Origin of the sequence: Nocardia sp. alder85J (assembly GCF_020176955.2) — a bacterium.
Lineage (GTDB): Bacteria > Actinomycetota > Actinomycetes > Mycobacteriales > Mycobacteriaceae > Nocardia.
Genome location: NZ_JAIUCZ020000008.1, coordinates 401,549 through 459,219, shown reverse-complemented (window position 1 = coordinate 459,219; position 57,671 = coordinate 401,549). Strand labels below are relative to the sequence as shown.

The window sequence follows — 57,671 nt, the reverse complement described above, 5'->3', positions numbered from 1 at the left end:
CTGGTGCTGTGGTACCTGATCGGCGCCAACACCTCCGACGACGGCTACATCCTGACCATGGCGCGGGTGTCCCGGCACGCGGGCTACATGGCGAACTACTACCGCTGGTTCGGGGTGGCAGAGGCGCCGTTCGGCTGGCCCTACGAGGTGCTGGCGTGGATGACCCGCCTCACCGACGCCAGTCCCTGGATGCGACTGCCCGCGCTGCTGGCCGGGGTGCTCTGCTGGCTGGTGATCAGCCGGGAGGTGCTGCCGCGGCTGGGCTGCCGGGTGCGGCGGCGCCGGGATGTCCACGATGTCCGGCAGGCGCAGATCCTCGGGCCCCGGCAGCGGCGGCCCGGACATCCGGACGCGTTGCGGATCAGCGGCGTCGCGCGCTGGACGGCGGCGCTGGTCTTCCTCGCGGCCTGGCTGCCCTACGACAACGGCCTGCGGCCGGAGCCGCTGATCGCGCTCGGCGCGCTGCTCACCTGGTGCGGGATCGAACGGGCCATCGCCACCCGCCGCCTGCTGCCCGCCGCGCTGGCGGTGCTGATCGCGGCCTTCTCTCTGGCCGCCGGGCCGACCGGGCTGATCTGCCTGGCCGCGCTCATCGCGGGGTCCCGGCCGGTGCTCCAGGTGCTCATCGCCCGCGCGCTCGGCCGCCCCACGCCGGGACTCGGCGGAGCGGTGGACCGCAAGGGATCGGGCCGATCGACCGACGCGCGGCGGTCCGGCCCGGCCACGGACTCCGGGCGGTCGGCTCGGGCGTCGGGTGCCGGGCACGAGGATCGGGCCTCGGACAGCGCTGCCGATCACCAGGCACAGGGCGCACGGGAGGGACGCGGAGACTTGCCCGGCGCGAAGGTCGCCGAGCAGCCGGTCTGGCTGCGGTTCGCGGCGCTGCTGGCGCCCGGGATCGCGGCCGGAACGCTGGTGCTGGTGGTGGTCTTCGCCGATCAGACCCTGGCGTCGGTGCTGGAGGCGACGCGGGTGCGCACGTTGATCGGGCCGAATGTGGCCTGGTTCGACGAGCGCACCCGGTGGGATTCGCTGCTGATGTTGTCGCCGGACGGCGGGCTGGCCCGGCGATTCGGGATCCTGGGGATGGTGTTGTGCCTCGGGGTGTGCGTGCTGGTGATGCTGCGCAGGAACGGGCGTATTCCGGGGACCTCGCGGGGGCCGGCGGCGCGGGTGCTCGGCATCGTGTTCATGTCGCTGCTGCTGATGATGTTCACGCCGACCAAGTGGACGCATCACTTCGGCGTGTACGCCGGCCTCGCCGGCTCGCTGGCGGCGCTGACCGCGATGGCGGTGGGCAGCAACAGTATTCGCGCGCCCTACAATCGGTCGCTGTTCGCCGCGGCGGTGTGTTTCCTGCTCGCGATCACCTTCACCGGATCCAACGGCTGGTGGTACGTGTCCAGTTACGGTGTGCCGTGGTGGGACAAGCCGCCGATGATCGCGGGCAAGGGCTTCTCGACGGCGTTCCTGGGCCTGGCGGCGCTGTGCCTGCTGGTCGCGGCCTGGCGGTACTACCGGCAGCCGTATCTCGGGGCCCGCGCCGCCGGTGGCACCGTCCGGAGTCGTTTCGATCGGTTCGCCGTCGAGCCGCTGACCGTCGCCGCCGCGGCGATGGTGCTGTTCGAGGTGGCCTCGTTCGGGAAGGCGGCGGTGACCCAGTACCCGGCCTATTCCCTCGCGGCGTCGAACCTGCGCGCGCTGACCGGGCGGCCGTGCGCGCTGGCGGACGAGGTGCTGGTGGAGACCGACACGGCCGATTCGCTGCTGGCGCCCTACAGCGGCGACGCTCGGGACGCGCTGGCGGCCTCGCCCGCGGACAATGCCGGGTTCACGCCCGACGGGGTCGCCGACGATCTCACCGCCGATCCGGACGAGACCGTGGTCGGGGGCGCCAATTCGGTCAACGCCAATTCGAAGAACAAGACCACCCGCACCACCGCGGCCGGGACCGGCGGCGGGATCGCCACCCGGCCGGGCCTGAACGGCAGTACCGCGCTGCTGCCCTTCGGCCTCGATCCGGCGCGCACGCCGGTGCTGGGCAACTACACCACCGGCGACAAGCAGCCCGCCCATCTGACCTCGCAGTGGTATCGGCTGGATCCGGCCGCGCGGCAGGATCCGGATCGGCCGGTGCTGGTGGTGACCGCGGCCGGGCGGATCAAGTCGATCGACAAGGACGGGGTCGTCAACTACGGGCAGGACCTGCGGCTGGACTTCGGCCACCGCGATGCCGACGGTTCGGTCGCGCCGCTGACCTCGGTGCTGCCGCTGGACATCGGCGGCGCGCCGTCGTGGCGCAACCTCCGGGTGCCGCTGGACCGGGTGCCCGCCAACGCCGACGCGGTGCGCCTGGTCGCGGTCGCCGGCGATCTGACCTCCCGGCAGTGGCTGGCGGTGACCCCGCCGCGGCTGCCCCGGCTGGCCACGCTGGACGCCGTGGTCGGGCGGACCGATCCGGTGCTGGCGGATTGGCATGTCGGACTGGCCTTCCCATGCCAGCGGCCGTTCGATCACCGCGACGGCGTGGCGGAGGTCCCGCGCTGGCGGATCCTGCCCGACCGGGTCGGCTCCGACGCCGCCAACGCCTGGGAGGACGACATCGGCGGCGGCCCGCTGGGCTGGACCGGGCTGCTGGCGAAATCGGCGACGCTGGCCACCTATCTGAACCACAACTGGAATCGGGACTGGGGTGAGCTGGAGCGCTTCACCCCGTACCGGCCGGAGGCCCGGCCCGGCACCGTCGACGTGACGGTCCACGACCGCTGGGGCCGGGAGAAGGACGCACCGATCAAGACACGCTGACCGCGGGATTCCGATCCGGCGGCGGATGTCCCGCCGGAACGGAATCAGCTGTGTGCTGGTGTGCACTGTGGGCGGATATCGGCTCGATGCGGATACCATTCCGAACCGTGTCCGATGTCGCAACCGCAGTCCTGACGAAACCGGCACCGCTACCACCGGTGCCGACTCCGAGCGATTACCGTGCCGCGCGGTGGATCGCCGCGATCGCCGGACTGCTCGGCGCGCTGTTCGCGCTCGCCACCCCCTTCCTGCCGGTGGTGCAGACCACCGCCGAGGTCAACTGGCCGCAGGGCGGCGCCATCGGCAGTGTCGAGGCGCCGCTGATGTCACAGGTGCCGGTCGATCTGCGGGCCAGCATCCCCTGCACGCTGGCCGCCCAGTTGCAGCAGGGCGGGCTGTTGCTGAACACCGCGCCGCCGCAGGGCGATCGGTCGGCGCTGCAATCGCTGTTCGTGCGCGTCACCGACGATTCGGTGGACGTGGTGGACCGCAACGCCATCGTCGCGACCGCGAAGCGCGCCGATCTCGGCCGCTGCTCGTCGATCGACATCGCCTCCGACATCAACCGCACCGCGGCGGCGTTCACCGGGCTCACGGCCACGGTCGAGCGGCCGGTGGCCGGGGGGCCGGCCGGGGCCACCGAACAGGTCACCGTGCCCGTCGAGGGCGCCCTGAACGGAGACCTGCGGCCGCAGGTGGTCGGCATCTTCTCCGATCTGAAGGGGCCGGCGCCGGCGGGGCTGGCCTTCCACATGACCGTCGACTCCCGGTTCACCTCGCATCCGACGGTGACGAAGCTGATCGCGACGATCGCCGCGGTGCTGTGCACCCTGCTGGCGCTGGTGGCGCTGGCCCGGCTGGATCTCGCCGACGGGCGCGGCCACCGCCGCATCATGCCCGCCCGCTGGCTGCGGCCCACCTGGGGTGACGGCGCGGTGATCGGCACGCTGCTGGTGTGGCACTTCATCGGCGCCAACACCTCCGACGACGGCTACATCCTGACCATGGTCCGGGTCGCCCCGCACGCGGGGTATCTGGCCAACTACTTCCGCTGGTACGGCGTGCCGGAGGCGCCGTTCGGCTGGTACTACTACGTGATCCAGGAGTTCGCGAACCTCTCCACCGCGAGCTGGTGGGTGCGCATTCCGGCGCTGCTCTGCGGCATCCTGTGCTGGCTGGTGATCAGCCGGGAGGTGCTGCCTCGGCTGGGCCGCGGCACCCGCGGGGCGCTGGGCCGCAAGAGCATCGTCCGCGGCGACTCCGTCGCGCTGTGGACCGCGGGCATGGTGTTCCTGGCGTTCTGGCTGCCGTTCGACAACGGCCTGCGCTCGGAGCCGATCGTGGCGCTCGGCGCACTGCTGACCTGGGTATCGCTGGAACGGGCCATCGCCACCAGCCGGTTGCTGCCGGCCGCGATCGCGGTGTTCTTCGCGGCGTTCACCCTCGCCGCGGCGCCCACCGGGCTGATGTGTGTGGCCGCGCTGCTGGCCGCCATCCGCCCGCTGGTGCGCATCGTGGTGCGGCACCGCCGGGAACTGGTCGCCCGGGGCGCGAGCCGCTGGTGGGGTGCGACGCTGCCACCGCTGGCCCCGATCGTCGCGGCCGGGGTGCTGGTGCTGACCGTCGTGTACGGCGACCAGACCTTCGCCAATATCCAGGAGGCCGACCGGATCCGGCAGATCACCGGCCCGAACCTGGCCTGGTGGGAGGACTACCTCCGGTACTACTACCTCTTCGTGCAGACGGTCGACGGCTCGCTGTCGCGCCGCTTCGCCTTCCTCGTGATGATCCTCTGCCTGATCACCACCGCGCTGGTGCTGCTGCGGCGGCGGCAGGTGCCCGGCCTGGCCTCCGGGCCGACCTGGCGGCTGATCGGAATGGTCGCCGGAACCATTTTCTTCATGATGTTCAACCCGACCAAGTGGACCCACCACTTCGGCGCCTACGCGGGCATCGCGGGCGCGCTGGCGGCGGCGACCGCGGTCGCGGTGGGCCGGACCACGCTGCGCTCGCGCAAGAGCCGGTCGATCTTCCTGGCGGCGCTGTTGTTCGTGCTGGCGGTCTCGTTCTCCGGCATCAACGGGTACTGGTACGTCTCCAGCTACGGTGTGCCGTGGTTCGACAAGCCGGTGCAGGTGCACGGGCATCAGTCCAACACGATCATGCTGGTGCTGTTCGGGCTCGCGCTGATCCTGGTGGGCTGGCAGGCGCTGCGCGAGGACTACATCGCCCCGCCGGGTGAGCGGCCGCGGCGCGGCGCGGTGTTCCGGTGGGCGGCCGGGGTGCCGCTGACCGTCGTCGCGCTGCTGATGGTCGGTTTCGAGGTGCTGTCGCTGGCCAAGGGCGCCTACACCCAGTACCCGTCGTATTCGCTGGCCCGCTCGAATTTCGATGCGCTGGGCGGCAATTCGTGCGGTCTCGCCAACGACGTGCTGGTCGAGGGCAATGTCAACAGCGGCAACCTGACCCCGATCGTGGATCCGGCCCACCCGCCGAAGAACGGCGACCCGCTCGGCGGCGAGAACCCGACCGGCTTCGACCCGAACGGCGTGCCCGACACCCTGAAGGCCGATTCGGTCGAGGTGAAGCCGGGTTCCGGCAACACCACCACGCAGTCTGTCGGCGTGAACGTCGCGGACGGGCAGAGCGCGGGCACCGGCGGCGGCCGCGTCGCCGACGCCGGAGTCAACGGCAGCACGGTGGCGCTGCCGTTCGGCCTGGATCCGAAGACCACGCCGGTGCAGGGCAGTTACCAGGCCGGCATCCAGGAGCCGGCGCATCTGACCTCCAGCTGGTACCAGCTGCCGGCGCGCTCCGCGCAGTCGCCGCTGGTGGTGATCTCGGCCGCCGGGCGCATCCTGTCCTTCGACACCGCGGGCGCGTTGGTGTACGGCCAGGATCTGGAGGTGGAGTACGGCAAGCGCAATGCCGACGGCACCGTCACCAAGCTGGGCAGCACGCTGCCACGCGATATCGGCCCGGCCCCGGCCTGGCGCAACCTGCGCGTGCCGATCGACGCGCTGGCACCCGACGCCGACGCGATCCGCATCGTCGCCAACCGGAACGTGCTGATCGGCGACCAGTGGCTCGCCTTCACTGCCCCCCGAGTACCGACCTTGCAGACGCTCGGCGACTACATCGGGACGAAGCAGGAGGTCCTGGAGGACTGGGCGGTGGGCCTGCAATTCCCCTGCCAGCAACCGTTCCTGCACCGCGACGGCGTGGCCGACATGCCGAACTTCCGGATCAAGCCGGACCGTCCGCTGGCGGTCAGCTCGACCGACACCTGGCAGGCGGAGGAGTTCGGCGGCCCCAACGGCTTCGCCAACATGCTGGCCGGCGCCTCGACCGTCCCGACCTATCTGAAGGGCGACTGGGCACGGGACTGGGGTTCGCTGGAGCGCTACGACCGGTACTACCCGAACGCGACGCCCGCGAAGATCGACACCGGCGAGCAGACCCGGTCCGGGTTCTGGTCACCGGGCAAGATCCGGATGTACTGAGAGAGCGACTTTCGGAACGGGCGGGCGGCGCACTCGGAAGGGTGCGCCGCCCGCGTTTCGTCTCCGGAACTCGGAACGAGCGGATGAATCAGTGGTCGTGTTCGATATGCTCGAACCACTCGTAGACGGGCAGACTGCCCTCGGCGGTGTCCTGTCGGCGTGGGGTGGCCTTGAACCGCTCGTAGCCGCCTTGATGCGCAACCCGTAACTCGATGCCCGGCGGAGTGATCGGCACAATCCGATGCGACAGGTCGTCCGGTCCGCCTTCTAGTACAGCCTTCGGTGAGCTACCCATAGCAGAAGGCTCTCATACCGCGGTGGCCGCTCCCCCGGATTCCGGCAAAGACAATGGTTGCGGTCGTGTTCCGGCCGGTCGGGCGATCAGAACGGGAAGAGGTGATGTTTGCGCGGGTTGCGAACCAGCTTCTTGTCGCGCAGCAGTTGCAGGGCCCGGCGAATTTCCAGGCGTGTGGCGGCCGGCTCGATGACCGCGTCGATGTAGCCGCGCTCGGCGGCCACCCACGGCGTGGCCATGGTCGCGTTGTAGAAGTCGATCATCTGCCTGCGGATCGTCTCGCGCTGCTCGTCCGGCGCGGCGGCCAGCTGCCGGGCGCCGATCAGGCTGACCGCGCTCTCCGCGCCCATCACCGCGATGCGGGCCGTCGGCCAGGCCAGATTGACGTCGGCGCCGAGCTGTTTGGAGCCCATGACGGCGTAGCCGCCGCCGTACGACTTGCGGATCACCACCGTCACCTTCGGCACGGTGGCCTCCACGTAGGAGGCGATGAACCGCCCGCCGCGCTTGATGACGCCGATCTTCTCCTGCTCCACCCCGGGCAGGAAGCCGGGGGTGTCGACCACGAAGACCAGCGGGATCTCGAACGCGTCGCAGATCCGGACGAAGTGCGCCGCCTTGTCGGCGGTGCGGGCGTCCAGCGCACCCGCGTACACCAGCGGCTGATTGGCGACCACGCCCACCGCGCGACCGTCCACCCGCGCGAATCCGGTGATCAGGTTCTTCCCGGCCGGCGCGCCGACCTCGTGGAACTCACCGTCGTCGAAGATGCGCAGCAGGATGTCGTACATGTCGTAGCCGGCGTTGTCGGCATCCGGCACGATCGCGTCCAGTTCCCGGTCGCTGGCGGTGAGTTCGGGCTCCAGGCCCGGATTGATCACCGGACCGGGCTCCTGGCAGCTGGACGGGAAGTAGCTCAGGTACTGCCGCACCCATTCGAAGGCGGCCGGCTCATCCTTCGCGACATGGTGGATGTTGCCGTACTGCGCCTGACTGTGGGCGCCGCCGAGCTCCTCCAGGCTGACGTCCTCGCCGGTGGCCTCCAGGATCACCTTCGGGCCCGCCACGAACAGGTAGGCCGATTCGGTGGCCACCAGCACGTCGGTGTTGATCGGGGCGTACACCGCGCCGCCGGCGCAGCTGCCGAGCATCATCGAGATCTGCGGCACCATGCCCGACAACGGCTCCTGGCGGCGGCCCAGTTCGGCGTACCAGGCCATGGAGGTGACGGCCTCCTGCACGCGGGCACCGCCGGAGTCGTTGATGCCGACCACCGGGCAGCCGACCTTGGCCGCGAACTCGTAGATCGCGGCCACCTTCCGGCCGAACATCTCGCCCACCGAACCGCCGTACACGGTCTGATCGTGCGAGAACACCGCCACCGGGCGGCCGTCGATCAGCCCGTGCCCGGTGACCACACCGTCGCCGTACAGCGCGTCCGGATCGCCCGGATTGCGTACCAGCGCACCCAGTTCCACGAAACTACCCGGATCGAGCAGCATGCCGATCCGGTCCCGGGCCGAGGGGATGCCCTTGCGGGTCCGTTTCGTCACTGCCGCTTCGCCTGCCGGTTCCTGCGCCAGCTCGAGTTTCTTGCGCAGTTCGGCGATCTTCTGGGCGGTCGTGCTCACAGATCTCCCCTCGGATATCGGTCAGCTGCGTTGGATCTCGGTCAACTTCTCGGTCAGATCGGCGCCGATCGTGGCGATGCGCGGTTCATCGATGATCTGGAGATGATCGCCCGGAATGTGGATGATCTCCAGATTCGGGATGTACTCGTCCCAGCCACCATTGGGCCGGCGGTCGGCGAAACGCGGTTCCAGCTCGATGATTCCGTCGTGGTATCGATCAGCAAGGTACAGCACGGTGTCACCGTCATACCGGCTGGGCGTCACCTTCTGCAACTCGCGGCTCTCCACCCATGAGGTGCGCTGGTGTTCCAGCACGCCGCCCGGGATCTGCACACCGGCGAATTTGATGAGCTCGGAGATGATCTGGAACTGCTCCGCGTCGTCGACGCCGGCCAGCTCCTCCATCTGCTCCTGATCCAGTTCGCCCTGGAAACCGTAGGTCTTCTTGGCGAAGGCCTGGTACCGCTCGATCCGGCGCACCCGCTCCTCGGGGTTGTTCACCTCGTTGTCCACCGGCAGCGCCAGGTCGATCAGGCCGATCAATCGGACGTCCGCGCCCTCGTCCCGCATGATCTGCGCGACCTGCAGGGCGAACACCGCGCCCAGCGACCAGCCGTACAGCACGTACGGCCCCTCCGGCTGGAGCTTGCGGATCTCCGGGATGTACTGCCGCGCCCGCTCGTCGATGGAACCCTCGACCCGCTCGAAACCGTACATCGGGGTGTCGGCGGGCAGCCGCTTCAGCAGCGGCTCGTACACCAGCGTATTACCGCCGGAGGGATGGAACACGAACACCGGCACGGCCGTCGAGCCCTCGGGATGGGCCCGCAGGGTGCGGACGAAGCCGTCGACGCCGGCGCCGTCCTCCTGGTACCGGCGCACGATGTCGGACAGCTGCTCGATGGTGCGGACCGTCCGTACCTCGGCCGGATCGACCTGGGCTCCGACCCGCTCCGACAGCCGGTCCGCCAGCTTCCCGGCGAGTTCCTCGCCGATCTCCGGCAGCAGGTTGAAGATGCCGCCGGCCGACTTGCCGGTGGCTGTCGCCCAGGTGGCGTAGGTCAGTCGCTCGGCCGCGTCGCGCGGGGGTACGTTCTCCTCCCGGCCACCCTCGGTCTGCACACCGGAACCAGCTTCGGCCGCAACGGTTTCCGCGACGTCACCGGATTCCGATGCCGCCGTTGCGGTTCCGGCTGCGGCACCGGGTTCGGCAGCGCCGCTACCGGTTTCGGTCGCAGCCGCGGATCCACTTGCCGGAGCGGCGGTTTCGACACCTGCGGCGGCCTTGGCGGCGGCCGCGGGATCCTCGCCCGCCTCGATGGCCGCGCGGGCCGCGGCCACCACCGTCTCGTCGACGGTCAGGGCGCCACCACCGGCGGCCTGCTGCCCGGCCAGCGCCTCCACCTCGTCGCGGTGCTCGATGGCGTACCGCAGCATCTTGGCAACCTCGTTGAGGCTGGCGTCGCGCACGGCCGCGATCTGCAACTGCGGGATGTCGAATTCGTACTCGACCCGGTTCTTGATCCGCATCGCCATCAGCGAGTCCAGACCCAGCTCCATGAGCGGGATCTCCATCGGCAGATCCTCGGGCGCGTACCCCATGGTCTCGGCGACGATGGAGCGCAGCCGGGCCTCGGCGGTCTCCGAACTCTGCGGATCCCAGCGCTCACCGAAGCTCACGACGGCCGGCTCCGCCGCCGCCTCGGTCTCGCGCGCGGCGGTCTCGACCGGCGGCGCGGCGGTGACCGCGGGTAGGGCGGCACCCGAGGTGACGACCGCGTCGAACAGCAGCCGGAACCCGTCGTCCGCGGCCGCGTGCACCTGCACCGAGGCACCACCGGGATGCGGGGTCAGCGTGGTGGTCAACGTACCGCTCGCCGGAACGGCGGCCCGGGTCACCGAGGCGCCCAGGGCGACGTCCGCGAGCACCTGGGCCGCGGCCGCGGTCACCAGTGCGCCGAGATCGGTGACGGCGCTCGCCGACACCTCCCAGGCGTGCCGGCCGTCGGGCAGCGCCACATGGGCGCCCGGCACCCGGCCGGTCCCCGCGCCACCGATCGCGATGTTCGCCTTCGGCCAGTACTCCTTGCGCAGGAAGGCGGTGCGGGGCGCGTTCGCGAACGTGCCCGCGGGCAGCAGCGAGGACAGATCCACCGGATGTCCCTGCACGTAGAGCTGGGCCAGCGCGGCGATCACCGCGGCCGACTCGTCCTCCTTGCGCTTCAGCGTGGGGATCAGCGCCGCATTGTGCACACCGGCGGCGTAGGTGGTGCCGAGCACCTGCATCAGCGCCACCGAATTCGGCGCCAGCTCCAGATAGGTGGTGAGGCCGTTGTCGACCGCGTGCCGCACCGCATGGGTGAAGTACACCGAATGCCGCATGTTGGTGACCCAGTAGTCGACGTCGTGGACCGCCGGATTCCCCACCGGGTACACCGCATCGCGACGCACGGTCGAGTACAGGTCGACGCGCAGCGGGGTCGGCTCGATGCCGGCCAGTTCGGCGGCCAGCTCGCCCAGCAGCGGATCCATCTGCGAGGTGTGCCCGGCGCCGCGGGTCGGCAGCACCCGGGCGAACTTACCCTCGGATTCGGCGCGCGCGACGACCGCGTGCACCTGCTCCGGCGGGCCGCCGATCACGGTGTTGGTCGGAGCGGCGTAGACGGCCACCTCGAGATCCGGATAGTCGGCGAGCACCTCGGCGATGGCGTCGGCGCTGTACTCCACCAGCGCCATGTTGCGGACCTGGTCGTCGGTGAGGGCCTGCTCGGCCTCGCCCATCAGCCGGGACCGGGCGCTGATCACGCGCACCGCGTCCTCCAGGTTCAGGCCGCCGGAGATGTACGCGCCCGCGGCCTCACCCATGGAGTGGCCGACCACGGCCTCCGGCTCGGCGCCGTGCGCCCGCAGCACCTCGGCCAGGCCGACCTGGATGGTGAAGATGCCGACCTGCGAGGTGCCGACGTCCCAGTCCTGCTCGTCGTCGAGGATCATCTCGCGGACCGAGTAGCCGGTCTCGAATTCGACCAGCTCGTCGACCTTGTCGACGGTCCGGGCGAAGATCGAGTTCTCGTGGTAGAGCTGCTTGCCCATCTTGCGGTGCTGCGCGCCGAATCCGGCGAGCACCCACATCGGGCCGTGCGCGGCCGGCGAGTCGGCGGTGAAGACGCCCGGGCCCGGTGTGCCCGCGGCGACGGCCCGCAGACCGGTGACCGCCTCCTCGTGCGTGGTGGCCAGCACCACGCCGCGGGAGCGGCCGTGATTGCGCTTGGCCAGGGTGCGGGCCACATCGGCCAGTGGCGTGGCTGCGCCCTCGGCGGATTCCAGCCAGTCGGCCAGGTCCGCGGCGGCGCGCCGGCGGCGCGACGGCAGATAACCGGAGACCGGCAGGATCACCGGCAGCGGCGCGGCGCGGGCCGCGGTCCACTCCGGGCCCGCGGCGCTGTCCGCCTGCGCGAGAATCGCTTCCGCGTCGGCCACCACATCGGTGGACTCGTCGTCCAGTTCGTCCTCGACATCGCCCTCGAGCTCGGCCTTCGCGGCCAGCCCGGCGGGCACGGTGAACCCGGTCTCCGCCGGCGCGGCGGGCGGGACGTACTCCTGGAGGACGAGATGCGCGTTGGTGCCACCGAATCCGAAGCCGGACACGCCGATGGTGGCGGTGCCGCTGTAGCGCGGGAATTCGGTCGGCTCGTCGACGACCCGCAGCCGGGCCTGCTCGAACGGGATGTACGGGTTGGGCCCGGCGTAGTTGACGCTCGCCGGAATGACGTTGTGCTGCAACGCCATGATCACCTTGGCCAGGCTGGCCGCACCGGCCGCCGACTCCAGGTGGCCGAAATTGGTCTTCGCCGAGCCGAGCAGCGCCGGCTTGTCGGCCTCGCGGCCGCGGCCGATCACCCGGGCCAGCGCGTCGGCCTCGATCGGGTCGCCGAGCAGGGTGCCGGTGCCGTGCGCCTCGATGTAGTCGACCGACGACGGCGCGATGCCGGCGTCGCGGTAGGCGCGGCGCAGCACCTCGGCCTGGGCGTCCGGATTCGGCGCGAGCAGGCCGTTGGAGCGGCCGTCGTTGTTGACGGCGGTGCCCTTGATCACGGCGTAGATCTGGTCGCCGTCACGCTCGGCGTCGGCCAGCCGCTTCAGCACCACCAGACCGGCGCCCTCGGAACGGACGAAACCGTCGGCATCCGAGGAGAACGCCTTGACGTGGCCGTCCTTCGCGATCGCCCCGTTGGCCTCGAAGCCGAGCGTCGCCGCCGGCGCCACCAGCATGTTCACGCCGCCGGCCAGGGCCAGGTCGGCCTCGCCGGTCCGCAGCGCGCGCACCGCCTGATGCACCGCGACCAGCGTGGACGAGCACGCGGTGTCGACCGAGACCGACGGCCCGCGGAAGTCGTAGAAGTAGGACACCCGGTTCGGGATGATCGAGGACGCGCTGCCCATCAGCGAGTACGCCTCGGCGGAGACCGGCACGTTCGGATCGCGCTCGGCGCTGAGCCCGAGCGCGGCGATCAGCATGAAGTCGTTGGTGGACGAACCGATGAACACGCCCACCGGCTCACCCTTGAGCTCGTTCGCCGGGATGCGGGCGTGCTCCAGCGCCTCCCAGGTGAGCTCCATCATCAGCCGCTGCTGCGGGTCGACCCGCTCCACCTCCAGCGGCGACATCGCGAAGAATTCGGCGTCGAACCCCTTGAGCACGTCCTGATCGAGGTAACCGCCCTTGGTGTTGGCCGCGTCGATCGCCGCCGCCAGCCGGGGATCGGCGGTGAATTCGGACCACCGGCCCGCCGGCCGCTCCCGGATGCCGTCGCCGCGACCGGCCAGGAATTCCCAGGTCGACTCGGGAGTGTCGCCCGCGCCCGGCAACCGGGTGGACAGGCCGACGATCGCGACGTCGTGCGCCTCGCCCGGTAGCGGGACCGCGGTGTAGAAGCCCTCGTCGAGCAGCCCCTCCGGCACGTCCGGCTCGCCGTTGACGATCCGCTCCGCCAGCGAGGCGATGGTGGGGTGCTGGTACACGATCGTCGCGTTGAGCGTGACGCCGGTCAGCTCCTCGATGTCACCGCCGAGTGCGAGCGCATCCCGCGAGGCCAGACCGAATTCCTCCATCGGCCGATCCACGGTGATCTGCTCGATCGGCTGCCCGGTCGCGTCGGCGACCCAGCGGCGCAACCACTCTCGCAGCTCGGCCACCGTCAGGTCGGCGGCCGGCCGATCGACGGCACCGCCTGTTCCTTCGGTAGCCCGAGGTGCGGCGGGCGGGGTGGATCCGACGGCGGTATCCGCGTCGGCGGTTCCGGTCTGGGGGAATCCCTCGTTGTCAGCCATCAATTCCTCAAGCTACCTGTGTCGGGGTGGTGCACGGCGGGGATTGACAGCTGGTGTCGCCGTCAGGTGCCGAATGTACCGAAGCCCCGGCGGCAGAAGCTGCCGCCGGGACCGTGGGAATTCGGGTCAGTCCTCATCCGGTGCATCGGGGAAGGCCTGCTGGGTGTAACCGCCGCGCAGCGTGCCCTCGAGATAGGCCGCCTTGCAGGCGCGGCGGGCGATCTTGCCGCTGGAGGTGCGCGGGATCGAACCCGCGGGCACCAGCAGGATGTCGCGCGCCGTCACGCCGTGACGCTGCGAGATCGCCGCGCGGACCGCGTCCGCGATCGGCTCCGGATCGGCCTTGCCGGCGCCGGGGCCGCGCTCGGCCACCACCACCAGCTCCTCGGACGAGTCGTCCGCGTCGAACTGCAATCCGGTGTCCGGCCCGAACACCTCGGCCGGCAGCTGATTGGCCGGAACCGAGAAGGCCGCGATGAAGCCCGGCCGCAGCGCCTTGCTCGACTCCTGGGCCGAGTACTCCAGATCCTGGGGGTAGTGGTTGCGGCCGTCGACGATCACCAGATCCTTGACCCGGCCGGTGATGTACAGCTCGCCGTCGACGTAGACGCCGTAGTCACCGGTGCGCAGCCAGATGCCGTCGGCGGGGGTGCCGGTGGCCTTGCTGCCGATCGTCAGCCGGTTCGGCAGCAGGTTGCCGAAGGTCTTGCGGGTCTCCTCGTCGCGCCCCCAGTACCCGATGCCGATGTTGTTGCCGTGCAACCAGATCTCGCCGACCTCGCCCTCGGCCAGCTCGCGGGCGCCGGTCGGATCCTCGATCGACTCCGCGTCGACGATGGCCGCCCACTGCGACACACCCACGTAGCCGCAGCTGACCTGGGCGATCGAATTCGGCGCGCCCTGCTCGACCCGGACCACCCGACCGGCGTTGAGCTCGGTGCGGTCGACGTAGATGACCTTGGCCTCGTCCTCGTGCCGGGTGGCCGAGACGAACAGCGTGGCCTCCGCCATGCCGTAGCACGGCTTGATCGCCGTCTTCGGCAGGCCGTACGGCGCGAACGCCTCGTTGAACTTCTTCATCGAGCTGACGGTGACCGGCTCGGAGCCGTTGATCAGGCCGATGACGTTCGACAGGTCCAGCGATTCGCCGTTGCGGGGCAGGCCGCGGGCGGCGGCGTGCTCGAAGGCGAAGTTCGGCGCGGCGGCGAAGGTGCCGGCGCCGTCGGAGACCGCGGCCAGCTCGTGGATCCAGCGGTAGGGCCGCCGGACGAACGCGCTCGGCGACATGATGGTGATGTACTTGCCGCCGATCGCGGGCACGATCACGCAGAGCAGGCCCATGTCGTGGAACAGCGGCAGCCAGGTGACGCCGCGCGAATTCTCGTTGAGGTCCAGCGCGTGCACCATCTGCAACACGTTGGTGCCGACCGCCCGGTGGGTGATCTCGACGCCGGCTGGAACGCGTGTCGATCCCGAGGTGTACTGCAGGTAGGCGATATCGTCGACCTTGATGTCGGGGCGTACCCAGGACTCGCCGAGCGTGTCGGGCACCGCATCGACGGCGATGATCCGGGGCCGCTGCGGGGCGGGCAGCGAGCGGAACAACTGCCGCACTCCGGCCGCCGACGAACTCGCCGTCAGGATGGCGGACGGCTTGCTGTCGCCGAGTACGGCATGCAGCCGATCGGTGTGACCGGGCTCGTCCGGGTCGAACAGCGGCACCGAGATGCAGCCGGCGTAGATGGCGGCGAAGAAGGAGATCACATAGTCCAGACCCTGCGGAGCCAGCACCGCGACCCGGTCGCCGGGTTTGGTGACCTGCTGGAGCCGGGCGGCCACCGCGCGCAGCCGGACGCCGAACTGCTTCCAGGTCAGATCCTGGTACTCACCGTCGCGCTCACGTGAGTAGTCGATGTATCGATAAGCAAGATCATTCGCATCGTTGCGGGTGTGCTTCTCGACGTAATCGACCAGGGTACGGCCCTCGGGAATTGCGATGTTCCCGGTTTCGTCCAGGTAGTCGTCGAAAGTCTCGTCCGTCATTCCTTCTCCTCCGAGGCACACGCAGCACGGCGTCGTCGCCGCTGTTGCCTGTGAGGCCCCGACTGTCCATGCCTGCGGGCGCTCGAGTGGTACCTCCGAGCCTGCCTGCGGTTATTTGTGGCGGTCTGCGCGGGTGACCACCGATCGGCTTGATGTACTCGAGCCAGGGTTATGTTACAGAGCAGCGACGGGAGGAGTCTCCCGAGAGTGCAATCATCTCCTGATCACGGCTCCGAAAACAACAGGGGTCACCGGTGTGACGGCATCGACCCGGCGCGAATGTGCCCACGGACACAAACGAGCCGGATGCGTTCCAGCTCAGCTCGCTGTCGGCGAAGCGACCACCGGCTGCCTCCTCGTCTCGGATCCACCTACGGTTTGCCCTGGTGTGGTGGAGGAATTTACCACCGGAACGGCCGCGGGACCGGATCAGGAGGGCGGCCTATGGAGCATCACGAGAGTGGCCGCCGCCGGGGTTGCGATGCGTCACGAAATATGGGCCCGCGGAGCATCGTGAATCCGCCCGATGCGGAGCCTGCGGAGCATCCGGAATGGCCCGCCGGAGCGTCACGAATGCGCCGGATGGGGAGCGTCGTTGATCAGGCCCTCCGCCCACAGGGTCGTCCACTGGGTTGTGGTGGTGCCCTTGTCGTCCACCACGAACGTGTTGTACATCGCGTGCACCGGATTGCCGTTGGCCCGCGCCAGGGTCAGCACACTCGGGATCAGGTTCAGCGGCGTCAGCGCCTGCTGCGGCGCGGCGCAGATCAGATCACCCGGGGCACAGACGGTGAAGGTGCGGTCCGCGATCGCGCCGAAGCCGGCGCGCGGCCCGGTCATGGTGATGCCCGGCACGTTGAGACCCTTCAGCGCCACCTCCGCACCCACCCCGGGCGGTGTGGCGCCGACCTCGGTCGCCTGTCCCGGCCCGGCGGTGCGACGGCCGTCGGCGATCAGCATCACGCCCCGCACCAGGTCGGCGGGTACCGGCCCGCGATCCGCGCCGATCGAGGCGGCGAGGTCACCGGCGATCACCGCGCCCTGCGAGAACCCGACGATCACATAGCTGGTCAGCGGGCAGGTCCGATTCATCTGCACCAGCTCGTCCTGGGCCCGCTGGGCGCCCTCGGAACGGCTGTTGTTGTAGGACTGCTGCCCATCCGGGGGCACCGCGACCGGATTCGAGAACTGGGCCACGTACGGCACCGTGTACACGTCCACCCGGCTCTGCGGGAACTGGTCCCGCACCGGCTTGGTGACGTTGAGCAGCAGCGCCAGCGGATTGGCCGCCGGATTGCGCGGATCGTCGTCGCTGCGGGACTCCCAGGTGCCCGGAATCGACAGCAACTGCACGTCCGGGCAGGTGGCGGGCTGGCTGGTGGGCCGTCCGGGCCCCGGCGGAGTCGGGCCGGGCTGCCGCAGCCGACCGGCCAGCAGGTACCACAGCAGCAGCGCCACGACGACGATCAGCACCAGGACCGCCACCGGGATCAGGCAGCCGATGCCCCGCCGCCGCGCACCCGGTCCCCGGCGCGGTGGCGGATAGCCCGGACGACGCGCGTTCACTTGTCGCAGTAGGTCGCGGTCGCGACGTCGATGTAGATCTTCCCGGCCTGCTCGACCGGCATCTTCTGCGCGTCGAAGGACGGGTCGGAACCGGCCATGGCGTTGACGTAGGTGGACAGCTCCTGGTCGGAGGCGCCCGCGGCCTTGCTCTGGCAGATGTACTGGGCCGTGGTGAGGGCGATGTCCGGACTGGACGGATGCACCCCGCGCTTGTTCAGCTCGTCCAGGAAGCCCTGATCCTTACCGGCGAGCGGAGCATCGGTGGTCGGCTGGGCCGGCTGCGGCCGCTCCGGCACGACCGACGTGGTGGTCGGCGCGGGCGCCTGCGGTGCCGGCGCCTCGGTGGAGGGCTGTCCGGCGGCCGTGGTGGCCGAGGGTAGTGCGGCGGTCGTGGTCGAGGTCTTCAGCGTCGGCGTGCTCGAGGCGGTCGAGTCGTTGTGACCGCAGGCGGTGAGGAAGAGCACGGGTGCCAGCGCCAGGGCGGCGCCCGCCGCGGTTGCCTTACCACGAATCCGGAGCATGAATACGGTTCCTCGATCTGTTTTCGGTGGGTAGGTCGCCACCCAGGCTAACGGCAACCCGCACGGCCGGGGCCCGGCAAGGGTGAACCTCATGCAGTTCTCAGACCGGGATCCACGCCCCGACGCCGCCGGAGAGCAACGTGTCAGACGCCGTGGACCTCGGCCTTGCCGTCGTGCACGAGGATGAACCCGGTCTGGAAGTTCTGCTGGGTGCCGCCGGGCACCGGGAATTCGTCACTGATCGGATAGCCCAGCCTGCCGTTCTCGAAACCCTGCTGGCCCCACGCCTCCATGATCGGGCCGTTGCGCACCGCCCACGCGCCCGACAGCGGACTCCAGTAGATGTTGCCGCCCTCGAACCGGCTGAACCGGCCGGCGTCCTTGAGCGGCTCCTCGCCGGCCACCGGGAACCCCAGCGGGCCGCCCTCGAAACTCAGCTGCGCGTACTTGCCGAGCACCAGCCCCTGCACCCGGTGCGCGCCGGACTTCTCGCTGAAGAAGATCGGGCCGTTCTCGAAGCCCTGCACAACGCCGTCCCGGGTGGGTGTGCGCGCCTCCGGGCCGGTCGGATAGCCCGCCGGGCCACGTTCGTAGCCCTCGCGGCCCCACGCCTCCAGAATGGCCCCGCGGACCGCCTGGGCGCCGGTGCGCGGGCTCCAGTAGACGGTGCCGCCGCGGAAGGCCTGCATCCGGCCCACGCCGTCGGGCAGCGCGACCTCCTCGCCGGTGGGCAGGCCCAGCGGGCCGCCCGGCCCGACCGTGCCCTCGTAGATGCCGCCGATCATGCCGCCCACCGGATGCGCGCCGGTGATCGGCGACCAGACCACCCGGCCGCCGTGGAAGTCCTGCGCCACCCCGCCGGTCACCGGGTACTCCCCGGTGACGCAGTCGCCGAGCCAGCCGGTCGACTGCGCCACCGCGGCGATGTCGCCGCCGACGCCGCAGTCCGGCCGGTCGTCCGGCACGCCCAGCGCGGCCGCCGCCTGCGGCCAGGACTGCCGCATCTCGAAATCCCAGTACGGCCAGGAGTGGGTGCCGGACTCGCGGTATTCCACCGTGACCGGAATCTGCAACTGGCCCAGTTTGGCGATGAAATTCTGACTGGTCAGCCGGGACAGTATTTCCAGCCCCATCCCGGTGTAATTCGTGCTGACCAGCGGAATGTCGGACGGGCTGTCGTAGTTGCCGGTGGTGCCGCTGCCCGCGGAGACGTAGAGGCTGGTGCCCTTCAGCTTGTCCGCCAGGTTGTACGGATCGTGGGCGGCCCATTCGTCGTCGGTGGGCGGACCCCACATGAGGTTGGAGTCGTAGCCGCCGGCGTCGCGCATGGCGAAGGTGATCGCCTGCGGCATACCGAGGGTGGTGGTGGTCAGGTAGCCGGAGTAGGAGGAGGCGAACCGCACCCAGCCCGGATTGCGCCCGGCCAGGAACATGGCGGCCGTACCGCCCATCGAAATACCTTCCACGCCGCGCACATCCGTGGCCCGCCACTGGCCCTCCAGCAACGGCGGCAACTCCTTGGTGAGGAACGTCTCCCACTTGTAGTTGTGGCCGTTGTCCGGTTGCTGCCAGTCGGAGTAGAAGCTGGACTCGCCGCCGACCGGCAGCACCACCGTGACGTTCTTGTCGGCGAAGAAATCCGGCGCCCCGGCCTGTTTGGTCCAGCCGCTCTCGTCGTCGGTGGCGCGCAGCCCGTCGAGCAGGTACATCACCGGGAAGCGGGCCTCCGGGTGGGTGTTCCAGTCCCGGGCGAGCAGCAGTTGCACCTGCACCGGCGCGCCCATCGCGGGCGAATTGATCCACAGCGCGGCCCGGCGGTCGGTCAGCCAGATGACCTGCTGCACGACGGCGGCCGGAGCGGGTATCGCGGACTGCTGCGCGACCGCGGGCGCCGCGGCCGGGCCGGCGGTCAGTGGTAGCACTGCGGCGGCGGCCAGCGCCGCGCCCCGTCGAGCGCCACGGAACATCCCCCCTGCACCGATTCGTACTGCTGCCACAGCACTTGTTTCTACCGGGATGCCGATGGGTAACCATGCGCGACGCGCGGAGTACGAGAATTGATTTCGAACAGTTCCCGGACATTTCACCACAATGCCCGGAAATAACTGTTCCGATCGACTGTTCCGACTGCCGGTGCTGCCGGGTGGAAAACGACACTGCCCCCGGCGAGTACGCCGGGGGCAGTGTGGAATTCGTCCGTATGGCGGTTTATGCGCCGAGCGCCGCCAGAATGCCCGGGCGGGCCTTGCCCAGCTCGTCCTGCCAGTACAGCCAGGAGTGGGTGCCGGCGGCCGGGAAATCGTAGCTGGCCGGAATGTGCAGCGAGTTCAACCGCGCCTGGAAGGCCCGGGTGCTGACCATCGTGATGGCCTCGATGCCCATCGCGTCACCGGTGTTGAACACACCGACGGCATTGGTCGGGTGGTCGTACTGACCCGGCAGACCGCTGGCGGCCGAGAGGAACATGGGCAGGCCGCGCAGCTGCGGGGCGAACACCATCGGGTCCATCTTCAGCCACTGCGGGCTCCACGGCGCGGCCAGCGCGTCGCAGTTGAAGCGGCCGGCGTCGAGCATCATCACCCGGATGGCCTCGCGCATACCGGGCGCGTTCCAGTTCAGCGGGCCGGAGAACGAGGCCACGTACTTGAACTGGTCGCGGTGGAAGGCGGCCAGCCGCAGCGCGGCCGGGCCGCTCATCGACAGACCGGCGACCGCCCAGTTGTTCTTCGAGACGCCGTAGTTGCCGGCCAGGTAAGCGGGCAGTTCCTGGGTCAGGAACGTCTCCCACTTGTAGGTGAACTTCTGGCCGTTGGTGTTGCTCGGCGAGGCCCAGTCGGCGTACCAGCTGGACTGACCGCCGACCGGCATCACCAGGGTGACATCGTCGTTGGCGAACTGGTCCTGCGCGTTGGTCTCGAAGGACCAGGCGTTCTTGTCGTCGCGGGCGCGCAGGCCGTCGAGCAGCAGCAGCGCCGAGCTGCCGCCGTTCTTGGCCCACTGCACCTGAACCTTGACCGGGCCCATGTCGGACGGAACCATCAGCTCGTCGTAGCCGCCGGCCGGAGTGCGGTGCACCGGGCTGACCACCGGGCTCGCGAGCGCGACCGCCGGAGTCGCCGCCGCGGCCGCGAGCGGAACTGCCACAGCTGCGGCCCCCACAGCGAGAAGTCGTGTGCGCCAACCGGACCGAGATTCTCGCCGACGCGACCGGAGACTCTCAGTCGCGAGCGCCGAATCCGTAGCCGGCGCGGCGGACCTGCCGAAACGCATGGATACTGCTCTCTTTCTTCTGCTGTGTCTGCTGTTGTAGTCGCTGCCGCTAGCGCAGTAGCTCGGCTGCCACCTACGAACTGGTCACACTTGCGCTTGCTGGACGATATTCGACCGTCCAATCGTTAGCAAGACGGTATCAACCGCCTGACCGAAATCCGCCCGTGCGCCTTTCGTAATCGTGTAGTGACCCTACCGCGTCCGCCCGTTGATGTCGCGTTGTCGAAACCTCTACATCGACCCCGTTTTTCACGTTCGGTTGTCCACTTGCGGACAACCAGCAGGCGGCGGGATGCGGCGCTGTGATGACTCGGCACGCCGCGCGTCGCACTGCTGGTTGTCCGTTGTGTCCCACTGCGAATACTAGAGGTGTTCGCTCAGATCGGGCAGCATCTTCACGACCTGATCCGTCCAGTAATGCCAACTGTGCACGCCGACGGGGGTGTAGTCGAAGCTGGCGTTGCCCGGCCCGGCGCCGTCCCAGCTGGCCTGGAACGCACGGGTGTTTCCGAGTGCGACTGTTTCCAGCACCTGGGCATTCACCAGATGGAAGGCATCGATCGGCTGATTGATCTGGTCGCGCGGGCCGGGCATGCCGTTACCCGAGGAGACCCACAGCCGGGTTCCGTTGGCCCGCAACAGATTGACCTCGCGGGTGGGATCGTTGCGCTCCCAGCGCGGATCCCAGGGCAGGCCCCACATCGCGTCGATGTTGTAACCGCCCGCGTCCAGCAGGGCCAAGCGCAGCGCCTCCCGCATACCCAGCCCGGTCGGATTCAGATATCCCGAATACGAGGCGGCGTACTTGAATTGGTCCGGGTGATAGGCCGCCATCGTCACCGCCGCGGAACCACCCATCGACAATCCCATGATGGCGTTGCCGACCGGGCTGAATCCGAGCCGGTCCCGCATCGCCGTCGGCAGATCCTGGGTCAGGAAGGTCTCCCAGGCATACGGCTTCTCCTGGCCGTTGGTGTTACTGGCCGCGACCCAGTCGGTGTAGAAGCTGGACTGGCCGCCCACCGGCATCACGATATTGATGTTGTACTGCGAGACCAGCCGCGGGACATCGGTATCGATCTCCCAGCCCGACAGGTCGTTGCGCGCGCGCAGGCCGTCCAGCGCGTACAGCACGCGGCTGGTGTTGCCGTCGGCGGCCCGGAAGATCCGGGTCTTGATCGGCCCCATGCTGGAGTCCACCCAGAAATCGAAGCCGTCCTGGTTGTACGCCGCCTTCGTCACCGGCGCACCACCGATCGCCAGGACCGCCGGCAGGGCGACCGCCAGCGCGAACACCGCGATCCCGCGGACGAGCCGGCGGGCCCGGCCGCCACCTCCACCGCCGGGCCCACGGCCCTTCTCCGCCTCGGCGGCAACCCTTTCGCGTATCCATCCAACCCGCATCGACTCGACCTTTCGCCCGTGCGATCACGCGGTGACCGCAACCCAAGTGCTTGACGATCGACTCTCGACACCCACGGCTTCCGAGGTGACGAAGGTTTCGGCGTTGTGACTTACCAGCTCTTCTATAGGCAGAGCAGCCTGTCGGTTTCCTGGGAAAACACCCCCAGTTACCGAATCGTGACATAAACCTGGTATTTGCCGGATCGGTTGGTCGGATAAAAAGGAACTCGGCCCGGGGCGGGCGCCCCGGACCGAGTCCGGTGTTCACGACGATCGGCCGCGGTCGATGTCGCGGTCGTGGATCGGCACGGCGCTCAGCCGATGCTGCCCGACATGTCCGGCAGCATCCGGTTCACCTCGCTCTCCCAGTACCGCCAGTTGTGCACGCCGATGTTCGGGAAGTCGTAGGTCACGTTGCCCGCGCCGAGGGTCACCATGCGTACCTGGAACGCCCGGGTGTTGGCCAGCGCCAGGCCTTCCAGGCCCATGGCGTTGACGGTGGCGAAGTTGGGACCGTCCGCGGCGCCGGGCAGGCCGCTGCCCGCCGAGATCCACAGCCGGGTGTTGTTCGCCTTCAACCGCGGTGCGAACACGAACGGATCCATCCGCAGCCACTGCGGGCCCCACGGTGGCGCCATCGAGTCGATGTTGTAGCCGCCGGCGTCGATCATGGCCGCGCGCAACGCCTCCCGCATGCCCGGCGCCGACACGTTGAGGTAGCCGGAGTAGGAACCGGCGTAGCTGAACTGATCCGGGTGGTAGGCCGCCAGCGTGAGCGCCGCGCTACCGCCCATGGACAGGCCGAACACGCCGTTGCGGGTGCTCCGGAAGCCCAGCCGGTCCCGCAGCGCGTTGCGCAGGTCGCTGGTCAGGAAGGTCTCCCAGTCGTACCGGTAGCTCTTGCCCGGACCGCCCGAGAGCACCTGCAACCCACCGGATCCCGACGACGAGCCGGAAGCCGACCCGGACGAGCCGCTGACCGGCGGCAGGCCCAGGAACGAACTGGGCGCGTTCCAGTCGGCGTAGAAACTGGACTGGCCGCCCACCGGCATCACGACGTTGATGTTGGCGGCCGTGAGCGCGGCCGCGATGTTCGTCTCGATCTCCCAGCCGTTCAGGTCCTCGCGGGCGCGCATGCCGTCCAGCGCGTACACGACCCGATCGGTGTTGCCGTCCGCGGCGCGGAAGATCCGGGACTTGATCGGGCCCATCACCGGCGAGTCGACCCAGAAATCGGTGGCCGAGGGGTCGAATGCGGCCGCTGCCGTACCCGCCCCGCCGACCGCGACGCTCAACGGCAGCAGGGCTGCCAGCGTCATTCCGAGTGCTGCCCTGGCCAATCGACCGGCATGTCGGCCCGGACGTCTGGACCGCACTCGGAAAACAGTCACCCCACGCATATTCTGATCGGCCTTTCGGTTGTACGGCCCGGCGAACCCGGCCGCGGCTACGAATGACCGCCGGAACGGATGTGGACATGCGCTCCCGACGGATGTCTCCAGGCAGCTTATCGCTCGGGGGCTACGCCGGCGTTACCGCGTCGCGACCACGTGGATGAGCGTCCAGGTATAGCTAATTCGGAGCGACCGCGGCGGTCGGATCGATCAGACCGCACCGTTGGATTTCGTACTTCGGCACCCGGTCGATGCGATATTTCGCGAAATGGAAGGCCTGTTCCACGTTGTGCCGGAACCGGGACAGGGTCAGCGGCCCGCGCGAGGAGGCCAGCAGCGCCTGGGTGTCCGGGCAGGTCAGCGCGGTGCGGGCCTGGGTGACCCACTTCTCGTCCAGGAACCACGGCATCCACGGATGCTGGGCCACCGCACCGGCATCCACGATCACCCAGTCCGGATACAGGTTCTTGTCGTGCCCGATGCGGCCGTCGGTGAGCCGGTCGGTGTGCGCGGCCAGCGGATAGGCCAGCCCCTCCTGATCGATGACCCGCACGTCCAGCGGCACGTTCATGCTGGTCATGCCGAGGTTCAGGAAGTAGACGGTGTGCCCGGCGCCGCCGTCGGGAATCGGCAGTGGCGGCGGGGCGACGTACCACATCATGTACGACGGCGAACTCAGCAGCAGACCGCCGTCGGGCGTCGCGGCGATGTCCTGCACCATCGCCCGCATGCGCGGATAGTCCAGATAGTCCTCGGCCAGCACCGGGTGCTGGTGGGAACTGTTGAGCACGTAGTAGATCCGCTCGTCGACGATGCCGGTCGAGCTGATGTTGGCGCCGGAGTTGTTGCCGGTGCTGTTGGTCACCAGCACCGACCAGACGACCACGGCCAGCCAGGCCACCCCGGTCACCGCCGCGAGCCGCGTCGCCGCCCGATCCGGCGCCGCGTCACCAGCGGCCCGCCGCGGTACATCACCAGCGGCCCGCCGCGGTACATCACCAGCGGCCCGCCGCGGTACATCACCAGCGGCCCGCCGCGGTACATCACCAGCGGCCCGCCGCAGCGGCACCCGCACCGGCAGCACCGACACCGGCAGCAGCAGACAGAACAACTGCGGCAACAGCATCCGGCCGTGCATGAAGTCACCGCCGACGCGCAGTTCGAACACCACCAGCGCCAGACCGCCGAGCAATACCAGGGCGACCACCACACCCGGGGCGCGCAGCCGCTCCCGGCGCTGCCACAGCCGCCGTACGCGCGCGGCGGGTCCCGCCGCGGCGGCGGTGTCGGAGCCGGCCGCCCGGACCCGCACCGGCCGCCGGGTGAGTACCACCGCCACCAGCAGCAGCGCCACCGGCAGCCACAGCAGATACGGCCCGCTCAGATCCCAGAGGTAGGTGAAGCCCTGTCCCCACTTGGCGCCGCCGGCCTCCTTGGCCACGGCCGTGTTCGGATAGGGCAACCCGTAGAAGCCCATCCGGAAGATCTGGTAGCAGCCGGGCACCAGGCAGGCGACCACGAGGATCAGCACCCGCATCACCAGCGGGCCCAGCCGGGTCGCGGGCATCGGCGCGAGCAGGATCAGCAGCCCGGCCAGCCCGCCGACGATGACCATCTCCGGACGGATCAGCCAGGACAGCCCGGCGACGAAGGCGATGGTCAAAACCAGGCCGGCGCGGGCCCGCTCGGTGCGGCTCCACCGCACCAGCAGCCACCACAGCAGGCCCAGCCAGCAGATCACCAGGCAGTTCTCCAGCCCGGAGGTGGCGTAGTCACGGGCGGGCGGCACCGCGATGTACACCGCCGCGCCCGCCGGCAGCAGCAGCGTCAGGCCACCGATCCGGCCCGGGGCGTCCCAGGGCCGGCCCCACAGCCGCGCGGCGCCGAGCATGGCCAGCACGATGGCCAGCACCGACAGGGTCAGCGCCACCCAGAGACTGACGTACTCCAGCCGGGCGTGGGTGACCCAGGAGAAGAACCAGATGACGTACGTCCAGGCGGCGCTGGTGTTGGTCTCCACCCGCTCGCCCTCGTTGAAGACCGGCCCGTAGCCGGCCAGCAGATTGCGCACCGTGCGCAACACGATCAGGCCGTCGTCCGCGATCCAGCGGCGCTGCCAGGCGCCGAGACCGAAGAGGACGGCGGTGAGGGTCACCCCACCGACGAAGACGGTCCGGGACGTCAGGGCCAGGCGCCGTTGGGCGCGCGTGACCGGACCGGCGGCACCGGCCGCCGGATCTCCCTCGTTCTGTTGTCCCTCGACCACCATCTCGTCAGGTGAGATAGACAGCAACACCTACCGCTCCGATCCACGCGATGGCCAGGAGTTGCAGAATGCGGTCCCCCAGCGCGATCTCTTCGGGTTCACCGGCCTCGCCACCATCGACGTCGACCGCGTAGCGCAGGATTGCGATCGTAAACGGAATCATCGAGACGGCGAACCACTGGGTGTGCTTGTGGTCGGTTTCGAACGCCCAGAGGCCGTAGAAGACCACCACCGCAGTGGCCGACAACGTCCAGATGAAGCGCAGGTAGGTGGGGGTGTAGTACTGCAACGACTTGCGGATCTTGGCGCCGGTGTCGAGCGCGATCTTCAGCTCCGCGTAGCGCTTTCCAGCCGCCATGAACAGCGAGCCGAACGCCATGATCAACAGGAACCACTGCGACAGACGGATGTCCGACGCGGCGCCACCGGCGACCGCGCGCAGCAGGAAGCCCGAGGACACGATGCAGATGTCCAGCACGGCCTGATGCTTGAGCCCGAAGCAGTAGGCCAGCTGGATGGCGATGTAGACCGCCATCACCACGGCCAGTTGCCAGGAGGCCAGGAACGATCCGACCAGCGAGGCGAGCAGGAACACCACCGACAGCGCGTAGGCCAGGTTCACCGGCACCACACCGGCCGCGATCGGCCGGTACCGCTTGGTCGGATGGGCGCGGTCGGCCTCCACGTCCAGCGCGTCGTTGACCAGGTAGATACCCGAGGCGGCCAGGCAGAAGACCACGAACGCGATGCCGATGTGCCCGAGCCGGGTGCTGTCGGCGAGCGCGTACTGGCCGTCCGGTAGCTTGCCGGCGGCCATCGGCGCGGCCAGCACCAGGACGTTCTTCACCCACTGCCGCGGCCGGATGGCCTTGAACAGCCCGCCGACCAAGGTCTTCGGCGGGCCCTTGATGACGGCCTCGTCCAGTTCGACGGTTGTCGGCTCTTCACTCACGACCAGGGCTCTTTCCTGTGCGGTCAACTCTCGAGTCTCTTTTCGGCGGCCAGCACGACGGCCGCGGAGGCGGCGCCCAGCGCCGCGCCGGCGAGCACGTCGGTGGGGTAGTGCACCCCGAGCACGACCCGGGAGATCAGCATGGGCGGCACCAGCACCGCGGGCAAGGGTAACCCGGTGAGCCTGCCGAGCAACACCGCTGCGGCCGTGGTGGAGGTCGCGTGCGAGGACGGGAAGCTGAGTGTGCTCGGCGTCGACGCGTTGATCCGCACCGACGGATCGTGCGGCCGGGGCCGGCGCACCACGCGCTTGATGATCACCGAGGCGGCGTGCGCGCCGAACGCGCCGACGGCCACCCCGGCCCACTGCCGGCGCCGCGGCTTGTCGGCCAGCGCGCCGATCGCGGCGATGCCGAGCCAGCCCAGCGAATGCTCGCCGAAGTGCGACAGGCCGCGGGCGGCGCGCACCACCCGCGGGTCGCTGCCGATGGTCCCCTGCACCGCGTTGATGATCCGCACCTCCGCCGGGCGTGGCGCCGCTGGTTCGGGCACCACGTGCAGACGGGGTTGATCGGCCGACTGGGCGGCGGTCATTGCTGCTCTCCCTGGTTTCGATCGCCCTGGCTTCGATCGCCCGGGATTCGATCGTCGTGGATACCGAAGACGTTCTCCCACGCGGCCGTACTGGTCAACCGCGGATGCGCGGCACGATACCGCTCCCGGACCGTCGGGAAGCGCCCGGCCAATTCGCGACGCAATCGCATCGCCTCCTTGAACAGCCCCCACGCCTGTCGCGGATCGCGCTTGCGGTACACCACGCCGCGGCCGTCGGCCGTCGTCACGGTGACACCGTCGACCTGCGACAGCAGGAACCAGCGAGCGTCCAGGGTGGGCACGTTCAGCTGCGGGCGCTCGTGATGCCGCGGATCGGCGGCGCGCAGATTGTGCACCACCCCCTTGGCGAGCCGGACCACCTTGGCGATCGGGTTGCCCGGTTCGCCGACCGCGCCCACGCCGCTGCCGCTGGCCAGCGGCAGTTCGGTGGACGAGGGAACCACCACGGCGTCCGGGAAGTCCTTGCGCATCCGCGCCACCTCGCCCAGGGCGGTCGGCAGTAGTTCGAACAGCGCGTCCGGACCCGCCAGGAAGTCGCGGATCGCCTGGTTCTGGATGGCGACCGTCGAATACTCCAGGCACAGCAGGTGTTTCAGGGTGGCCTTGACGGTGTTGATCACCATCGGCCGGCCGTCGTTGGGCAGGTGCAGCGCCGCGACCACCAGGCGGTTGCGCAGGTGGAAGTACGCCTGCCAGTCGATGGCGTCGTCCTTGTCGCTCCACGCCATGTGCCACACCGCCGCACCGGGCAGGGTGACCGTCGGATAGCCGGCGGCGCGGGCGCGCAGGCCGTACTCGACGTCGTCCCACTTCAGGAACAGCGGCAGCGGCTGGCCGATCTCCTCGGCCACCGAGCGCGGGATCACGCAGGTCCACCAGCCGTTGAAGTCGACGTCGACGCGGCGGTGCAGCAGCTTCGAGTTGTCCCGGTCGCGCAGCGGGTACTTGGCGAAGTCGTGGTCGTATTCCACGTGGGGGGCGGCGGTCCACATCCAGATGCCGCGGTCGACGATCTCACCCATGACGTGCAGGTGCGAGCGCTCCTGCAGGTTGAGCATCTGCCCGCCGACCAGCGTGGGGGTGCGGGCGAAGCGGGCGAAGGCGAGGGCGCGCAGGATGCAGTCCGGCTCGATCTCGATGTCGTCGTCCATGTAGACGATGTACTGCGCGTCGGTGGTCTTCAGCGCCTCGTACATGACCCGGCTGTAGCCGCCGGAACCGCCGAGGTTGGGCTGGTCGTGGATGGCCAGCCGGCCACCGAGACCCGCTGCGGCCTCGGCGAATCCGGGTTCGTCGACCGTCTTTCGGGTGCCCTGGTCGGCGATGATCACTGCCTTGATCTTCTCCAGCACCAGCGGGTCCGAGCCCAGGGCGGCAAGGGTTTTCACGCAGTCGGTCGGCCGGTTGAAGGTGGGCATGCCGACCGCGATGCCGCCGTCGCCGGGCGCCTCGACCGGCGCGTACCAGCCGCCGCTGCGCAGTTCGACCGCGCTGTCGGTGGTGATGTCGAACCAGATCCAGCCGCCGTCCTCGAACGGGCCGAGATCCACCTCGAACTCCACGTGTGTGGTGTCGGAAGCGGTGAACTCGTTGCCCTGCACGTGGATTCGCGAGCCGTCGGCCTTGGAGCGGTAGACGTCGACGCGGCCGTGGCCGGACAGTTCCAGCCGCAGCACCACCGAGGTCAGGATCGACCAGCGCCGCCAGTAGCTCGCCGGGACCGCGTTGAAGTAGGTGCAGAACGACACCTCGGACTCGGCGCCGATCGACAGCGAGGTGCGCGAGGGCGCATGGGCGCGACGGGCATTGGTCGCGGACTCCTCGAGATACAGCGTGCGCACGTCCAGCGGTTCGCCCGGCCGGGGCAGGATGACGCGCTGTAGCAACGAGATCGCGCGCGAGCCGTTCAGCTCGGCCGTATCCTCCACCGTGGCCTGGGTCATCGGTTGTCGTCCTGATCCGCCAGTGCCGCACCGGATTCCAGATGCGGGCGCAATACGTTGTCGAAGGTGCTCAGCGCGCTGCCGATCGCCATGTGCATGTCCAGGTACTGGTAGGTGCCCAGGCGGCCGCCGAAGATCACCTTGGCGGAAGCGGTTTCGGCCTTCGCCCGCTCACGGTAGGCCAGCACCTTGGCCCGGTCCTCCGGGGTGTTGATCGGGTAGTACGGCTCGTCGCCGGTCTGCGCGAAGCGGGAGAACTCGCGCTGGATCACCGTCTTGTCGGCCGGGTAGTCCCGCTCCGGATGGAAGTGCCGCGGCTCGATGATGCGGGTGAAGGGCACGTCCGCATCGTTGTAGTTCATCACCGAGGTGCCCTGGTAGTCGCCGGTCGGCAGCACCTCGGTCTCGAAATCGATGGTGCGCCAGCCCAGTTCGCCCTCGGCGTAGTCGAAGTAGCGGTCCAGCGGGCCGGTGTAGACCACCGGCGCGTCCGGGTTCTGCGCGCGCAGCTCGTCGCGGACGGTGAACCAGTCCGTGTTCACCCGCACCTCGATCAGCTCCGACTCGGCCATCTTCGACAGCCACGCGGTGTAGCCGCGCCGCGGCAGGCCCTCGTAGGTGTCGTTGAAGTACCGGTTGTCGAAGGTGTACCGGACCGGCAGGCGGGTGATGTTGCCCGCGGGCAGTTCCTTCGGGTCGGTCTGCCACTGCTTGGCGGTGTAGTCGCGGAAGAACGCCTCGTAGAGCGGGCGGCCGATCAGCGAGATGGCCTTCTCCTCGAAGTTGGCGGCATTCTTGCCGTCGACCTCGGCGGCCTGCTCGGCGATCAGCGCGCGGGCCTCGTGGGGGCTGAAGTAGCGGCCGAAGAACTGCGACAGCAACCCGAGCCCCATCGGCAGCGGATACGCCTGCCCCTTGTGCAGACCGAACACCCGGTGCTGGTAGCCGGTGAACTCGGTGAACTGGTTCACATAGTCCCAGACCCGTTTGTTCGAGGTGTGGAACAGGTGGGCGCCGTACTTGTGCACCTCGATCCCGGTCTCCGGATCGGGCTCGGAGTAGGCGTTACCACCCAGGTGGGGGCGGCGGTCGACAACCAGGACGCGCTTGCCGAGCTGGCTCGCGGTGCGCTCGGCGATGGTCAGCCCGAAGAAGCCGGAGCCGACGACGATGAGATCGAAGGGGGAAGCGACGGTCACGGGAGCCCAGAGTATCGGAAGTCCGCGCCGCCGCCAGGGCGAGTCCGCGACCCGCTTCGAGTCAGCGCTCGTGCGTGCGGATCAGCAGGCCGGTCAGCGGCGTGCCGGTGCGGGCCACCGGCCGTGTCGTGCGTTCGGTGACGTCCACCTCGTGGATTCCGCCGGCGAGATCACCGATGTAGACGTGTTTGCGGTCCGCGGTGAGGGCCGGGCCGGTCGCCTCCGCGAAGCCCGTGGCCAGGATCTCCGGCGGCCGGCCGGCGACGCCGGGCGCCGGGATCGGGGCCCGGCTCAGGGTGTTCCCGGCCGGCGGCGCGCCGCGGCCGGTCCAGTAGACATACTCGTCGTCGAGGTCCAGTGCCAGGCCGATCGGCTCCGGCAGACCGGACCACAGGATCTCCAGATCGGCGCGGTGCGCCGGATCGGGGGCCGGGGCGGCGGTGATCCGGAAGATCCGGCCCCGGCCGCCGGGGTCCTGCTGCGTCCAGTACACCTGGCCGCGACCGTGGTCGACGGCGAGGCCGGCGCAGCGCCGCGACTGCTCGTCCGCACCGGGGACCGCGGACCGGTCCACCAGCGTCTCGACGTTCTCGCCGTCCGGATCGCAGGACATCACCCGCATCCCCTCGCGGTCGCACCAGTAGAGCTTGCCCTCCACCCAGTCCGCGGTCAGCAGCCCGGGCGTACCGGCGCCGCCGACCGGGACGATCGTGGTCCGGCCGCCGCCGTCGGCGTCCACCCGCTCGATCGAACCGGATCCGGCGGTCCAGTACACCCGGCCGGTCTTCGGATCCTCGGTGAGACCGTCCGGGGCCCGGTTCGGCCCGGACACGAACACCGTCGTGGTGCCGGTGTCGATGTCGACCTCCAGGATGTCGCCGCGCCGCGCCGCCAGCGCCAGCAGCTTGCCCATGCCGCACCTCGCTCCGTCCGCACTCGCCACCAGGGACATCGGTCACCGGACATTCGTCACCGGAAATTCGCCGGGAATTCCCGCGACGCCTATCTGCCGCCGCAGGATCGGCCCGGACTCACGCCGGGCGAGGACGAGAAGCCGCGACCGCGGCAGGAGTGTGAGAGATTACGCCGCACCGCCTGGACCGAGGTATAGGTGCAGGCGAGATCGATCACGTCCTCGATGTGCGAGCCGTCCAGATCACAGCGCAGCACCCGCGGGCTGCCCCGCACCCCCCAATACAGCTTGCCCGCCTCGAAATCGCCGATCAGCCCGGAGGGCACCCCGACGCCACCGGGCACGATCGTCACCCGGCCGGCGCCGTTCGCCTCGACCCGCTCGATCGCGACCCGCCCCGGATCGGCGTCGTCGGGCCGGTCCAGCCAGTACACCCGTCCGGTCCGCGGATCGTCCACGATCTCGTCGGGGTGGTAGCAGACGCCATCGATGAACACGGTCCAGATACCGGATACGGCGTCCAGGTCGATGACCCGCCCGTCGAGCAGGGCCGTCACACGGAGTTTGCGCATGCGTGTCCCACCTCCGCGAAGGCGGTGCGAGCACCGGTCGGATGGGTCGGTCGGATGGATCGGATACGGCGGTCGGCTACGAATCGAGGCTAGGATCGCGCCCCGGCGGTGTCCACAGCCGATGCGCAACCGTGAACCGTCCGTGGTGCATTCGTGGATCCCGGGGCGACCGCCCACCCGCCGCCGGACAGGCGGTCGCCGGACATCGGATCCGTGGTGCGGACAGGTTCACGGCTGGACCGACAGGCCCCCGGCGTAGGCCGTCATCGCCGCGCGGACGAATTCGGCGGTGCCCGGACCGTGCTCGTCGTAGTTCGCGGCGAAGCGCGGATCCGCGACGTACATGTCGCCGAGTCCGGTGAACGCAGCCGCCGTGGGCCGCCGCCCCTGCCACCCGGCGACGATCCAGTCGTAGTGCCGCGCCACGATCGCCTGCACCTCGGCACTGTCGGGCGCCAGGCCCGCCGCGCGGGCCCGGCCGTAGTCCGCGGCGATATCGGCATGCTGCTGCCCGTGCCGCTGCCGTTCCGCGGCGGACAACGACCGCCACCAGCGATCACCCTGCTCGTAGGCCGCACTGCCCCAGCGCTCGATCACCTCGTCGCGGTACCGCGTGTGGTCGAACCCGTCGAATACTTCCTCGGCCATCAGTGGCTCACCTGCCTCCGTCTTGCGCAACGTGGTGTGCACCGACGCGATCTGCCGGGTGATCCGCACCCGCTCCTGCTCCAGCAGATCCAGGTGGGTCCGCAGGGCCGCTGCCGTATCCTGTTGCCCGGCAAGAACTTCGGCGATGACCGACAGGCCGAGGCCGAGTTCTCGCAACAACAGGATGCGCTGCAACCGCAGCAGGGAGTCCTGGTCGTAGTACCGGTAACCGTTGGTCCCGACCCGGGCCGGCGGCAACAGCCCCCGCTCGCCGTAGTGGCGCAGCGTGCGGCTGGTGGTACCCGCGGCCCGGGCCAGCTCCTGAATCGACCATTCGGTCCTGGAACCCACCGTGTCCTCCCTCGTCGCGTCGACCACTCCAGGCTGCCTCTTGACGCAGCGTCAAGGTCAAGCCCGCGCGAGACGACGGACGATCGGGTCACCGCCGGGGAGCGGGAGTACCCGTACCGGATCCGGCGGCGCGGGACGGGACCGGGGCGAGCGATCCGGCGGCGGGGGTCGAGGCGAGCGGGGTGGGAGGTGGGGTCGGGGTGGAGTCCGTGCCGGCGGGCGTGCCGGAGGCACGGTCGGGCAGGAGGTCACCTGCCGGGCGCGGGACCGGGTGCAGCAGGGCGTTCAGGGCGCCGAGGTCGACCACCTGGACGCCGAGGGCGGCGGTGGCGACGATGACGCCGTTGCGGAACTGCCGGTAGGTGCCGAGGTCGCCGGGGAGCGGCTGCTCGGGGCCGAGCGGGGCGCCCAGCGGGCCGGTGCCGCCGCCGGTTTCGGCGTATTTGGCGTCGATGAGGGTCTGCGGGCGGGGAATCGGCGCGATGTCGGGGCGTGGGACGGCGGTCAGTTGCTGGGGCGCGGGGCCGAGGTCGAGGGTGGTGATGTCGATCGGCTGCCCGCCGTCCGGGGCCGAGGAGTATTCGGTGCGCAGGATGCGGCCGGTGCGCAGCAGCACCTGGCCGAGGGTGGCCTGCACGGCCGCGGTGGCCCGGTCGTCCTCCCGCTCGGTGCCGGGATATTGCTGGCAGTCGGTGGTGTCGCAAGTCTGGGCGTAGGGGTAGCGGTGTTCGGCCAGGGCGTAGGAGCGGGCGGCGATCGCCTGGGCGCGCAGGGCCTGGACGCCGCCGCGGTCGGCCCAGTTGGCCTGCATCTCGGCCGGGACCACACCGAGCAGGTAGTCCTCGACGTCGACGGCGTTGACAGTGCGGGCGGCGTCGCCTTCCAGGGCGACGCCGAGGGCGCCGCGATAGGCCCCGCTGCCGCAGACCTTCAGATGCTCGGCGGCGGGGCGATTGCTGCCGGGGTCCAGGGGGTAGGCCCACGGGTCGTCGGTGTGCCCGCGCCACAGCACGCTGCCGTCGCAGTCGATTGTGACGACCACGTCGGCGCCGCCGTCGGGGGTGGGGGTCAGATGGGCCGCCTGACCGGCGACCACCCGGCGGCCGGCCACCAGCAGGCCGGTGTCGGAATAGACGTCGAGGGTCTCGCCGTCGTCGGACATCAGGCGGACCCGGACCGCGCTGCGGGGGACGGCGGCCAGCGTCGCGCCGGGGTAGTAGCTGAGCAGGATGTGGTCGGCCGAGGCACCCGCCGCGGCCTGTTCCATCGCGCCGAACTGGCTCATGCCGCGGCCGTGGCCGATACCGGCCAGGCGATAGGCCGTGTTCTCGCCCGGCGGGCCGGGCGTCGGCCAGGCCGCGGCGACCACGCCGGTGGCCGTGAGCAGGCCGGCCAGTCCGGCCGGCACCGTCCGGCGTTGCCCGTGCCACCGGTCACCGCGTCGTACCACCGCAACCTCCGTCGTATCGGGGCCCACCGGATCGGACCCGGATGTGATCACGCCGTGACCCCGGTATCGGCATGTCCCACCGATCACTTCTCGATGCGCAGCTACATTCGGGGCAACTCTGGGTAATCCTCTACTAGAGATTTAGGTTTGTACAGCCGGGACACGTCGGGCCATGGATCGGTCGGATATCAATTCTCCGCACTGCCGACGGCTGACGGGGTCCTACCTGGAATGGGAGATGATCGTGCCGGATCGTAGACGTAAACGCCCCTATGTTCTCCCGGTCGTCGCCGCCATCGCGGTCGCCGCGCCGCTGGTCACCGCTTACTCGATACGTCAACCAGACAGCTACCGACCCGCGAACGACAATGGCGTCGCCGCCGTACCCGCCCGGATGGCCGAGGTGGCGCTGGCCGCCGCACCCGATGTGACGCTGCCGCTGCGGGAGCTGACCGGGCTGAACCTGCCGGATCTGCACCTGTCCGATCTGCGCAAGGTGCCCCTGCCGACCGCGATCCAGCTGCCGCCGGGACTGCCGCCGATCATGCCCGGCCTGGCGCTACCCAGTCAGATCCCGTTGCCGCAGTTCGACGGTGGGCCGGCCGCGCCGACGACACCGCGCAATGCCGCGCCCGCGACCTCGGGTGCGCCGACGGCGCGGGTACTGCCCGGTCCGGTCCCGCCGCCCGTCCCCACCCCGCCGGCGCCCGGTGCGCCGCCGGCCGTCGGCGTTCCGGCCGGTCCCGGCACTGCGCGGTCGGCCACGAACGACTCGTCCGATCCGGTCGTGCCGAACTCGACGCCGAACCCCGGTGGCGCGTCGACCACCACGACGGACATGTCGTCCGATCCGGCCGCCGCGTCCACGAACGGCCCGTCACCCACCTCGGCCGCACCCACGACCACGTACGACCGGTCAGCGGACCGGGTCGCCTCGCCGTCGGTGACCGGCGCTCCGTCGCCGTACTCGGCCGGAACGCCGTCCGCCCCCGGCACGCCGACCCCGTCCCCGGCGGGCACGCCCGCCGCTCCCGGTGCGCCGCACCCGTCCACAGCGGGTACGCCGTCCATCACCGGCGCGCCGACCCCGTATTCGGCCGGTACACCGTCTGCCGACAACACACCGACCCCGTACTCGGCCGGTACACCGTCCATCACCGGCGCGCCGACGCCGTACACGACCACAACGCCGTCCGCCGCCGAGCTTCCGGCGGCCTACCCGGCCGGCACGACCGGCTCGTCGCCGGGTCCGGCGGCTGCCCCCGCCGTCACCCAGTCGAATCCGGCCGCGGGCGCGATCTCGGGTGAGCGGTTGCGGGCCGCGCCGGGGGCGGGGTCGGCCGCCGGTGGTTCCGGTGGGCCGGTGACCACGACGATCGTCCCGGATCCGGCCGGGACGGCGGGCCGGTCGCGGGCCGCCGACAGCGGTGCGGTGATCCCGGCGGGCGCCGACCCGAATTCCCCGGCGCTGGCCCCGGGCGCGCTGCCACCCGAACTGGCCGATCGGGTCGGAGCGACGGTCAAGGAGCTCAGCCGGGACACGCCGTTCAGCCTGGTGGCCTTCACCGCGAAGGATCTGGCGGGCACCACCACCCTGGTCCGCGCCAAGCAGGCCGACGGCGGCTGGGGGCCGTGGTACGCCACCGATCGGGTCGACACCCGGCGCAGCGATCACCTCGCGCCGAGCGCGGACGATCGCACCGGCACCGAGCCGATCTACGTCGGTGAGACCAAGGCCGTGCAGGTGCTGGTCACCCGCGGGGCCACCACGCCGGTGGACGCCCGGGTGGCCACGCCGCGGCGGCAGGATCTCGCGTCGGACGGCGTGGGCGTCGTCCTGCCCGAAATGCACAGTGCGCCCAGCGATTACCCGCTGGCGCCGGAAGCCGCTGCGGCGCCGCCGAATTCGCTGCCCGCCTCGCACGACACGGCCGGGCCGGAGTCCTCCGATCCGGCCATCGTGCCGAATCTGCCGGAGTACCAGCGTGATCCGTCCGACGCACTGTCGAGCGCACCAGCATCGGACGATCCGAGCCGGACGCTGGCGGCGGTACTGATCGATCCGGGCCGCGGCCTGATCGACGAGAACCTGTCCACGGTCGCCACCGCGCTGCCCGGCGGCGGCCCGCGGGTGATCAGCCGCGCCCAGTGGGGCGCCGACGAATCGCTGCGCTGCTCGGAGCCCACCTACGACGACGGCGTCAGTGCGATCACCGTGCACCACACCGCGGGTCGCACCGAATACACCCAGGCCGAATCGGCCGGGATCGTGCGGGCCATCTACGCCTATCACGCCCGCAAGCTGGGCTGGTGCGATATCGGGTACAACGCGCTGGTCGACAAGTACGGGCAGATCTTCGAGGGCCGGGCCGGTGGCCTGGACCGGCCGGTGGAGGGCGCGCACGCGGGCGGTTTCAACGAGAACACCTCCGGGGTCGCGCTGATGGGCAACTACAGCGACGAGGCGCCCAGCGAGGCGGCGCTGCAAGCGGTCGGACAGTTCATCGGCTGGCGGGCCCGGATGGCGGGGCTGAATCCGAAGGGCAGTACGACGCTCTATTCGGAGGGCACCATCTACAGCAAGTACGACCAGGGCGAGGCGGTGAAGCTGCCGATCGTGTTCGCGCACCGCGACGTCGGCAACACCAGCTGCCCGGGTGACGCGGCCTATGCGCAGATGGATCGCATCCGCGACCTCGCGGCCGCGGCCGCCGCCTCTCCTGGCGGCGACGCCGACCCACCGACGAATCCGGCGAACGTCGGGGTGGCCTTCCCGCCGCTGCCGCCGCCCCCGGCCGGGGCGCCGGCCCGGATGCCCGGCCCGCAGACCGATCTCACCGCGCTGGCGGAGCTGACCACCCGGCTGCTGGGCCTGGTCAACGACAACATCATCGCGCGGTACTGGTCCGGGCAGGGCGGTCCGAACGGCCGGTTGGGCGCGGCCGCCTCGGAACCGCGCCGGACCAGCGACGGCGGTCAGTACGCCCGCTTCGTCAACGGCTACGTGTACGCGAGGCCGGACGGACAGGTGGTCGAGGTGGTGGGCCGCCTGATGGACCGCTTCCTGCAACTCGGCGCCGAGGCCGGCGTGCTGGGCCTGCCGACCCGCAACGCCTATGCGGTCCCGGACGGCCTGCGCTCGGACTTCCAGTACGGATCGCTGATCCTGAACCAGCTCACCGGGATCGTGACCACGCTGGTCAGCTACTACGCCGAGGTCTCCCAGCGCAGCGCCGATCCGGCGGGCGCGGCGCGCGGCCAGGCGCCGAGGGCGGCACCGGACCCGGCCGCGCCGAACGGCGCTCCGGCGCCCGGTGCGACGGCACCGGGCCCGAACGGGGCCGGACCGAATGCGACAGGGCCGAACACGCTGGGCCCGAACCCGCTCGGCCCGAACACGGCCGGGCCGAGCGCAACAGGGCCCAATGCGACGGGGCCGAGCGCACCCCGTGGATTACCCACCGGAAGTTTCTGAGCTCACCCACGATTCGCGACGAGCGGTACCCACCGGACCAGTGGGTACCGCTCGTTTCGTACAGCCGGTCGCCGGTCACTGCCGGTCGCCGGTCACAGCCGGACACCGGTCACAGCTGAGCCGGCCACTGCCGATCGCCGTGTTCAGCCGCTCGTCGTTCAGCCGTTCGTCGCGTACCACCGGGCGGCCCGGAGCACAAACCTCAGCTCCACCAGCGCTCGAGGATGCGCGCCACGCCGTCCTCGAAGTTGGTGCCGGTGACCTCGTCGGCGGCGGCCAGCGCGGCCGGGTGGGCGTTGGCCATGGCGACGCCGTGCCCGGCCAGTTCCAGCATCGGCACGTCGTTCGGCATGTCGCCGAAGGCGATCAGCGCGGCGTGTTCGACGCCGAGGCGCTCGGCGACCGTCGCCAGGCCGGAGGCCTTGGTGACACCGGGGGCGGAGACCTCGATCAGGCCGTTGTTGGTGGAGTAGGTGATGTCGGCGCGGCCGTCCAGGGCGGGGGCCAGCGCCGTCACCATGTCGGCGCTCTGGGCGCCGCGCACCCGGATCAGCATCTTGATCGCCGGGGCCGCCACCACCTCGGCCCGCGACACCCGGGTGTCGTCGGGGTTGAGCCAGGCGTGCTCGTATTCGGGCGAGCTGACGAACTGCGGGGTGGCGGCGTCGTGCGCGCTGCGGCCGACCCGCTCGGCAGCCAGGCCGCAGCCGGGCAGCAGCCGCTCGGCGAGGCCCGCGATCCAGTCCAGCTCGGCCGGGTCCAGCGTGCTGGACTCCAGGATGCGGTCGGTCGCGCTGTCGTAGACCACCGCGCCGTTGCCGCAGACGCACAGCGGGGCGTGGGCCAGGCCCGCCACCACCGGGGCGATCCAGCGCGGTGGCCGCCCGGTCGCCAGGACGAACGGCACGCCGTCGGCGACCAGCGCGGCGACCGCGGCCCGGGTGCGCGCGCTCACCTGCTCCCGCTCGTCGATCAGCGTGCCGTCGACGTCGGTAGCCACCATCTTGGGTTTGTGCAGGTACGGAACGGTCACCGGAGCCTCCTTGTCGGCCGGGACGGGGTCCGCCAGGATACGCCATGCAACAGTCGAGCGTCCCCCGCCGATATGAACACGACCGTCGCGAATGAGACGATTCCCGCATGTCGCCGCGCGTGCATGCCGGGCCGACCCGCGTGGCGGTCCCTATGATCAGGGGCTAGTAACCGACCCGAGGGGACCGATGACCGGCTTTCTGCTGCGGCGCGCGCTGAACTACGTCGTACTGCTGATCCTGGCGTCGTTCCTCACGTTCGCCCTGGCGTCGCTGACCTTTCATCCGCTCAACAATCTGGAGCAACGCAATCCGCGCCCGCCGCAGTCGGTGATCGATGCGAAGGCCGCGGAACTGCATCTGAACGAGCCGATTCCGCAGCGCTATCTGACCTGGGCGAAGGGCGTGACGCACGGCGATTTCGGGAAGACGCTGGCCGGGCAGCCGATCAGCAAGGAGCTGCCGCGCCGGATCGGCGTCAGCCTGCGGCTGCTGCTGATCGGTTCGGTGGTGGGCACCGTGCTGGGCGTGTTGATCGGCGCGGCGGGGGCGATCCGGCAGTACCGCTTCAGCGACTACTTCACCACGATCGTCTCGCTGCTGTTACTGAGCACGCCGGTGTTCCTGCTCGCCACCCTGTTGAAATACGGTGCGCTGCAAGTCAACTCGGCGACCGGCGCGCAGATCTTCCTGTACACCGGCGAAACCTCCGCCAATGCCGTGCACGGCTGGTGGAACCAGTTCGTCGACCGGTTGCAGCATCTGATCGTGCCGAGCCTGGGCCTGGCACTCGGTTCGATGGCCGGCTACAGCCGCTACCAGCGCAACGCCATGCTCGACGTGTTGCAGAGCGACTTCATCCGCACCGCGCGCGCCAAGGGGCTCACCCGGGGCCGGGCGCTGTACAAACACGGCCTGCGCACCGCGCTGATCCCGATGGCGACACTGTTCGCGTACGGCCTGGGCGGCCTGATCACCGGCGCCACCTTCACCGAGAAGATCTTCGGCTGGCACGGGGTCGGCGAGTGGTTCATCGACGGGGTCAACGCGAACGACCTGTACATCGTGGTGACCGTCACCGCCTTCACCGGACTGGTGGTGCTGGTGTCGGGCCTGTTGTCCGACATCGTGTACGCGATGCTCGATCCGCGCGTGCGGGTGGGATGAGGGTGGTGACAGCATGACCGATGCCGAGATGATCGTGCAGGGTGCGCCCGAGCCCACGGCGGCCGGGCGACGGACGCTGGTGTGGCGGCGGTTCCGCCGCAACACGTCGGCGGTGGCGGCGGCGATCGTGCTGCTGCTGATCGTGGTGGCCGCGTTCGGGCTGCCACCGCTGTTGCCCTACAAGTACGCCCAGCGCGACAGCTACGCGCTGCAACAGCCGCCGAGCCCGAAGCACTGGTTCGGCACCGACACCATCGGCCTGGACATGCTCGCGCAGACCCTGCACGGCTTGCAGAAGTCGTTGGTGATCGGCATCTGTGTGGCCATTCTCACGTCGGTGATCGCGGTGACCGCGGGCTCGGTGGCCGGACTGGTGGGCGGCTGGACCGACAAGGCCATCATGTGGCTGGTGGATCTGCTGCTGGTGGTGCCGAGTTTCATCGTCATCGCGATCTTCGCCCCGCGTACCAAGGGCAGCGGCTCGATCCTGCTGCTGACCGCGCTGCTCGCCGCCTTCGGCTGGATGATCAGCGCGCGACTGGTCCGCGGTATGACGCTGAGCCTGCGCGATCGCGAATTCGTCCGGGCCGCACGCTATATGGGGGCGAACACCTGGACGGTGATCACCACCCACATCGTGCCGAACATCGCCTCGATCGTCATCATCGACACCACGCTGGCGGTCGGCTCCGCGATCATGTCCGAAACCGGTTTGAGCTTCCTGGGTTTCGGTGTGCAACCGCCGGACGTGTCGCTCGGATCGCTGATCGGCCGCGGCGCCGACCAGTGGACCGCGCCCTGGATGTTCCTGTTCCCCGGCGGCGTCCTCATCGTGATCGTGCTGTGCGCCAACCTGATCGGTGACGGGCTGCGGGACGCCTTCGACCCGAGTTCCCAGCGCGCCCGGGCCCGCCGCCGCACCTCGGAACCCGCCGCGACCACCCCCGCCGACGAGAAGGTCCACGCGTCATGACCGAGCGCAACCTGTCCGCGGCGCCCCTGCTCGAGGTGACCGATCTGGCGGTGTCGTTCCCGGGCGAGGAGGGCCGCATCGACGCCGTGCGCGGGGTGACCTACTCGGTGTCCGACGGTGAGGTGCTGGCCATCGTCGGCGAATCCGGCTCCGGCAAGTCGGTGTCGTCGCTGGCGGTGATGGGACTGCTGCCCGATCAGGCCCGGGTGCGCGGCTCGATCCGGCTGCGCGGGCGCGAACTGCTCGGCCTGGGCGACCGGCAGTTGTCGGCGCTGCGCGGCAGCCGGATCAGCATGGTCTTCCAGGACCCGCTGTCGGCGCTGACCCCGGTGTACCGGGTCGGCGACCAGATCGCCGAGGCGCTCACCGCACACAAGAACATCGGCCGCAAACAGGCCACCGACCGGGCGATCGAACTGCTGGACCTGGTCGGCATCCCCGATCCGGCCGTGCGGGCGCGGGCCTTCCCGCACGAGTTCTCCGGCGGGATGCGGCAACGCGTGGTCATCGCGATGGCCATCGCCAACGATCCCGAACTGATCATCTGCGACGAGCCCACCACCGCCCTGGACGTGACGGTGCAGCGGCAGATCCTGAACCTGTTGCGCACCGCGCGCGACATCACCGGCGCCGGCGTCGTGATGATCACCCACGACATGGGGATCGCGGCCACGCTGGCCGACCGGGTGGCGGTGATGTACGCCGGGCGGATCGTGGAGACCGCCCCGGTGGGAGAGTTGTTCAACGCGCCGCGGATGCCATACACCGTGGGCCTGCTCGGTTCCATCCCGCGGCTGGACGGCCCGCCCCGCACCCCGCTCGTCCCGATCCTCGGCAGCCCGCCGGCCATGCACGCGCTGCCGCCGGGCTGCCCGTTCGCACCGCGCTGTCCGGTCGCGATCGACGACTGCCGCAGCACCGAACCGCCGCTGACACCGCTGGCCCCCGAGCACGCGGCCGCCTGCCTGCGCACCGGCGAGGTGGGCACCGGGGAGCTGTTCACCGCGTACCGCCGCGAGGTCGCCGCCGCGGCCGCGGACAGCGCCGATGAGCCGGAAGCGCCGGTGGTGCTGCGGGTCTCGGGACTGAGCAAGACCTTCCCGCTCACCTCCGGGGTGGTGTTCCGCCGCCGCACCGGGGAGGTGAAGGCGGTCGACAGCATCGACTTCGAGGTCCGGGCCGGGCACACCCTGGCGCTGGTGGGCGAGTCCGGCTCGGGCAAGTCCACCACGCTGACCCAGATCATGGATCTGGTGCGGCCGGAGGCCGGCACCGTCGAGGTGTTCGGCGCCGACGTCGCGACGCTGACCCGGGACCAGCGCCGCGCGCTGCGGCGGCGGATGCAGATCGTGTTCCAGGACCCCTCGGCCTCGCTGGATCCCCGGCTGCCGATCTTCGACGCGCTGGCCGAACCGCTGCGCGTCGACGGCCGCGGCCGCGACGAGATCCGCCGCCGGGTACCGGAACTGCTGAAACTGGTGGGATTGCAGCCGGAGAGCGCCGACCGCTATCCCGCCGATTTCTCCGGCGGGCAGAAGCAGCGCATCAACATCGCCCGCGCGCTGGCGCTGGACCCGCAGCTGCTGGTGCTCGACGAGCCGGTGTCGTCGCTGGACGTGTCGATCCAGGCCGGGGTGCTGAACCTGTTGCGGGACCTGCAACTCGAACGCGGACTGTCGTATCTGTTCGTCTCCCACGATCTTTCGGTGGTCCGCAATCTGGCCCACGACATCGCGGTGATGTACCGCGGCCGGATCGTCGAATACGGCCCGGCGGAGCGGATCTTCGCCGACCCGCGGGACGAGTACACCCGGGCGCTGATCGACGCCGTACCGGTTCCGGTCGTCTCACGATAGGAGGGCATCGTGCGGATCTCCGCGCGCGCAGTGCCGGCGGCGGCGGTCGCCGTGGCCGTCGTGCTCGGGCTCGGCGCCTGCTCCGGGGGCGTGACCGCGCCTGCCGGACCCACGGCGCTGGGCACCACGAACGACATCAATCCGAAGCCCCGCGACGAGGTGCGCGACGGCGGCAACCTGCGGCTGCCGACCCCGTCGGTCCCCGACAACTGGAATGTGCTGTCCAACGACGGCAACGACGGCGATTTCGCCGATATCGTGCGGCCGATGCTGCCGCAGGCGTTCACGATCGACGCCGCCGGGCAGCTCGAGGTCAACCACAACTACTTCACCGACGTCCAGCTGACCAGCACCGATCCACAGCAGGTCACCTACACCATCAATCCCGAGGCGGTGTGGAGCGACGGCACCCCGATCACCTGGGCGGACATCGCCGCTCAGGCCCATGCGCTCAGCGGCGCCGACAAGCGCTTCCTGATCGCGATCAACAACGGGTTCGACCGGGTGACCAAGGTGGAGCGCGGCGTCGACGACCGGCAGGCGGTGCTCACCTTCGGCACGCACTACGCCGAGTGGCGGGGCCAGTTCTCCGGTAACTCGATGCTGTATCCGAAGGCGGTGACCGGCGATCCCGACGCGTTCGACCACAGCCTGGTCAACGGGATCACGCTGACCGCCGGGCCGTTCACGGTGCAGTCCGTGGACCGCACCCAGGGCCGGATCGTGCTGGGCCACAACCCGAAATGGTGGGGCGACGCTCCGAAGCTCGACACCATCACGTTCAGCGTGCTGGACCGGACCGCCTGGCCCGCCGCCCTGCAGAACAACGAGCTGGACGCGGCCTGGCTGAGCACCAGCAACGATGTGGCCGCGGTCCGCGGTTCACCGGGGGTGGTGATCCGGCGGGCGCCGGGCAACCGCTGGCGGCAGCTCACCTTCAACGGCGCGCCCGGCTCGATCCTGGCCGATCCGCAACTGCGCGTGGCACTGTCGAAGGCGATCGATCGGCCCGGCATCGCGGCGGCCGCGCTGCGCGGGCTCACCGACACCCCGGTGCCGTTGAACAACCACGTCTTCCTGGAGGGGCAGCCCGGCTACCGGGACAACAGCCTCGGCTACGACCCGGCCGCCGCGGCGGCCGAACTGGATCGGCTCGGCTGGACGATGCAGGGCGACGTGCGGGTCAAGGGCGGGCGCCGGCTGGAGATCCGCGACGTCATGTACAACGATCCGGCCTGGGTGCAGATCGCCCAGATCATCCAGGACAACCTGGCCAAGGTCGGGGTGAAGCTGACCATCGATGTGCGGCCGGCGCAGAACTTCTTCGCGGGCGTGGTGATTCCGGGCGATTTCGATCTCTCCCAGTTCTCCTACCAGGGCGACCCGTTCCCGCTGAGCAGCCTGCCGCAGATCTACGCGCTGCATCCCGACGACGAGCAGGGCAATTTCGGCCGGATCGGCTCACCGGAACTCAACGACCTGATCGACCGGACGCAGTCCGAACTCGATCCGGCCAAGGCGATCGACCTGGCGAATCAGGTGGACCGCACGGTATTCGAGGAAGGGCACTCGCTGCCGCTGACCCAGGACCCGGGCAACTGGGGGGTGCGCGACACCGTCGTCAACTTCGGCGCACCCGGCCTGGCCTCCTACGACTACACCGTCATCGGCTTCGCGAAATGACACCCATCCCGCCGAAAGGAGCGACCCCATGCGGCTTCGTCCACTGGTGACCAGACTCGCGATCCCGGCGGTCGCCGCCGGACTGCTGGTGACCGGCTGTAGCGTCGGCACCACGCCGTCCGGTACCGCGGCCATCGGGACCACCAACGACATCAATCCGCACGATCCCGCCGATCTGCGCGACGGCGGCAACCTGCGGATGTCGATCAGCTCCTTCCCGGAGACCTTCAACGCGTTGCACGTCGACATGGACGCCGATGTCGCGCAGGTCATCGACCCGCTGATGCCGTCGCCGTTCAGCACCGACGCCGGCGGGCTGTTCACGGTGAACCACGACTACTTCACCGACGTGAAGCTGACCGGCACCAATCCGCAGCAGGTCACCTACACGATCAATCCCAAGGCGGTGTGGTCCGACGGCACGCCGATCACCTGGGAGGATCTCCAGTCCGAGGCGACCGCGCTGGCCGGGGCGGACAAGGGCTTCCAGATCAACAGCCCGTCGGGTTTCGACCGGGTCGCGAAGGTGGAACGCGGTGTCGACGACCGGCAGGCGATCGTCACCTTCACCCGGCCGTACGCCGAGTGGGAGGGGCAGTTCAGCCCGCTGTATCCCAAGGCGGTGACCGCGAATCCGCAGGCGTTCAACGATCTGGACCGCAGCAGCCTCGCGGTCAGCGCCGGGCCCTTCGTGATCACGAACATCGACCGCACCCAGAACCGGATCACCCTGGGCCACAATCCGAAATGGTGGGGTGACGCTCCCAAGCTGGACACCGTCACCTTCAGCGTGCTGGACAGCAGCGCGGTGCTCGGCGGCATCCAGAACAACGAACTCGACTACGCGTACATGTCCGGCCTGTCGAACGTGACGGCGGCGCGCGCCACGCCCGGCATCACCGTGCGGCGCACGCCGGAGCCGTCGTTCAGCGTGCTGACCTTCAACGGTGCGACGGGGTCGATCCTGGAGGATCCGAAACTGCGCCTCGCGGTGTCGAAGGCGATCGACCGGCAGGCCATCGTGAACGCCAGCCAGCACGGCGTGGTCGACGATCCGAAGCCGCTGAACAACCACATCTTCATGGCCGGACAGAAGGGCTACCAAGACAATTCGGCGCCGGTGGCCTTCGATCCGAATCAGGCCGCGGCCGATCTGGACGCGCTGGGCTGGAAGCTCAACGGCGACGTGCGGGAGAAGGACGGCCGCAAACTGGTGCTGCGGGACGTGATGTACCAGCAGGATCTGTGGGTCGACACCGCCAAGATCATCCAGGAGAACCTGGCCAAGGTCGGCGTGAAGCTCGACATCCAGACCTTCCCCGGGCAGAGCCTGTTCACCAATGTCATCAATCCGGGCAATTTCGATCTGGCGCAGTTCAGTTGGAGCGGCAGCACACTGCCGCTGGGCGCGCTGGAGCAGATCTACGCCTACCACCCGGACAATCCACAGGGTAACCACGGGCGGATCGGCTCGCCGGAGCTCAACACCCTGATCGACCGGACCCTGTCGGAACTCGATCCGGACAAGGCGGTCGCGCTGGCCAATCAGGCCGACACGATGATCTGGCAGGAGGGCTTCTCGCTGCCGCTGAACCAGGCGTCGGGCAACTACGCGGTCCGCTCCGATCTGGCGAATATCGGCGCGTACGGGCTGGCCTCGGCGAACTGGACGAAAATCGGCTTCCTGAAGTGAGTTCCGGTCACCCGCTGGCCTATCCGATGCTGACGGCGCTCGGCGCCCTGGTCGTCTGTCTGGCCTGGATGCCGTTCGCCGATCCGGAACAACTGGCCATGCTGGTGACCGTGGCGCTGATCGTGGCGGGGTACAGCGCCGTTCGCATGCTGGTGGCCCGTGGGGCGCTGTCGGCGGTGCCGCCGGTCACCGTCGCGGGCGAGCGGGTCCGGCAACAGCACCGGCTGCTCAGCCGCTCCTGGCTGGAGTACCGGGTCGACGGCCGGACCCGGTGGCTGCCGGTGTATTTCGATCCGGCCCTGGTCGCGCTGCCGGCCGCGACGATCGAATCCGGGGACGGTGTCGTGCGATTCGACGAGGTGCGGGTGTATCCGTCCGGGCGGCACCGGGATTCGGAACCGGTGGGCCGATTGATCGACAATCCGGCCCACCCCGACCCGGACGCCCCGGCCCGCGCCACCCACAGTGCCCGGCTGCGCCGCCGCCTGCTGCTGGACGGCCAGTACGCCATCGCGGCCCCGTTCGCGGGACTGCTCTGGCTCTACGTCGCGGGCGGCGGACTGGCCGCCTACTGCGGGGCCACCGTCGTCGCGGCCGCCGTGGCCACCTGGCTGCCTGCCATCCGGGGCTCCGACCCGAGCTGAGTGCCGGCCCGAGCGCTGCCCGCGTCGAGGCCCGGCGGTCGGGTGACCGGTGCGAATCATGCTGAGGCCGAGCGATCCACTGCGACCCACGACGGTCACCGCCGTGCGATCAGCGCGCGGCGCGGCGCTCGGCGGCGGCGCGGCGGCGAGCCAGTTCCTCCTGGTCCAGCACCGTGGCCTGGTCCGGGGTCGGGGCGGTACCGCCGAGGCGGGCCGGGACCCAGCGGGCGCCGGCGGGCATCTCGTAGCCCTCCTGGGCGAGGGTCAGCAGGTCCGTCATGGCCACCCGCAGTTCGGCGGTCAGGTCGTCGGCCGAGGCGGTCGAGGGGATGGCCGCGCCGATCCGGATGTGGATCGGGAAGCGGTGCCGGCCCAGCTGTTTCGGGAGGTCCTTGGTCCAGATGCGGTGGGCGCCCCAGATGGTCATCGGGATGATCGGGACGCCGGCCTCGATCGCCATCCGGGCGGCGCCGGACTTGAATTCCTTCAGTTCGAAACTGCGGCTGATCGTGGCCTCCGGATAGACGACCACGATCTCACCCGCGCGCAGCGCCGCCACCGCGCGCGAGTACGACCGGGCACCGGCGCTGCGGTCGACGCCGATCGCCTTGCAATGCTTCATCAGCCAGCCGACGATGCCGTGTTCCAGTTCGGCCTTCATCATGTAGCGGACGTTGCGGCCGGACTTGCGGCCGACCAGGCCGACCTCCATGAAGTCCAGGTAGGCGGTGTGGTTCACGGCCAGCACCGCACCGCCGGTGCGGGGAATGTGGTCCTGACCGCCGATATCGATCCGCAGGCCCTGGAGCCCGAAGAACGTGCGCACCAGACCGGTGAGCACATCGAACACCGGTTCACGACCCATCACCATCGGAAACTCCCGCACTACCTACCGGGCGACCGCCTACTGCGGGCCGGACGCCGTCTTCCGCCGGGCCGCCCGGGCCTCCGCCTCGGCGGCGTCGAGGGCGTCGGCCTCTTCCAGGGTGGGCGCACTGCCGCCCAGGCGCGCCGGAACCCAGTATGCCCCGGGCTCGTGCGCATAGTCCTTCTGCAACTCCAGCAGCATGTCCTGCATGGTCGACCGCAACCGGTCGGTGAGTTCGGCGGCCGCGGCCGCCATATCACCGGATTCGACCACCGGCGGCCGGATCGGCTCGCCGACCGCGATCGAAATCGGCGTGTTGGTCCGGCCGAGCCGCTTCGGGTAGCCCTTGGTCCACACCCGCTGCGCGCCCCAGATCACCATCGGGACGATCGGCGCGCCGGATTCGATCGACATCCGGGCCGCGCCGGATTTGAAGCCCTTGATCTCGAAGCTGCGGCTGATGGTGGCCTCCGGATAGACGCCGACCAGCTCACCACGGCGCAGATAGTCGACCGCCGCCGCGTAGGAGTCGGCCCCGGCCCCGCGATCCACCGGGATGTGCTTCAGCGCCCGCATGATGGGGCCGGACACGCCGTTGTCGAAGACTTCCTTCTTCGCCATGAACCGGATGTAGCGCTTGGGGGTGCGCGCGGGCAGTCCGGCATAGGTGAAGTCCATGTAGCCGGTGTGATTGAGGGCGATGACCGCCCCACCGGTGGCCGGGATGTGCTCGGCACCCCGGACGTCGAAGGTCAGGCCCTGCGCGAAGAAGACGGTCCGGGCCAGCCCGATGATCGTCCGGTAGACGGGTTCCACGTTCGGCCAGCCTAGTCGCTCGCGGCCGCGCCCACCCGGGACACCGGCAGGTCGCACAATTCGGACATCGACGGCGAGGCGGCGCCGCCGGATCGGTGATGTCACGATTCAGCAGCTACCCTGGGTGACCGGCACTCGGTTCAGGAGGGACTAGGTTCGTGCAGATCACCAGCGTCGGCCACGCCGGCTTCCATATCCGCACCGCGGCCGGGTCGATCCTGTGTGATCCGTGGGTCAACCCGGCCTATTTCGCGTCGTGGTTCCCGTTCCCGGACAATGCCGGGCTGGACTGGGCGGAGCTGGGTGACGTCGACTTCCTGTACGTCTCGCACCTGCACCGCGACCACTTCGACGCCAAGCTGCTGCGCGAGTACGTCAACAAGGACGCCACCGTGCTGCTGCCGGACTTCCCGGTGCCGGATCTCCAGCGTGAGCTGGAGGCGCTGGGCTTCCGGAAGTTCTTCGAGACCCGCAGCGCGGTCCGGCACACGGTCAGCGGACCCGGCGGCGATCTGGATGTGATGATCATCGCCCTGCGCGCGCCCGCGGACGGCCCGATCGGCGACTCCGGGCTGGTCGTCTCCGACGGCGAGACGGTCTGCTTCAACATGAACGACGCGCGGCCGGTCGACATGGACGTACTGCACGACCAGTTCGGGCAGATCGACGTGCACCTGCTCCAGTACTCCGGCGCCATCTGGTACCCGATGGTGTACGACATCCCGGCCCGGACCAAGGAGAATTTCGGCAAGCAGAAGCGGCAGCGCGGCATGGACCGGGCCCGCAGCTACGTCGAGCAGGTCGGCGCCACCTGGGTGGTGCCGTCGGCGGGCCCGCCGATGTTCCTGGATCCGGAGCTGCGCTACCTCAACGACGTCGCGGTGGACCGTTCCTCCGCCGAGAACGGCAACATCTTCCCGGACCAGATCACCTTCCTGGAGCAGATGCGGCTGCACGGCAACGAGGGCGGCGTGCTGCTGATCCCCGGCTCGGTCGCCGAGGTGCACGGCGGTGAGCTGTCGGTCACGCACGCGGTCGACCCGGACGAGATCTACGCCGACAAGGCCGGCTACATCGAGCGCCTGGCCGCCGAGAAGGCGCCGGTGCTCGCCGCCGAGAAGGCCAACTGGGCGATCGGCGACGAGCCGCTGCTGCCGCAGTTGCAGAAGCTGTTCGAGCCGATCATGGCGGCCAGTCCGCAGATCTCCGACGGGATCGGCTATCCGGTGGGCCTGGTGCTCGGGCACGAGACCGTGGTGCTGGACTTCCCGCGGCGGGCCGTGCGCGCGCCGATCGAGGGCGAGGGCAGGTACCGCTACGGCTTCCGCATCGACCCGCAGCTGGTGCGCACGGTGCTGCGCGACGACGAGCCGGACTGGGTGAACACCATCTTCCTGTCCACCCGGTTCCAGGCCTGGCGGATCGGCGGCTACAACGAGTACCTGTACACCTTCTTCAAATGCCTCAGCGAGGAGCGCATCGCCTACGCCGACGGCTGGTTCGCCGAATCGCACGACGATTCCGCGTCCTGCGAGGTGGCCGGCTGGGAGGTGCAGCGCCGCTGCCCGCACCTGAAGGCCGATCTGTCGAAGTTCGGTGTGGTCGAGGGCACTACGCTGACCTGCAATCTGCACGGCTGGCAGTGGGATCTGGAAACGGGGCGCTGCAAGACCTCCAAGGGGCACGAACTGCGCAGCCGCAAGCTCTGATCCGGGCGGCTCAGCCGAAAGCGCCCGGCTCGTAACCGTTCTGGATCGGGACCCAGCCATTGGCGGTGTGGTCGCCCTCCGGGATGCCCGCGCCGACCAGGCCGCGGTGGTCGTTGAGGTCGCTGATCAGGTCGGCCACCGGATGCGAGTCGCTGTAGTGGTAGCCCTGGGCCAGGGCGAAACCCAGTTCGGTGAGGACGGCGGCCTGGTATTCGGTCTCCACGCCCTCGGCGATCACCTGGAGGTCCAGCGATTTGCTCAGCGCGGCGATCACACCCAGCAGCGGCGGCGCCGGGGAGTCGGAGCGGATGGCGGCGACGAAGGACTGGTCGACCTTCAGGATGTCGCTGGGGATGGTGGCCAACCGGCTCAGCGAGGAGTAGCCGGTGCCGAAATCATCGATGGCGATCCGCACGCCGCGGTCCCGCAGCTTGTGCAGATTGCCCAGGGCGGTGTGTGATTCCGCGGCCAGCTCGCTCTCGGTGACCTCGAGGACCAGTTGCTCGGCGGGCCAGCCGGTGTCGCCGAGGATGCCGGAAACCCGCTCGGCGTAATCGGATTCGGCCAGTTCCAGGCCGCTGACGTTGACGTTGAGGGTCAGGTCGAGCTGGGCGAAGTTCTCCTGCAAGCGGGCGGCGTCGGCGCAGGCGCGGCGCAGGACCAGTTCGTCCAGATCGGAGATCAGGTCGTATTCCTCGGCGACGCGGATCAGGCCCTCGGTGGTGACGTCCGGCTGGGCGCTGGAGGACCAGCGCAGCAGCGCCTCCACCCCGACCGCCTTGCCGCCGTCCTCGGTCAGGCTGACGATCGGCTGGTAGTGCACGTCCAGGGCGCCGGTGTCGATGGCCTCGCGCAGTTCCACCGCCAGGGGCAACTGTCGCGACGACTCCAGGACGGTGCGGTTGCGGCCGGCCTGCTTGGCTCGATAGAGGCCGACGTCGGCTCGGCTGACCAGCAGTGAGCCGGATTCGCCGGGTTGCCAGGAGGTGACGCCGGCCGAGCAGCCGGTGGTGACGGCGGCGCGCAACTGCTCGGTGAGGAGGATCGCCGCCTGCTCGGTGGTGTTGGGGAGCAGCAGGGCGAAGGCGTCGCCGCCGTAGCGGGCCAGGCGCTGGTCGGGGGCGAGCAGTCTGGACCAGGTGTCGCCCACGCGTTGCAGAACGGCGTCGCCGGCGCGGTGGCCCAGGTGGTCGTTGATCTTCTGGAATCGGTCCAGGTCCACCAGCACCAGGGCCAGGCCCTGGCCGGTGCGGGTGGCGTGGCCGATCGCGCCGGACAGGGCGCGGTCGAAGCCGCGGCGGTTCAGGAGGCCGGTCAGGGTGTCGATGTCGGCGTCGGCGGCGAGGCGGGTGAGGACACCTACCACCACGCCTGCACCTACGGTGACGCCGGCGGGGATAATCCCGGACCACCAGGGGAGGCCGCGGGAGGGGACGACCCAGAGGCACAGCAGGACCGCCAGCAGGACGTGGGCGGCCACCCATTGCCAGGCGAAGAAGATGGCGGCGTCGCAGGCTACGAAGACGTAGAAGGCGGCGAGGCTGATGCCGCCCACGGTGTTGGGGAACCAGTGGACGGCCACCGTGATCAGGACCGTGGCTACCGCTACGTAGCCGTGGTGGATCCAGTGCGGTAGCTGTGGGCCCCAGATCAGCAAACTGATGCCCAGCAACAGGGCTATCGCGGCAGCAACGCCCACCAGGGGGCGGTTGCCCTCGTCGCCCGGGGCGACGGCAGTGATCAGCAGGCCCAGTACCCCGCCCATGACGTAGAACGCCCCGGTGGTCCGCGCCATGAGCATAGCTGTAGCCAGCGCCGATGCCGCCCGCACCCGCGTGCGGGTATCGCCGCGAGAGCCGATTCCTCGCACGGTGCATAGCCTAAACACTGGAGTAGGTAGCTGCTGCATTTACTGGGTTTTCTGCCTCCGCTTCGCGGCGGCGGGTTCGCGGCCCGGAGTCTCGATCCTTCCCTGCTCCGCTCCTCCGCTCCGTCGGTCCAGGATCGAGACGGGCCGCGACCATGAATGCCGGGCCTGCATGCTGGTGGCCGGGGGTTAGCCAGTTACCGGGGTGGGTGGCTACCGGGCCGGGGGTTTCAGGACTTCTGTGCCTACGAAGGGGACCAGTTCGGCGGGGACCCGGACCGAGCCGTCGGATTGTTGGTGGTTTTCCAGGAGGGCGACGATCCAGCGGGTGGTGGCCAGGGTGCCGTTGAGGGTGGCGGCGGTGTGGGGTTTGTTGTTCTCGTCGCGGTAGCGCACCGAGAGGCGGCGGGCCTGGAAGGTGGTGCAGTTGGAGGTCGAGGTGAGTTCTCGGTAGGCGCTCTGGCTGGGGACCCAGGCTTCGCAGTCGAATTTGCGGGCGGCGGAGCTGCCCAGGTCGCCCGCGGCCACGTCGATCACTCGGTAGGGGACCTCGATGGCTGCCAGCATCTCCCGTTCCCAGGCGAGCAGGCGGCGGTGTTCCTCGTCGGCGTCTTCGGGGCGGCAGTAGACGAACATTTCGATCTTGTCGAACTGGTGTACTCGGATGATGCCTCGGGTGTCCTTGCCGTAGCTTCCTGCCTCGCGGCGGAAGCAGGAGGACCAGCCCGCGTAGCGCTTCGGGCCGTCGGTCAGGTCGAGGATCTCGCCGGAGTGGTAGCCCGCCAGGGGGACCTCCGAGGTGCCTACCAGGTAGAGGTCGTCTTCCTCCAGGTGATAGACCTCGGCCGAGTGCTGGCCCAGGAAGCCGGTGCCGGCCATGATCTCCGGGCGTACCAGGACGGGGGGGATCATCATGGTGAAGCCGTTGGCCACCGCTTTCCGGGCTGCCAACTGGAGCAGGCCCAGTTGCAGGAGGGCGCCGTAGCCGGTGAGGAAGTAGAAGCGGGCGCCGGAGACCTTGGCGCCGCGTTCCATGTCGATCAGGCCGATGGCCTCGCCCAACTCCAGGTGATCTTTGGGGGTGAAGTCGAATTCGGGTGTGGTGCCCACGGTCTCCAGGACGATGTAGTCGTCCTCGCCGCCTGCGGGGGCGCCCTCCTGGACGACGTTGGACAGCCGCCTCGCAGCGGCGTCCATGTCGGCGTCGGCGGCCTGTTCGATCGCCTCCGCCTCCTTGACCCGGCGGGACAGCTCCGCGCCCTGCTCCAGCAGGCGGGTGCGCTCCTCGGGGGTGGCCTTGCCGACCTTCTTGCCCAGGGTCTTCTGCTCGGCGCGCAGCGTGTCGGCGGTGGCCACCGCGGATCGGCGCGCGGAATCGGCCTGGAGCAGCGCGTCCACCAGCGCCGGGTCCTCACCACGGGCCCGCTGGGAAGCGCGGACGACATCCGGATTGTCGCGCAGGAATCGCAGGTCGATCATGGGGAGTCAGCCTAGTCGGTGGCACTGACGCGGCACGCGCTGCCATCATGGAGCGCGATGCCACCCGATCAGCCGCCGCGCACCGCACTGCCCGAGCCCCCGGATACCGACGCGTCCGCACCCGGGGGCGGGTATCCCGACTCCGTCGACTACTCCGACTACGCCGACTACGAGGCCGAACCCACCGCGCCGACGCGGCGGCGGCCGTCGCAGCTGCCGGCCCAGCGCATTCGCTGGGGGCTGCTGGCGATCGCGATCGGCGCCGTGGTCGCCGCGCTGGCGACCATGCTCATCAGTGGGTTCCGCAGTTCGCACGGGCTGGAGGCGCACGATCCGGGGTCCACCGAGCCGACCGGGCGCGCGCATTCCGCGTTCGGGTCCGCCCGGCCGGGTGACTGCCTGGCCTGGTCCACCCCCAAAGCGCTGGACCTGACCAAGGTCAACTGCGCGGACAAGCATCTGTTCGAGGTGACCGCCGAGATCGACCTGAGCAAGTATCCGGGCCGGGAGTTCGGGCCGGGCAGCCGTTTTCCCGACATGCTGCGCTTCTCCGAACTGCGCGACGAGCACTGCGCGCCGGCGGCGGCGACCTATCTCGGCGGCAAGCTGGATCCGCGCGGGCGGTTCGTGGTCGGCATCATCAATCCGGGCGAACCGGGCTGGGCGCACGGCGACCGCACCATCCGCTGCGGGCTGCAACTGGTCAGCGCCACCGGGAACGCGACCCAGCAGGCCGTCGGCCGAGTCCGCGACAGCGACCAGTCCCGCACCTTCGAGATCGGCCAGTGCATCGGCATCGCGCAGAGCCTGCCCACCAACGAGGCGGTCGACTGCGCGAAACCGCATGCCTACGAGGTGATGTCGGTGGAGGATCTGGGCGCGCACTTCTCCGGCCCGCCGCCGGCCAAGGACGATCAGGACAAGTTCATGCAGGACGAGTGCGGGAAGGTGATCAACGACTATCTCGGCGGCCAGGATGCCCTGCTGGCGAAGACGCTCACGGCATTCTGGGACAACATCGACGCCCGCAGTTGGCTGGTCGGCAGCCGCAAGCTGAACTGCTTCGTGGGCAAGGGTTCCCAGGACGGCTTCTCGACGATCACCGGTCCGGCCAAGGCGGACATCCTGATCGACGGTCAGGCCCCGGTACCGCCGCCCACCTCCGGGCGCTCGACTCCGGCCCCGCTGCCGGGCGCGGCCCCGCCGCGCTGACGGGCCGGCCGTGCCCGTCACCATGTCGGAACAGCGCTTCGCGGAACTGGTTTCGGACGCGCTGGACCTGATCCCGCCCGAATTGGCCCGCGCCATCGACAATGTGGTGGTGCTGATCGAGCCGCGCGATCCGGAGGATCCGCACCTGCTGGGTCTCTACCATGGCATCGCGCTCACCGAGCGCGACTCGAACTACGGTGGCGCGCTACCGGATACCGTCACCATCTACCGCGAGGCCATCCTCGACCTCTGCACCACCGCGGACGAGGTGGTCGAGGAAGTGGCGATCACCGTGATCCATGAAATAGCTCACTATTTCGGCATCGATGAAGACCGCCTGCACGAGCTGGGTTGGGGATAGTCTTATAAGGCCGCCTCGGAGAAGGAGTTCGGGCAATGGTTGGCAATGTGCTCGTACAACCCGAAGTGATTCTCGCCGCCGCCGCGGAACTGGACCTGCTCGCCGAACGTCTGGCGGGCACGTCGGTCGTCAGCGGCCCGGTGACGCATGTGCTCCCGTCGGGTGCCGAAGAGGTGTCCCTGATGGCCGCCAACCACTTCAATCAGGCCGCGGTCACCCACGACAATTCGATCGCACAGGGCATTCTCGAACTACATCACGCCGCCGCGATGCTGCGGCAGCAGGTGGCCCAGTACGCGGCGCAGGACGCCGCGCACGCCGCCGGTATCGCCGCCATCCAGGTGTGAGCCGCGGCCGGGGGGCAACAATCGGCGCGGGGGTGGACACAGCGAGTTCAGGGGAGACACGATGACCGCAGGGATCACCGGGGTGTTCTGGTTGCCCCGGCTGGCCGAGGGCAATTCGGCCGCACTGGAGACCGGGGCACACGCGGTGCCGATCTCGGCCGCCGCGGCGGCCTGGGGCACGCTGACCGGCGCCTGGGTGGACGCCACCGCCACCGTCGCCCGGGTGCTGGCGGAGCTCGGCGCCGGACTGGAGGGCGTCAACGGCATCGCGGCGCTGAGCCGGCTCACCGGCTTCATCGGCTGGGCCGAGCAGCAGGGCGCGCTGGCCGCGGCCATGGGCGCCAAGGCCGCCTCCAACGCCACCGCGTACACCGTCGCCTCGCTGGCGATGCCGAGCCTGCCGGAGATCGCGGCCGCCGACACCGCCCGCGCGGTCGCGCACGCCTCCGGCGGCGATCTGGACGGCAGCGCCGAGCTCGCGGAGGCCGCCAAGGCCGCGATCGACCTGCGCGCCGCGATGGTGATGGAGACCTACGAGGCCGCCACCACCGCGATCGTCACTACCCCGAATCAGTTCCCGCTGCCTCCGGCGATCGCCAACGGCGCGGGTTCGGCCGACGGCCAGGACGTCGACGGGGCCTTCCAGGATTCCGCCTCGGTCGATCCGGTGCAGGCCGCTGTCGCCGGCGCCCAGGCCGCGCTGAGCAATCCGGGCCTCACCGGCGCCCTCGACCAGGCGGCCCAGGTGGCCGGCACGGTGGTGAGCACCGGCGCCACCGCCGCCGGTGATGTGGCCGGTGGCATGATCAGCGCGGCCACCGGCGCCGTGCCGGGGCCGATGCTGCCCTCCGCCTCGATGCCGCCCATGATGATGAACGGGCTCGGCGCCGCCATGGCCCAGCCCGCCGCGGTCACCCGCACGGTCTCCTACGGCGGCAGTTCCGTCGGCATCGGCAACGGCGCCGGCACCCTGCGCCTGCCCGAGGGCTGGGGCTCCGGCGGCGTGATCGGCGGCGGCCCGGCCGCCGCGACCGGCACCGATATCGCCCTCGACCTCGAGGATCCACAGGCCGCGGCCCGGGCACAGGCCATGGCCGGCAATCCGCTGCTGGGCTATCAGGCCCAGGAGGAGGAGTCCGAGGCCGATCGGCACGGTCCGGACTATCTGCGCGGCGAGCACTTCGCCGACGGACGCGACCTCGCGCCCGGGGTGATCGGCGCCGATCCGGCGCACGGTGAGCGTTAGGTGACGGTCCTCGGCGTCGGCCGCGGCCCGGCCGCCCTCGGGCCGGTCGAATTGTCGCTGGACGAGATGCAGTACCTGCTGGAGCTGTTGCGGATCGACGAGGTCCCGGTGGTACTGGATGCGATCGGGCGCTACGACCACATCACCGCGCACGATGCGGCAATGGCCGCGGCCGCGGCGTCGCTGACCGAGCGCGGCCTGCTGGACGAGGAAATGGTGCACCGGGATCTGGTCGATCGGCTGCGCGCGCTGTACCTCCCGCACTGGGTGCTGGCCGTCCGCTGGTACGTCGGCGACCGGGTGAACCGCTGCTGCGTGGCGCGCGGCGACGAACTCGTGGCGGTGGTGTTGCGCGGGCCGGACTCGTACGTCGTCGACGAGGCGACCCACGATCTGCCCGGCACCGTGCTGGCGGCGCTGGGCCCGGCCGAACCGCTGGAGATCTCCGGCACGAACGCGCTCACCACGGACCTGAAGACGATCCTGCGCGACACCGCCGATGTCGACGCCACCACCGAGCGGCTCACCCGGGCCTGCACCCCGGCCCGCGACGCCCGCACCCTGGCCACGGCG

39 protein-coding genes (2 of these 39 running past the window's edge) are annotated in these 57,671 nt (G+C 69.9%); 15 read left to right on the top strand and 24 right to left on the bottom strand.

The features are described from left to right. Both LBW94_RS30205 and LBW94_RS30200 read left to right on the top strand, forming a co-directional pair. Window positions 1-2,805, top strand: partial view of an arabinosyltransferase domain-containing protein gene (locus LBW94_RS30205; protein ID WP_225058090.1) — the 3' portion only. It extends 888 nt beyond the left edge of the window; 2,805 of the gene's 3,693 nt are visible here — the last part of the coding sequence; the start codon falls outside the window, past its left edge; it ends in the stop codon at window positions 2,803-2,805. A gap of 107 nt (window positions 2,806-2,912) precedes the next feature. Next, on the top strand, window positions 2,913-6,308 hold the full coding sequence (locus LBW94_RS30200) for an arabinosyltransferase domain-containing protein (protein ID WP_416276978.1): 3,396 nt from the start codon (window positions 2,913-2,915) through the stop codon (window positions 6,306-6,308). Between the two features lie 88 nt (window positions 6,309-6,396). On the opposite strand, the gene LBW94_RS30195 is transcribed toward LBW94_RS30200, so the two are convergent. The 19 genes from LBW94_RS30195 to LBW94_RS30105 form a co-directional block, all read right to left on the bottom strand. After that, window positions 6,397-6,603, bottom strand: a complete 207-nt coding sequence (locus LBW94_RS30195) for a DUF5988 family protein (protein ID WP_225058089.1) — start codon at window positions 6,601-6,603, stop codon at window positions 6,397-6,399. Window positions 6,604-6,689: 86 nt separating this feature from the next. Beyond that, a complete protein-coding gene (locus LBW94_RS30190) occupies window positions 6,690-8,234 on the bottom strand; it encodes an acyl-CoA carboxylase subunit beta (RefSeq protein ID WP_225058088.1) in 1,545 nt (514 codons plus the stop codon). A 21-nt stretch (window positions 8,235-8,255) separates the two neighbouring features. After that, entirely contained in the window at window positions 8,256-13,565 is a 5,310-nt protein-coding gene (pks13, locus tag LBW94_RS30185; protein WP_225058087.1) for a polyketide synthase Pks13, read from the bottom strand. A 126-nt stretch (window positions 13,566-13,691) separates the two neighbouring features. Continuing rightward, window positions 13,692-15,608: a long-chain-fatty-acid--AMP ligase FadD32 gene (gene fadD32 / locus LBW94_RS30180; protein WP_225058086.1), complete on the bottom strand. Its 1,917-nt coding sequence runs from the start codon at window positions 15,606-15,608 to the stop codon at window positions 13,692-13,694. A 567-nt stretch (window positions 15,609-16,175) separates the two neighbouring features. After that, window positions 16,176-17,174 (bottom strand): cutinase family protein, encoded by a 999-nt coding sequence (locus LBW94_RS30175; RefSeq protein WP_416276977.1) that lies wholly within the window; start codon window positions 17,172-17,174, stop codon window positions 16,176-16,178. Beyond that, complete coding sequence (locus LBW94_RS30170) at window positions 17,171-17,695, bottom strand: DUF732 domain-containing protein (protein WP_225058085.1); 525 nt, start codon at window positions 17,693-17,695, stop codon at window positions 17,171-17,173. Before LBW94_RS30170 ends, LBW94_RS30175 begins: the two co-directional genes overlap by 4 nt. Before the next feature lie 143 nt (window positions 17,696-17,838). Beyond that, entirely contained in the window at window positions 17,839-19,662 is a 1,824-nt protein-coding gene (locus tag LBW94_RS30165; RefSeq protein ID WP_225058154.1) for an alpha/beta hydrolase-fold protein, read from the bottom strand. Between the two features lie 241 nt (window positions 19,663-19,903). Beyond that, on the bottom strand, window positions 19,904-20,965 hold the full coding sequence (locus LBW94_RS30160) for an alpha/beta hydrolase (protein WP_225058084.1): 1,062 nt from the start codon (window positions 20,963-20,965) through the stop codon (window positions 19,904-19,906). Window positions 20,966-21,328: 363 nt separating this feature from the next. Continuing rightward, window positions 21,329-22,369: an alpha/beta hydrolase gene (locus tag LBW94_RS30155; RefSeq protein ID WP_225058083.1), complete on the bottom strand. Its 1,041-nt coding sequence runs from the start codon at window positions 22,367-22,369 to the stop codon at window positions 21,329-21,331. 314 nt (window positions 22,370-22,683) lie between these two features. Next, complete coding sequence (locus tag LBW94_RS30150) at window positions 22,684-23,688, bottom strand: alpha/beta hydrolase (RefSeq protein WP_225058082.1); 1,005 nt, start codon at window positions 23,686-23,688, stop codon at window positions 22,684-22,686. Window positions 23,689-23,941: 253 nt separating this feature from the next. Then, window positions 23,942-26,032, bottom strand: a complete 2,091-nt coding sequence (locus LBW94_RS30145; RefSeq protein WP_225058153.1) for a hypothetical protein — start codon at window positions 26,030-26,032, stop codon at window positions 23,942-23,944. 4 nt (window positions 26,033-26,036) lie between these two features. Then, window positions 26,037-26,981 carry a decaprenyl-phosphate phosphoribosyltransferase gene (locus LBW94_RS30140; RefSeq protein ID WP_225058081.1) on the bottom strand — a complete coding sequence of 315 codons (945 nt, stop codon included), beginning with the start codon at window positions 26,979-26,981 and terminating at the stop codon, window positions 26,037-26,039. A gap of 23 nt (window positions 26,982-27,004) precedes the next feature. Then, window positions 27,005-27,574, bottom strand: coding sequence for a phosphatase PAP2 family protein (locus tag LBW94_RS30135; RefSeq protein WP_225058080.1), 570 nt, complete (start codon window positions 27,572-27,574; stop codon window positions 27,005-27,007). Beyond that, on the bottom strand, window positions 27,571-29,538 hold the full coding sequence (locus LBW94_RS30130) for a glycosyltransferase (protein WP_225058079.1): 1,968 nt from the start codon (window positions 29,536-29,538) through the stop codon (window positions 27,571-27,573). Before LBW94_RS30130 ends, LBW94_RS30135 begins: the two co-directional genes overlap by 4 nt. Then, on the bottom strand, window positions 29,535-30,737 hold the full coding sequence (gene glf, locus LBW94_RS30125) for a UDP-galactopyranose mutase (protein WP_225058078.1): 1,203 nt from the start codon (window positions 30,735-30,737) through the stop codon (window positions 29,535-29,537). The genes LBW94_RS30130 and glf overlap by 4 nt, the downstream gene beginning before the upstream one ends. A gap of 61 nt (window positions 30,738-30,798) precedes the next feature. Next, complete coding sequence (locus LBW94_RS30120; RefSeq protein ID WP_225058077.1) at window positions 30,799-31,650, bottom strand: hypothetical protein; 852 nt, start codon at window positions 31,648-31,650, stop codon at window positions 30,799-30,801. Between the two features lie 89 nt (window positions 31,651-31,739). Then, window positions 31,740-32,222 carry a hypothetical protein gene (locus tag LBW94_RS30115; RefSeq protein WP_225058076.1) on the bottom strand — a complete coding sequence of 161 codons (483 nt, stop codon included), beginning with the start codon at window positions 32,220-32,222 and terminating at the stop codon, window positions 31,740-31,742. A 228-nt stretch (window positions 32,223-32,450) separates the two neighbouring features. Continuing rightward, window positions 32,451-33,221: a MerR family transcriptional regulator gene (locus LBW94_RS30110; RefSeq protein ID WP_225058075.1), complete on the bottom strand. Its 771-nt coding sequence runs from the start codon at window positions 33,219-33,221 to the stop codon at window positions 32,451-32,453. Window positions 33,222-33,309: 88 nt separating this feature from the next. Further along, window positions 33,310-34,671, bottom strand: a complete 1,362-nt coding sequence (locus tag LBW94_RS30105; protein WP_225058074.1) for a SpoIID/LytB domain-containing protein — start codon at window positions 34,669-34,671, stop codon at window positions 33,310-33,312. 172 nt (window positions 34,672-34,843) lie between these two features. Here LBW94_RS30105 and LBW94_RS30100 point away from each other — a divergent pair, with 172 nt between their 5' ends. Further along, window positions 34,844-38,146 carry an N-acetylmuramoyl-L-alanine amidase gene (locus LBW94_RS30100; RefSeq protein WP_266272458.1) on the top strand — a complete coding sequence of 1,101 codons (3,303 nt, stop codon included), beginning with the start codon at window positions 34,844-34,846 and terminating at the stop codon, window positions 38,144-38,146. A gap of 202 nt (window positions 38,147-38,348) precedes the next feature. Here LBW94_RS30100 and LBW94_RS30095 read toward each other — a convergent pair whose 3' ends face one another. Continuing rightward, complete coding sequence (locus LBW94_RS30095) at window positions 38,349-39,149, bottom strand: HAD family hydrolase (protein ID WP_225058152.1); 801 nt, start codon at window positions 39,147-39,149, stop codon at window positions 38,349-38,351. Window positions 39,150-39,366: 217 nt separating this feature from the next. Here LBW94_RS30095 and LBW94_RS30090 point away from each other — a divergent pair, with 217 nt between their 5' ends. The 6 genes from LBW94_RS30090 to LBW94_RS30065 are packed head-to-tail and all read left to right on the top strand — an operon-like array spanning window position 39,367 to window position 47,193. Then, window positions 39,367-40,344 (top strand): ABC transporter permease, encoded by a 978-nt coding sequence (locus tag LBW94_RS30090; protein ID WP_225058072.1) that lies wholly within the window; start codon window positions 39,367-39,369, stop codon window positions 40,342-40,344. Between the two features lie 13 nt (window positions 40,345-40,357). Further along, complete coding sequence (locus tag LBW94_RS30085; RefSeq protein ID WP_225058071.1) at window positions 40,358-41,317, top strand: ABC transporter permease; 960 nt, start codon at window positions 40,358-40,360, stop codon at window positions 41,315-41,317. Further along, on the top strand, window positions 41,314-43,173 hold the full coding sequence (locus tag LBW94_RS30080; RefSeq protein WP_225058070.1) for an ABC transporter ATP-binding protein: 1,860 nt from the start codon (window positions 41,314-41,316) through the stop codon (window positions 43,171-43,173). Before LBW94_RS30085 ends, LBW94_RS30080 begins: the two co-directional genes overlap by 4 nt. 9 nt (window positions 43,174-43,182) lie before the next feature. Further along, window positions 43,183-44,856: an ABC transporter family substrate-binding protein gene (locus LBW94_RS30075; protein ID WP_416276976.1), complete on the top strand. Its 1,674-nt coding sequence runs from the start codon at window positions 43,183-43,185 to the stop codon at window positions 44,854-44,856. 28 nt (window positions 44,857-44,884) lie between these two features. Beyond that, entirely contained in the window at window positions 44,885-46,549 is a 1,665-nt protein-coding gene (locus LBW94_RS30070; protein WP_225058069.1) for an ABC transporter family substrate-binding protein, read from the top strand. Then, window positions 46,546-47,193 carry a hypothetical protein gene (locus LBW94_RS30065; protein WP_225058068.1) on the top strand — a complete coding sequence of 216 codons (648 nt, stop codon included), beginning with the start codon at window positions 46,546-46,548 and terminating at the stop codon, window positions 47,191-47,193. Before LBW94_RS30070 ends, LBW94_RS30065 begins: the two co-directional genes overlap by 4 nt. 109 nt (window positions 47,194-47,302) lie before the next feature. On the opposite strand, the gene LBW94_RS30060 is transcribed toward LBW94_RS30065, so the two are convergent. Together LBW94_RS30060 and LBW94_RS30055 are read right to left on the bottom strand one after the other, a co-directional pair. After that, window positions 47,303-48,058, bottom strand: coding sequence for a lysophospholipid acyltransferase family protein (locus tag LBW94_RS30060; RefSeq protein WP_225058150.1), 756 nt, complete (start codon window positions 48,056-48,058; stop codon window positions 47,303-47,305). Between the two features lie 39 nt (window positions 48,059-48,097). Next, window positions 48,098-48,877: a lysophospholipid acyltransferase family protein gene (locus LBW94_RS30055; protein WP_225058067.1), complete on the bottom strand. Its 780-nt coding sequence runs from the start codon at window positions 48,875-48,877 to the stop codon at window positions 48,098-48,100. A gap of 158 nt (window positions 48,878-49,035) precedes the next feature. On the opposite strand from LBW94_RS30055, the gene LBW94_RS30050 reads away from it, so the two are divergent. Beyond that, complete coding sequence (locus LBW94_RS30050; protein ID WP_225058066.1) at window positions 49,036-50,586, top strand: Rieske 2Fe-2S domain-containing protein; 1,551 nt, start codon at window positions 49,036-49,038, stop codon at window positions 50,584-50,586. Between the two features lie 10 nt (window positions 50,587-50,596). Here the strand turns inward: LBW94_RS30050 and LBW94_RS30045 are convergent, their stop codons facing one another. Together LBW94_RS30045 and serS are read right to left on the bottom strand one after the other, a co-directional pair. Then, the gene (locus tag LBW94_RS30045) at window positions 50,597-52,381 is read right to left on the bottom strand and encodes a putative bifunctional diguanylate cyclase/phosphodiesterase (protein ID WP_225058065.1); all 1,785 of its coding nucleotides are present in this window, start codon (window positions 52,379-52,381) and stop codon (window positions 50,597-50,599) included. A gap of 285 nt (window positions 52,382-52,666) precedes the next feature. Next, window positions 52,667-53,932: a serine--tRNA ligase gene (gene serS, locus LBW94_RS30040; RefSeq protein WP_225058064.1), complete on the bottom strand. Its 1,266-nt coding sequence runs from the start codon at window positions 53,930-53,932 to the stop codon at window positions 52,667-52,669. Window positions 53,933-53,989: 57 nt separating this feature from the next. Between serS and LBW94_RS30035 the strand changes: the two genes are divergently transcribed. From LBW94_RS30035 to LBW94_RS30015, 5 genes are all read left to right on the top strand, one after another. After that, window positions 53,990-55,144 (top strand): septum formation family protein, encoded by a 1,155-nt coding sequence (locus tag LBW94_RS30035; protein WP_225058063.1) that lies wholly within the window; start codon window positions 53,990-53,992, stop codon window positions 55,142-55,144. A gap of 22 nt (window positions 55,145-55,166) precedes the next feature. Beyond that, window positions 55,167-55,505, top strand: coding sequence for a metallopeptidase family protein (locus LBW94_RS30030; RefSeq protein ID WP_255634341.1), 339 nt, complete (start codon window positions 55,167-55,169; stop codon window positions 55,503-55,505). A 35-nt stretch (window positions 55,506-55,540) separates the two neighbouring features. Continuing rightward, window positions 55,541-55,852, top strand: coding sequence for a PE family protein (locus tag LBW94_RS30025; protein ID WP_225058061.1), 312 nt, complete (start codon window positions 55,541-55,543; stop codon window positions 55,850-55,852). Between the two features lie 61 nt (window positions 55,853-55,913). After that, a complete protein-coding gene (locus tag LBW94_RS30020) occupies window positions 55,914-57,098 on the top strand; it encodes a PPE domain-containing protein (RefSeq protein WP_225058060.1) in 1,185 nt (394 codons plus the stop codon). Further along, window positions 57,099-57,671, top strand: the 5' portion of a protein-coding gene (locus tag LBW94_RS30015) for an ESX secretion-associated protein EspG (RefSeq protein WP_225058059.1). Its footprint extends 312 nt past the window's final position; the window shows 573 of its 885 coding nt (coding positions 1-573); the start codon lies at window positions 57,099-57,101; its stop codon lies beyond the right edge, outside the window.

Bases quoted from the DNA above. Each gene is read 5' to 3' on its own strand.
- LBW94_RS30195 (WP_225058089.1), bottom strand. From the start codon at position 6,603: ATGGGTAGCTCACCGAAGGCTGTACTAGAAGGCGGACCGGACGACCTG.
- pks13 (WP_225058087.1), bottom strand. From the start codon at position 13,565: ATGGCTGACAACGAGGGATTCCCCCAGACCGGAACCGCCGACGCGGAT.
- fadD32 (WP_225058086.1), bottom strand. From the start codon at position 15,608: ATGACGGACGAGACTTTCGACGACTACCTGGACGAAACCGGGAACATC.
- LBW94_RS30170 (WP_225058085.1), bottom strand. From the start codon at position 17,695: ATGCTCCGGATTCGTGGTAAGGCAACCGCGGCGGGCGCCGCCCTGGCG.
- LBW94_RS30165 (WP_225058154.1), bottom strand. From the start codon at position 19,662: ATGTTCCGTGGCGCTCGACGGGGCGCGGCGCTGGCCGCCGCCGCAGTG.
- LBW94_RS30160 (WP_225058084.1), bottom strand. From the start codon at position 20,965: ATGCGTTTCGGCAGGTCCGCCGCGCCGGCTACGGATTCGGCGCTCGCG.
- LBW94_RS30155 (WP_225058083.1), bottom strand. From the start codon at position 22,369: ATGCGGGTTGGATGGATACGCGAAAGGGTTGCCGCCGAGGCGGAGAAG.
- LBW94_RS30150 (WP_225058082.1), bottom strand. From the start codon at position 23,688: ATGACGCTGGCAGCCCTGCTGCCGTTGAGCGTCGCGGTCGGCGGGGCG.
- LBW94_RS30145 (WP_225058153.1), bottom strand. From the start codon at position 26,032: ATGGTGGTCGAGGGACAACAGAACGAGGGAGATCCGGCGGCCGGTGCC.
- LBW94_RS30135 (WP_225058080.1), bottom strand. From the start codon at position 27,574: ATGACCGCCGCCCAGTCGGCCGATCAACCCCGTCTGCACGTGGTGCCC.
- LBW94_RS30130 (WP_225058079.1), bottom strand. From the start codon at position 29,538: ATGACCCAGGCCACGGTGGAGGATACGGCCGAGCTGAACGGCTCGCGC.
- LBW94_RS30120 (WP_225058077.1), bottom strand. From the start codon at position 31,650: ATGGGCAAGCTGCTGGCGCTGGCGGCGCGGCGCGGCGACATCCTGGAG.
- LBW94_RS30115 (WP_225058076.1), bottom strand. From the start codon at position 32,222: ATGCGCAAACTCCGTGTGACGGCCCTGCTCGACGGGCGGGTCATCGAC.
- LBW94_RS30100 (WP_266272458.1), top strand. From the start codon at position 34,844: ATGGATCGGTCGGATATCAATTCTCCGCACTGCCGACGGCTGACGGGG.
- LBW94_RS30095 (WP_225058152.1), bottom strand. From the start codon at position 39,149: ATGGTGGCTACCGACGTCGACGGCACGCTGATCGACGAGCGGGAGCAG.
- LBW94_RS30090 (WP_225058072.1), top strand. From the start codon at position 39,367: ATGACCGGCTTTCTGCTGCGGCGCGCGCTGAACTACGTCGTACTGCTG.
- LBW94_RS30085 (WP_225058071.1), top strand. From the start codon at position 40,358: ATGACCGATGCCGAGATGATCGTGCAGGGTGCGCCCGAGCCCACGGCG.
- LBW94_RS30080 (WP_225058070.1), top strand. From the start codon at position 41,314: ATGACCGAGCGCAACCTGTCCGCGGCGCCCCTGCTCGAGGTGACCGAT.
- LBW94_RS30070 (WP_225058069.1), top strand. From the start codon at position 44,885: ATGCGGCTTCGTCCACTGGTGACCAGACTCGCGATCCCGGCGGTCGCC.
- LBW94_RS30060 (WP_225058150.1), bottom strand. From the start codon at position 48,058: ATGGGTCGTGAACCGGTGTTCGATGTGCTCACCGGTCTGGTGCGCACG.
- LBW94_RS30045 (WP_225058065.1), bottom strand. From the start codon at position 52,381: ATGGCGCGGACCACCGGGGCGTTCTACGTCATGGGCGGGGTACTGGGC.
- serS (WP_225058064.1), bottom strand. From the start codon at position 53,932: ATGATCGACCTGCGATTCCTGCGCGACAATCCGGATGTCGTCCGCGCT.
- LBW94_RS30035 (WP_225058063.1), top strand. From the start codon at position 53,990: ATGCCACCCGATCAGCCGCCGCGCACCGCACTGCCCGAGCCCCCGGAT.
- LBW94_RS30030 (WP_255634341.1), top strand. From the start codon at position 55,167: ATGTCGGAACAGCGCTTCGCGGAACTGGTTTCGGACGCGCTGGACCTG.
- LBW94_RS30025 (WP_225058061.1), top strand. From the start codon at position 55,541: ATGGTTGGCAATGTGCTCGTACAACCCGAAGTGATTCTCGCCGCCGCC.
- LBW94_RS30020 (WP_225058060.1), top strand. From the start codon at position 55,914: ATGACCGCAGGGATCACCGGGGTGTTCTGGTTGCCCCGGCTGGCCGAG.